Here is a 56,158-nt window from a genome sequence, read left to right on the forward strand (position 1 = left end):
TCGTGTTGGCGCGTAAAAACTGCGCTTCTGCGGCATGGACGCGGCCTTTTAAACGCAGTTTTGCAACCACTTGCGGCACCATGGCGTCGTAGCGGTTATTGCGTATGCCCATCTTGACTTTGTGTTCAAAGTCTATGCCTTCTACCTGCTCTAAAAAGCCATGCACAAAGTGTTGACGCGACTGCTCGCCGTCGCCAATCGTGTCTAAGCCGGCGTCTTCTTGGGCTTTAATCCACAGCAGCGTCGCGTCTAGTTTGGCCTGTTTGAGTTCTTCGCCTTCGGCCTTCCATTGTGGCCAAAGTTTATTCGTCTCAGATAACCACGCTGGTTTGGGCAGGCTGCCGGCTATGGTGGCGCCAAACGGGCGAGACTGATCAGGGGATTTCACAAAAGCGTTCATAAATTAATCGTGTCTCTTTTATTTTTTAAGATGGATTGACGGGGTTTAAAGCAAATTCTTGAGCCAGCAGTGAATACGATGCAATTCTCGCCTCGGGCGAATGCGCCCAAGTAATAACCACCAATTCATTCACCGCATGCTCGGCCGCGAGTTGGCGCAGTTTGTTTGCCACCTGCGCGCCGCTGCCGACTAGCGCATTGGCTCTGAGTTGGTCGGATTGCACTTGCTCAGAGCGAGTGTAAGGCCGCTGGGCGACCTCTTGCGGCGAGAGTAATGGGCCGAGTCCGCCTTGGTTACGGTCTATTTTCCAGCGCTCGCGGCCCGAGAAATGCACCCAAGCTTCTTGTTCCGTATCAGCGGCTAAGGCCCAGACACAGAGCACGGCTTCGGGCGTCGGATGCGCCAAGCTGGGTTGATAAAGACGGCGGTACAAAGCCAGTGCCTCGGCTGCGCCCTGCCCTTCAGTAATAAACCACGCAAACGCATAAGGCAAGCCGTAGTGCGCGGCCAACTGGGCACCGTAGTCAGAACTACCCAACATCCAAAGATCAGGTGTAGTTGGGCCGGACGGGCTGGCCTCGACGCCGTGACCGGGATGGCCGGCGGGAAAGTCAATGCCACTCACCCAAGTTTGAAGTTCGCGCACCTGAACCGGAAAATTCTCGGCCGACTGGCGCGGGTCTGGGTTGAGCAAACGGGCAGTTCGCATGTCAGAGCCAGGCGCGCGGCCCACACCCATGTCAATGCGGCCGGGCGCCAAGGCATCGAGCACACGAAATTGCTCAGCCACTTTGAGGGCTGAATAATGCGGCAGCATCACACCTGCGCTACCAATACGAATCGTGTCGGTGGTGGCCGCAATCGCCGCCATCAACACCTCGGGTGCAGAACCCACAATGCTGGGGTGAGAGTGGTGCTCGCTAACCCAAAAACGGTGGTAGCCCAAGGCTTCGGCATGCTGGGCAAGGGCTAGGGTTTCACGGATTGAGGCGGCTTGGCTTTGGCCAGAAAGGGCGACGGATTGATCGAGAACTGAGAGTCTAAGCATGACTCGACTATAGCCAGACCCTGCTCTGCTTGCTGACGCTCTGGCTCTGTTCAAATACAAGCTTGGCTTTAGCCGCTCACCCTAGAAAAATTACACCCCATGGCACTCAAAGCTACGATTCACAAAGCGCAACTGCAAATAGCCGATATGGACCGCAACGTCTATGCCGATCACAACGTCATCATTGCGCGCCACCCTTCTGAGACCGACGAGCGCATGATGATTCGCCTGCTGGCCTTTGCCCTTAACGTAACCGCTGACGACAACAAAGGCAAACTAGAGTTCGCCAAAGACTTGTGGGACGTTGACGAGCCAGCACTCTGGCACAAAGACTACACCGAGGCCGTGCTGCACTGGATAGACGTAGGCCAGCCGGACGACAAGCGCTTGATGCGCGCCGCAGGCAAGGCCGAAAAAGTCAGCGTCTACGGTTTTGCCAGCAGCACACCGGTTTGGTGGAAGAACATCCAAAGCAAACTCACCCGCGCCGCCAACCTAACCGTCTGGCAAATAGATGCGGCGCAAAGCCAAGCCTTGGCCAAACTCTCGTCCCGCAGTATGCAGTTGCAAGTGACAGTGCAAGACGGCACTTTGTGGATGAGCACGGGCGAGGAATCCGTTGAAATCACGCCGCAGCGTTTAACACCTGGAAACTAAAACCATGCACACCTCAGTGGCGAACTTGCAGCGCGATCTGCTGGCTTTTATAGCCCAAGACGGTTGCACAGACGGTGAATTCAACGCCATGGCCTTGCAGCTGTTTGCGCATCAGTTCAAAAACAATTTGCCGTTTCAGCGCTTTTGCATGCAGCGCGGTAAAACACTCAGAAACGTCAAAAACTGGACCGACATACCGGCCGTGCCGATTGATGGTTTTAAAGACTTAAGCTTGAGCTGCACTCCGATACAAGAATGCGAACGCGTCTTCATGACCAGCGGCACCACCCGCGCCGACGTCAAAGGCCGGCACCACCACCCAACACTAGAAGTTTGGGATGCGTCGATGCGGCGCGGCTTTAGCCAATTTTTTATGCGCGGCAGCATTAACATTCGCATGGCGGTTTTGTTTCCCGACGAAACCATCATGGCCAACTCATCGTTAGCCCATTATTTAGCCATGGCGGTGCGCGAATTTGGCGCGCCTGGTAGTGGTTATTTTCTCGATGCCAATGGCTTGCAAATCCAATCGCTGGCGCAGACCTTGACGCAAGCCGTAGCGACCGGCGAGCCGATGGCGATACTCGGCGCTAGCTACTCTTTTGTGCATTTGATGGATGCACTACAAGTCCAAAACTTGAGTTTTAAATTGCCCGCAGGTAGCCGGCTATTTGACACCGGTGGCTTTAAAGGCCAGTCACGCGAGCTGGCGATGGACGACTTTTACGATCAGCTAGCCAACACGTTTGGCGTGGCGCGCAAGGACTGCATCAATATGTACGGCATGACTGAGCTGAGTTCGCAGTTCTACGACGACGGCAACCAAAGCCTGCCCTCAGTCAAACGCGGCCCACATTGGATACGCTCGCAACTGGTAGACCCGGTCACGGGCAATGCGGTCGCTAGTGGCGAGCGCGGCATTCTGGCGCATTGCGATTTAGCCAACTACAACTCCGTCACCAGCATACTCACCGAAGATGTGGGTCAAACACCGCCGCAGGCCAATGGCGGGTTTTTCCTGCATGGCCGCGCACAGGGCGCACAGGCCAAAGGCTGCTCGCTGGCGATTGATGAATTTTTGCGGGCCGCTAAAACGTGAGCACATCGAACATCAAGGCTGGCTATTTGCCCGGACTAACAGACGCAGATGTCGCATGGCATAGCGTCTCGTTTGGCAGCGGCGCAGAGCAACTTGATGTCGACATGCCTATGCTCAGCCCGGCCCAACTCACGGCCATGGCAGAGCGGGTTCGCACCCATAGCGCCGCGCATTTGCAAAGCCTGAGCACAGCGCAAATCATAGACATCATCAGCCGCGCGATTGCCCGGCTACTGGATAAAAAAGACGTTTACCGACTTGAGGCTGAACGCTTGTTGCCGCGGCTGACCGGGCTTGCGCCTGACATGCTTAGATTGTCGCTCAGCGCCTATCTCAAGACCTTTCGCAAGCCGCAATTACAACGCTTTGTGGCCGAAGATTTCCCCAATCCCGCACAACTAGAAAGCTTTACGCCGCGCAGCACGGGTGGCTGGTCAAAGGCGGTTGCGCCAGATTTATTGGTCCATGTTTGGGCCGGCAATGTGCCGGGCTTGCCGCTGTGGAGTTTGATCAGCGGCCTGTTGGTACGCGCTGGCAATATTGGCAAGGTATCGAGCGCAGAGCCGCTAATGGCGAGTTGGTTTGCACGATTAATCGTAGAAGTTGAACCCAGTCTTAAAGACTGCCTAGCCGTAGTTTGGTGGCCGCGCGATGACACAACCCGCCCGGCCGCGCTGTTTAGTCAAGCCGAGGCCGTGCTGGCTTATGGCGGCAATCAATCCTTAGACCAGATCCGCCAACAAGTGCCGGCGAGTACTCGGTTTTTACCGCACGGCCACAAGCTCAGTTTTGCCATAGTGTCTCAATCTGCACTCACCGTTAGGCAAGCGCAAAACCAAGCCAGATTCGCGGCACTAGACGTGGCGCGCTATGAGCAGCAAGGCTGTTATTCACCGCATACGATTTATGTGGCACGCGGCGGCGCGGTATCGCCACGCGAATTTGCGCAGTTGCTAGCCGGTGAATTAGCCGCGCTAGAGCACCGCTTTCCAAGGCGCACCCTGCTGCTAGAAGATGCGGTAAGTCTGGCCAAATGGCGACAAGCCAAAGAGTTTGAGTCAGTGCAGCATAGCGACTCCAGCCTGATTGGCGATGCGGCTGCGCCTTGGGCTGTCGCCTACAGCGAGCTGCCAACAAGCCTTGCACCCAGCGCCATGAACCGCACGGTGTGCGTTGTTGCCGTCGACCAAATGGCGTCTGTAATTAGATTGATTGCGGGCCAGAAAATGTATTTACAAAGTGCCGGCGTTGCAGCCAGCCCCGAGGAATTGTTTGTCATCGCCAGCGAGTTAGGCGCTGCCGGCGTCACCCGTATTTGCGCCATAGGCGCTATGACAGCACCCGAAGCCGGCTGGCATCACGACGGCCGCTTTAGCCTGCTGGACTTGGTGCGCATGGTCGACATAGAAGCTACGACTGAACACGCAGCCGAAGCCTTCACCCGCTACCGGGACTGAGCTGATGATGGGCGCCACAGTGCTGAGCATGAAGCAGGTGAGTTATGCCTACGCCGGTCGGTCGGCGGCGCTAAAGCAGGTGGACTGGGAAATAACAGCGGGGCAATTTCATTGCCTGCTCGGGCGCAGTGGCTGCGGCAAAACTACCCTACTCAAACTCGCCGCAGGTTTATTGCAACCGAGTTCTGGCCAAGTCATGCGGCAAGGCGTGGCCGCGCTGCAACCGGGAAACAGCACCGGTTTTGTATTTCAGTCGCCGACGCTTTTGGCTTGGCGCACGGTGCTGGACAACGTGCTTTTGCCAATCGCGCTGCATAACAAACCAAGGCCGCAAGACATTCGTCTAGCAATGGATTTACTCGCTCGCATGGGTTTGGCGCAGCACAGCGCCGACTACCCGCGCCAGCTCTCCGGTGGCCAGCAAAGCCGGGTGGCGATTGCCCGGGCGCTGATCACGCAGCCGGCAGTGTTATTAATGGACGAGCCCTTCGCCGCGCTAGACGCGATTACCCGCGAAGAATTACAAGACTTGTTGCAAGCGGTTTGCCGTGCGCAAAAGACCTCGGTATTTTTTGTCACCCACGATATTTCAGAAGCCGTGTATTTGGCCGACCGTGTTGCCGTGATGGCGCAAGGCAGCATTTGCTGTGACTTGGCAATTGACTTACCCCGGCCGCGCCAGCAAAGCCTGCGTTACAGCCCAGAATTTAATCGCCTCTGCGCCGAGTTACGCCAAGCCATGGATGCTGTGACGGTATAAAAATACGCATGTCTACTTCTCGCCTCACGCGCATACTTTTTTTTGCCCTGCTAATCGCGACATGGGAAGTTGCGGCTAGAAGTTTGCAGATATCTCAGCTGGTGTTACCCGCACCATCCGTGGTGGCCGCAGCGCTATGGCGCGGCTTGGCCAGTGGTTATTTGCTGCCGCATATTTATCAAACGGTTATGGAGCTGGTGCTTGGCCTGCTGCTGGGCGCCAGCATAGGTTTTGTTGGCGGTGTGTTGCTGGCCGAATCCAACCGGCTGCGCGAATTACTCATGCCTTATGTGGTGGCCAGCCAAGTTGTGCCTAAGCTGGCGCTGGCGCCTTTATTCATTGTCTGGTTTGGTTTTGGCACTTTTCCCACGGTGGTGATTACCGCCTTGATTTGTTTTTTCCCACTGCTAGAAAATACCTTAACCGCACTCAGTCAAGTCGATGCGCAACGCTTAGAGCTGTTTCGCATGCTGCGCGCTAGCCGTTGGCAAGTTTTATTGCAACTAAAAATTCCCGCCGGTTTGCCCACCATCATGGCGGGCTTGCGAGTGGCGGTGGTACTGGCCTTAGTCGGTGCGGTGGTTGGCGAATTTGTCGGCGGCAGCAAAGGCTTGGGCGCTCTGATCATTGCGGCGCAAGGCATGATGGACACCTCTTTGATGTTTGCTGTGCTGGTGCTGATCACCGCCATAGGACTGGCTTTTTACCAACTGACGTTGGCGCTTGAGCGATATTTGCTCAGGGCTTGGATTTGATTTTGATTTGGATTTTTTTTAGAAATGACCCCATGACACGAACCAAACTTTTGAAATCTATTTTTGCTTTTGCTGTTAGCAGCGCCTTCGCATTAGGTATGCCGCAATTAGCCCAAGCACAAAGCCCCGCAAAACTCGATCGCATTACGGTTGCCGGCTGGAGCAAACCCATCACCGAAATTACCAACTTACTGGTCGAGCAAGACAAGGGATTTTTCAAAGCCCAAGGCATTGAGCTGGTCTACGCACCGGGTGCGGGCGGCGGCGATGCAGTGCGTAATTTGCTCAGCGGTCAAGCCGATATTGCCTTTACCGATCCAGGCTCGTTTTTTACCGCGCTAGACAAGGGTGAAAAGCTGCGCGCCATCTACGACATCTACCCGCAAAACGTGTTTAATGTGGTCTCACTCAAAGCCAGCAACATCAGCAAGCCGGCAGACCTCAAGGGTAAAAAAATCGGTGTTTACAGCCTGTCGAGCGGCACATTGCAAAACCTGCAAGTGCTGCTGCATCAAGCCGGACTACAACCATCAGACGTGACGATAGTTGTCACCGGCTTGCTGAACTTTGCGCCCCTCATGCAAGGCCAAGTTGACGCCACGGCAGCGACTGACACCGGTCTTTTGGTGGCGCGACAAAAAGGATTGGCTGATTTCAACGTGATGGAGGTGAAAAACTACCTCAATGTTTCCAGCGATATGTTTGTGGTGCGGGAAGGCGCTTTTGATCAGAAAAAAGATTTGCTCAAACGCTTTATCACCGCTTACCGTGACAGCGCCAACTGGATGATTACCGAGCCGCAAGAAGCCGCAAACCTAGCTACCAAGCGCGCGATTGACGGACAAAACCCGGGCGTGAATCTTGAAATCATCAAACTGAGAAACCTTTCTAGCGTTTCTGCCACGACGCAAAAACAGGGCTTGGGCAGCTTCGATATGCTGACGCTGCAAAAAGCCGCGCAGACTTACAAAGCACTGGGCTTGATCCAAAAAGACATTCGCGTGCAAGACGTGGTGACGCAGCCAGACGCGCTCAGCAAATAATTCAAAACCCAAAGAAAACCAGCCCATGGACTTTAAGGACAAAGTAGTTTTAATCACCGGCGCGGGGCGCGGCATAGGCGCGGCGATTGCGGCTGGGTTTGCGCGTGAAGGCGCAACCGTCGCGGTGAATTATTTGACCAATGCAAGTGCAGCAGACAGCACGGTGGCGCGTTGCCAAGCGCTGGGCGGCGATGCCTTTGCGCTGCCAGCAGATGTGCGCATACAGGCCCAAGCGCAAAATTTGGTCGAACAAGTTTTGCTCGAAGCCGGACGCATTGACATAGTCGTCAACAACGCATTTGCGCCCTATGCGTTTGACCCCGAGCTACGCAAGCGGTTTTGGGAATTGGATTGGCAAAACTACCAAGACCAGTTAGATGGCGCAGTGCATGCGGCCTACAACATTTGCCAAGCCGTGCTGCCGCATTTTCGCCAGCGGGCGCAAGGCAGCATCATCAATGTGGTTAGTGATTTGGTGGCCCGGCCGGTTGTGCCGTATCACGACTACACAACAGCTAAATCAGCATTGGTTGGTTTTAGTCGCAACCTCGCAGCAGAACTCGGACCACTTGGCATACGCGTGAATTGCGTTGCGCCGGGCTTGGTCTACCCAACTGATGCCAGCCGCAGCACACGCGAAGATGTCAAAGAACAAATTACTGCACAAACGCCGCTAAGGCGAATCGCAGCGCCTGAAGACATCGCCGGGCCAGTGCTGTTTTTAGCCTCTGACTGGGCGCGATTTATGACCGGGCAAGTGCTGTATGTCGACGGCGGTTTGGTGATGAAATAAGGCGAGACATTTAACTGCGCCCGCCCATTCAAACCTATGCTGCGCTGCCCTAGCCCGCAGGCACAGCCGGAGTTGTTGCTGCTGCTGCTGTTTTAGCCTGCGCTTGATCTTGCTCTTCTTGCATGGCACGCCACATCACTTTGCCTGAGCCACTCTTGGGCAGCGCATCGACAAACTGCACCACACGTGGATATTTGTAGGCCGCCATATTCTCTTTGCACCAGTCGATGATGTCTTGCTCGCTGGTGCTGCCTTTAGCTGCGGCGCGCAGCACGACAATGGCTTTGACGCTCTCGCCGCGGTAGGCATCGCGGGTAGAAATAATGCAGGCTTCTTGGATGGCCGGGTGCTTAAACATTAGCGCTTCCACCTCCGCCGGCCAGACCTTAAAGCCAGACGCATTAATCATGCGTTTAAGCCTGTCGGTGATGAAGAAGTAACCGTCTTCATCGACCCGACCTAAGTCGCCAGAGCGGAAAAACCGCTTGCCATCGAGTTCAATAAAAGCCGCAGCAGTCGCGTCTGGCCGCTTCCAATAACCTTGGAAGATTTGTGGCCCACTCATGATGATTTCGCCCTGCTCGCCCTGTGGCATTTCTTGCAAGGTGATCGGGTCTATAACGCGTGAATCGACGCTGACAAAAGGCACGCCAAGGCATTGCTGCTTGGTCGCGTCGGGTGGATTGCTGTGCGACGGCGCAGCGGTCTCGGTCAAGCCATAACCTTCGGAAAAACGCAGGCCGTATTGCTCCCACAAGCGCTGAGCCACGGCTTGCGGCATGGCCGCGCCGCCGCCGCCAATGTAGCGCAAGCTGCTCAAATCAAAGCTGGCAAAGTTGGGACTGGCTAGTAAATCTATCACCATGGTGGGAATGTTGGTCCAATGCGTCACGCCCCAGCGCGAGATCAACTTACCAGCCAACTCACGGTCCCAGCGCGGCATGATGACCAGCGTTGAGCCGCCGTAAATCGAGGCCTGCATGACAGAGACCATGCCGGTGATATGAAACATAGGCACGACTGACAACACCACATTCTCAAACGTGCTGTTACCCCACAAACAAGTCGCCACCGCGTTGTGCATCAGGCTGGCGTGGGTGTGCATGCAGCCTTTAGGCAAACCGGTAGTGCCGCTGGTGTAAGGCAAAACGGCGAGGTCTTGCGGCTGCGCGGTATGTGGCGGCAAACGCGTGATGTCGCCAGTCAGCGCTTCCGTCCAATCGATAGCGCTGCCTTGGTTTAGCAGCGGCAAAGCGTGGCGTTGAGCCAGCCAGTCGCGCCAAGTCGGCGGCATAGCACCGTCGTCAATGGCGGCTTGCAAATTAAAGCCGTCGCTGTAATGGCTGCTGATGACGTGGCGTAATTGTTCCTCGGGCGCTAACTGGGCGTTGGCCTTGGCTAATTCGGGCGCCAGATCGGCCGCGCAAATTGCCACGCGCGCGTCGGGGTCTAGGATGTAGTGTTTGAGCTCTTCCGCCCGGTTCATAGGGTTGACCGGCACTGCGACAGCACCGAGACGAAAAATCGCAAACTGAGCAATCACCCACTGCGGGCAGTTCTGCATGTAGAGAATGACTCTATCCCCCTTGGCCACACCCAGACGGTGCAAGCTAGCGGCAACCGCTTCGGCTTGGCTAAGCACTTCGCTATAGGTAAGTACTTGGTCAAAAAATACCAGCGCTGGCTTGGCTGGAAAACGCAGCGCACTAACGGCTAAGTTGTGCCAAAGCGAAGTAGCGGGTGGGTCAATGCGGTGCGGCAGGCGCGCAGGCCAGAATTTGTAATGAGGGCTGTCCATAATTTCTCCTCCCTCTAGCCTAACCGCTAGAGTGACTATCAGCACTGGGGTAGCTACCCAGAGGTAGGCGAAATGGGTCGCCTGCGCGTCAGTTAACGGATTCCCCGCGGTGACCCTGCTGCAGTCAGAGCTGTTCTGATCGTGCCATCATGAGTAAAAGTATTTAAAGGAATTCGAGCGACATGCCTGCCCATCAACACGACGACCACGATCACAACCACGCAAAGCATCACGATAACCATCACGGCCATAACCACGGCGACGCAGCGCGCGCCGCAACAGACCCGCGTTACCGGAAAATTTTGTGGTTTGCCCTAGTCGTCAACGCCGCCATGTTTGCGCTGGAGTTAGGTGCAGGGTTTAAATCCGGTTCAGTCTCGCTATTGGCCGATGCGATTGATTTTTTCAGTGATGCGATCAACTATGCACTGACCTTGGCGGTGCTGGGCAGCGGGCTAATGACGCGCTCCCGAGCCGCGTTATTTAAAGGCTGCTGCATGCTGGTATTTGGCGTCTTTGTAATTGCCAGAGCCGGCTGGGTTTTTAAGCAAGGCGCAACACCCGAAGCACTCACCATGGGCACAGTTGGCTTACTCGCACTGATTGCCAACGTCAGCGTCGCAGCACTGCTATACGCCTGGCGCGAAGGCGACGCCAATATGCGCAGCGTCTGGCTTTGCTCACGCAACGACGCGATTGGCAATGTCGCGGTGATGCTGGCAGCGCTTGGTGTTTTGGGCACAGCCAGCGCTTGGCCGGATTTGGTGGTTGCTGTGATCATGGCGCTACTGGCGATTGTCGGTGGCTGGTCTGTGTTGGGACAGGCTAGGCGGGAGATGGCGGCGGGGAGTCAAACCAAAGCTGACCTTTAAAAGTTCGTACAAGCCTTGGTATTGGTAGGTGAGAATCAAGCTTTTGATGGTAAAAAGGAAAATTCATGGCGCCAACCGTTTTACGCGATGGTCAATTTCGCTTATTCTTTTTTTCAAGAGAAGAGTCGCGAGTTCATGTACATATTTCCCACCCTTTTTCCATCCTGTTGGAGAAGCCAAATTTTGGTTAACGCCAGAAGTGCATCTGGCCAATTCAATAGGACTATCAAAGCGGCAATTGTTAGATGCCAAAGAAATAATCCAGACACATATCAAGGAAATTCATCATGCATGGAACACTCACTTCAGCGCCTGAAATTACCCACATCTCAAAAAACGGCATCTGGATTTTGCTGGGAAATGAAGAGCTCTTGCTAGCGTTCGATCTTTTTCCTTGGTTTGAAAAAGCCACCATCGCGCAAATTCATGATGTCAATTGGCCAACCATTGACCATCTCTATTGGCCACAACTTGACATCGATATTTCCGTTCAATCGATTCGTAATCCAGACCAATTTCCACTGGTTGCCGATCACTCCAGTTCAAATCACAAGTCTTGAGTCTCGCCAAATGCGGAGAAAAAACTACGCAATGGCAAAAACGAATCCAACCTCACATCGCCGGTTTGTCGCTCAACTCCTTAAGATTGACCTTGAGTTGCTCGCTCATAGGTAAGCCCAGATTAATGCCTTTTGGCGCCAATGGGGACTCAAACCATTTGATATACATTTTTGTAAATTCACCCGATTTGATCAAGCGCGTGATGGTGCCGTCGACCAGTTTTTTAAACGCCGGGTCGTCTTTACGCAGCATGCAGGCATAGGGCTCGACTTGCAGCGACTCGCCCACTACTTGTAGCGCTGCTGGATTCTTAGAGTTGGCCAGCAGTCCAAACAGCAAGATGTCATCCATCGCAAAAGCTTCTGCGCGGTCGCTCTCGACTAGCAACAAAGAGTTGTCATGGTCTTTGCCAAGGACGAGTTGCATATCCAGATTGTTGTCAGCGTTGTACTTGCGAATAACTTGCGCATTAGTCGTTCCAGTGGTGCTAGCCACAGTCTTTTTAGCCAAGTCTGCATAGTCACGGATACCAGAAGATTTTTTAACCAACAAGCGTGTGCCGGTGTAGAAAATATTGATGGAAAAAGTCACATCTTTGCCGCGCGCGGTGTTGTTGGTGGTTGACCCACACTCAAGATCGTAAGTGCCGTTGACCAGCAAGGGAATACGATTTTGCGAAGTCACCGGCATCAAGCCAACTTCTAGATTTGGCTTTTTAAGCACCTTGCGAACATCATCAATAATTGCTTCGCTCAAGTCGACCGAAAAGCCAATGGCTTTTTTTGATCCAATCAAATAACTAAAGGGAACGGATGCCTCGCGGTAAGAGACTGTGATTTTGTTATTCGCCTCAATTTTCTCTAATGTCGTCTGGGCTTGCGCAGCAGCTACGCTGGCAAGTCCAGCCAGCAGCACTGTAGAGACAATAAGTGAACTTATCTTCATGACTTTTTCCCCGAGTTGATTGCGTTGACGACATTAGGAATAAAAATGACCAGCAATTCTTCGCAAGACACATGCAATCTTGATGCCAAGACTAAGCGAGTCTGAGCTTGAAAGAACGTCAATCAATTCTGATTTTGCAATCTTTGGGTTTGAAAAAAAATCATGGTTAACCATTGCAGCAAAGCATTAATCGATTGCCACCGGAAACACCACACCATAGCGCTGACCACATTCCATCAACATAGGCGCAATAGTCGGAAACAATGTCACACCTTCTTTGAGTTGCTTAGTTTTAAGCACCAAACCCCGGTCCCCTGGCATACGCACAGCGGCAACACCAGACCGTGGCGGATTACTGCGTGAAATATTGCCTAAATGATCCATTTGACGCTGAAAATCAGACATACCGCCAAACGCCTCGGGGTCATGCAGCGTCATATAAACCGTTGCGCCCCAGCCTTCGCGGCTATCGGCGCGGCCGTGGCCGGCCAGACCACCGGTTAAAGCTTCAATCATCAACGCCATGCCAAAGCCCTTATGACCCGACGTCAAACCACCCAACGGCAAGATGCTGCCGACAGGTTTTTCAAATAAAACGGCTGGGTCACGGCTGGGATTACCGGCCGCATCCAACAAGCAGTCATGGTCAAACTGTTGGCCTGCGGCGCGCAGCCGATTGGACATACCGTTAGTCGTGATGGATGCCGAAACATCAATTAAAAATGGCGTGCCAGAAGTTGGAATCCCAGCGGCGATCGGATTCGGCGTGACCACAGCTTTGGTGCCGCCATGAGGCGCAACACTCTCACTCGCGGGGTCTGAACAGGCCAGCAGCAACACAAATCCAGCATCGGTAGCGCGCAGCAAATACGCCGCTAAACAGGCGATATGGTGGCTGCGCTTAATCACCAGCGTGGCGCTGCCGTATTGGCGCGCACGTGGAATCAAGGCATCTATGCCGCTACAGACCAACCACGGACCGGCCAGACGTTTGCCATCCCACAGCAGCGAAGCACCACGGTCGTTAAGCACCTCGGGCGTGCCGCTACGCCTCATGCCGCCGTTCTCAATTTCTTTGACATATGGCGCCAGCAAAGCTAAGCCGTGAGTATCGTGGCCTAGCAAATCGCCCTCGACCAAAGTGTGGGCAGTAACTTCTGCGGCCAACCGATCGAGACCGGCTTTATGCAATAGCGTGCTGGCAAACTGCTCTAACGCGTTAGCCGCAAAACGTGGGGCTGGGGCTGGGGATTGGGCTAGGGCTTGGGCTTGGGCTTGGGCTTGATTGCTCATTTTTTTTGTCTTTTTTTATGACTGAACTTGGCATGCCGATCATGCCAATCACACCAACCGTACCAGCTCAAGGCATGTATTGCCCGCCATTAATTTCCATCACCTGCCCGGTCACATAGCCAGACATTTTTTCTGAGGCAAAGTACAAAAACGCGCCCACGCATTCATCAACCGTGCCCAGCCTGCCCATGGGTATGGTCTGACGCATCGTTTCCATCTGCGCTGGGGTTGAAAATTTCTCATGAAACGGCGTGACCACCACACCAGGTGAGACCGCGTTAACGCGAATACCTTTGGGCACCAATTCTTTAGCCAAGCCCTTGGTGGCAGTGCTAACAAAGCCTTTGGAGCCGGCATACATGGCAGCGCCCGGGCCTCCGCCGTGACGTGCGGCAACACTGGTCAAATTGATAATGCTGCTGCCAGCCGGCATATGCGGCACAGCGTATTTGGTGCACATCAGCATGGACCTCACATTTAAGCTGATGATGTCGTCGAACACCGCGTCGGTGATTTCAGTAATCGGCATGCGCTGCACCAGCGCGCCGGCATTATTAATCAGCACATCGATGCGGCCAAAGCGTTTAACGCTGGCCGCGACCAAGCTTTCGCACGCACTGCTGTGGCGCAAATCTGCTTGCTGCACCAAAGCCTGACCGCCTGATGCCTCAATTGCCGCAGCAACTACTAAAGCTGCGTCTTTGCTGCTGTTGTAATGCACCACTACCTGACAGCCCAAAGCGCCCAAGGCCAGCGCGCAAGCAGCGCCTATGCCAGTAGAGGCACCAGTAATTAAAACCACTTTCGCTTTTAAGTCGTCCATCGCAACAGCCTTTCAGTGCAAAAAATTATGGCGATATGCCTTATTTACCCCAACGCAAAACCATAGGGTCGAGTGCCCGCGCAGTCTCTAATAAACCGGTACGAACCGCAGGCTGCATATCTGGCCAAGGATGGCGTGCAGCAGGACTGGCGATGATGCCGCCTTCATGCATCAAGACCTTGGCGGTGAGAATGCCGCCCTGACGGTTCTCGTAGTTAATCAGTGGCAGCCAACGCTGATAAGCGACCTGCGCATCGGCGCGCCGGCCGGCTACATAAGCATCCACAATCTGACGTATGCCGTCGGGGTAACCGCCGCCCGTCATAGCGCCAGTTGCACCGGCGTCAAGATCAGGCATTAAGGTAATTGCCTCTTCGCCATCCCAAGGGCCTTCGACAGCGCTACCACCTAACGCAATCAGTTCACGCAGTTTAGAGGCCGCCCCAGCGGTTTCGATTTTGAAATAAGACAACTGCGCAATTTCTCTGGCCATACGGGCCAGAAAAGCAGCTGACAAAACCGTCCCGCTAGCCGGTGCATCTTGAACCATGATGGGAATATCAATCGCATCTGACAAGGCCGCGTAGAACTCAAATATTTTTGCTTCAGAGACCCGAAACGTCGCGCCGTGATAGGGCGGCATCACCATCACCATAGCCGCACCCAAGTCCTCTGCTTGACGGCAACGGGCGGCGCAAACGCTGGTAGAGAAATGCGTGGTGGTGACTATGACTGGCACTCGGCTAGCCACATGAAGAAGTATTTCGCGGGTGAGCACTTCGCGCTCAGCGTCTGAGAGTAAAAACTGCTCCGAGAAATTGGCCAATATGCACAAGCCGTTAGAGCCCGCATCAATCATGAAATCCACACAGCGTTTTTGACCTACCAAATCCAGTTCACCGTTAGAGGTGAAGATGGTAGGTACGACTGGGAACACGCCTTTGTAGCGAGCAATAGGTGTCTGGGGCATGGACTTATCTTCCTAAATAGCAAGAGAGAAAATCAGCGCTTTTAGAGCCAAGAAAAAAGAAGCATCATCTAGCTTTGGCAACAAATGACTCATGATAGCAGTAGCCATTATTGAGCATGTACTTTGTTAGCATAAGCAAAGTCATTCAATGCAAAAGTCGATCAAATGAAAAAAATCTCCTCCAAGCCCGGTCCCATTTATGCGGAAATTAGCCATCTGCTGCGACGCGCCATTAAAAGTGGATTAATCGAAAAAGGCTTGGTGTTAATAGAAGGTCATGTCGCTGAGCTGTTGGGTGCGACGCGCACGCCGGTGCGCCAAGCCTTGAGCGCACTAAAAAGTGAAGGCCTTATCAGCCGCTTTGATGGACGCGGTTATACCGCTGGCCCAGCAGGATTAACGCCACTCAGGCGGGAACTTGAAGCCAGCATGCTGGGCATTACCGCCGCGCGCAAACCAGTGCGCAAGCTAACGGGTTGGCAAGCCATTTACGAGACGGTAGAGCGCGATGTCGTTCACCTATCCGTATTTGGCGACTACCGCATTAACGAAGTTGAATTAGCCCGCCATTACAGCGTTGGCCGTATGGCCGCACGCGATGTGTTGCTGCGACTCGAGAGGTTGGGAATTACTGAAAAAGATGAACGCTCACGCTGGAGAGTCACGCCGCTGAACGATAACCGGATCGAGCAACTTTATGAATTGCGCTGGTTATTAGAGCCCGCCGCTTTGGCCTCAGCAATGACCGCATCAACGGCCACAAAAATACAAAGTCAATTACAAACCAGCCCAGAAAAAGTAGGCTCTAAAGATTCAAAATCCATGATGGCGAATTTACGAAAAGCCATCCATAGCTATCCTAAAGTTGATCGCCAAGCACTCGATGAACTTGAAAATGATTTACACGTAGACTATTTAGCGCAATGTCCAAATAAGGAATTACTGCAGAGTCTAGAGCGCACACGTTGCCTGCTAACTTTGGGCAAGCATGTACTGGGAAAATCAGCACCTATGCCGCCGCTAGATCCATTTCTAGCCGAGCATTTAGCAATTTTCAAAGCCATAGATCAACAAGACAGCTTAAAAGCGCAAGATTTACTCAGAACACATTTAGAAAAATCGTCTCGAAAAGTATTGTTGCGCGCAGCACATGTGCGGGAAAATTTTTCCAACCCTAAACTTTCATACATAGAGTTGGTTAAAAAGTTGATTTAAAAAATCACACTTCGAAGCAATAAGCACTGCGCACAAGCGTCAGAGAAAATTATTCAGCCACTTCTTCTACGCCAGTTTCAAGCGCAAGGAGTTTGACTGCCACTTCTTTTTTGCCCAGCTTGCGCAAATTAGCAATCGCTGGCAACTGATTAACGCGGGGACGAGTCTTGCCGTCTTCCCACAAATAAATCGCACCGCCAGAGACGCCAAGAATCTTGCCCATATTCGCAGCCGAAAGACCGAGTCGCTTTCTTTGAGTGGCCAAACCCTTGGCACTAAAACGTACTGTCGAGGATTGATCTTCAAGCGGTGTTGTAGCGGCTGATTTCACCGCTTTTGCAGTTCTTGCTGCCTTGACTGCTTTTACAGCCTTTGCGACTTTTTTAGGTTTGGTTGACTCATCAGCTACATCAGTGCCGTCTGTTGACACGCTTTGACGCGACAACAACCGTTCGAGATGGCTTACGCGGCGTTCAAGTTCGACTATGTCAGTGCGGTATTGCACGCTGATTTTTTTGAGTTCTACGTTTTCAGCGCGAGCTTCTTGACGGGCCACACGAGAAATTTCATTTTTTAAGACTGTTGCGAGATTCATAATGCAATTTTCATGATTAGGTTTTGAATAACTTATTTTGTCACAACAAATATTAAAAATGAGTTCTCAATCTTTAAAGTCAACATGTTTCGTCATAGATTAAAAAAATATTTAATTAAAAGAACAATTTATTTAACTAGAAGATACATCTAAAACTTGAGTTTTTAAAACAATTTATATGTACTACTTCTTGTGTCCTAATCATCAAAAAATGAAGATAAAACTGCGATTATAAAAATCTAAAAATATACGACGCATTGATAGTTCGACGAAAAATTTGCCAACTGCTTAAAACTCCATCGCTGATAAGTTAGCGCTTAATTCTGTAGATTTTTTAGTTTCTTGATGATGACTAATTGATTCTTTTTATCAAAATAATTTTTTAAAATGTAATGCAGTTGTAATACTTATAAAAAAATTTCAACTAAGTATTAGTGACTAGTAAAAGTAATTTTTATATGAGAAAAATCTGTATTTGAATACATTTCTTTAACCAAATAAACATTTAATTTTTACACGCCAGATACATAGATAAGCCAAGTGTAGCTAGAGGTAATATTCACCGAATTACTGTAAATTCATCGATAAAGACATTTCTACCTAACGACTATTTGATGGGCATCGATCTTTATTGACCACACGCTGCACAGAAATTACAGCCTTCAGCTAATACACGATTTATCCGTATGAACTACAGATTTCAAAAGCTAAGCTGGCTAAGATTTAGTTGGCATAGCTTGAATCCACAGCACAGAAAGTAGAGCATAAAGGCTACTTATTGATGGACATCAAACATTAACGCCTTATGACCGTAGGAAAAATGTATTGATTTGCATCTGTTTATTCTCACAATGCTGCTGCCGTTTTTCCTACACACACAAATTAACAAGTGACTTAATATCTTCATACAGGCAAGTTGTTGAGCGAAGGCCCACACACACAAAAGGGGGATCGAATTCAAGCAGAGCCTGAAACTTTTAACAAGGTGATAAATATGAACTCGAAACTTTTACTCTCTACGGTAGCAGCCCTCGTCATTGTGTTGAGCGGATGCGCTAATGGTCACCTGACCAACCCACAAATCGGTACAGCTGCGGGCGCAGTAGTCGGTGGCGTTGTCGGCAATGCAGTCCTTGGTGGACCACTTGGTACGCTAGGTGGTGCAGCTGGTGGCGCACTAATCGGCAACGAGCTCGGCAAGCGATAAAAGCACTTTGGCAAAACCTTTGCCAAGGCATAAAAAAAGTTAATTAGTGAAGCGAAAATCGCTTCACTAAGTGCTTAGGCACAGACCCTAAGAAGACGGTTTCTGAGATTCAGAATACCGTCTTTTTTGCGTGTAAAAATTATTCCTTGCTACTTAGCGCTTCAGCCGTTCGTGCATTGCGCCTAGCCTTCCAAGCGCCGAACAATATCAATACACCGGGCACGAAAATCATGGCCCAGATAATCTTGTCTAAGTGCGCTTTGACAAAAGGCACGTTACCGAAGAAATATCCCGCGCTCACGATGCCACCAACCCAGAGCGCGCCACCTGTCACGTCATAAAAAGTGAATTTACTGCGCGTCATACGCGAGACGCCCGCCACAAAAGGCGCAAAAGTGCGGGCAAACGGCATAAATCGCGCCGCCACTATGGTGATGCCGCCGTAGCGCTCGTAAAAGCTATGTGCCTGATCAAAAGCTTTTTTATTGAAGAACTTAGAGTCTTCCCATTGGAAAACCTTGGGCCCAAAATAATGCCCAATCGCATAATTGCATTGGTTGCCCATCACCGCAGCGACAAACAACAAACCCACGGCCAGCGGATAGCTCATCAAACCTACGCCGCACATCGCACCGACCACAAACAGCAATGAGTCGCCGGGCAAAAAGGGCATGACGACCAGCCCGGTTTCGACAAAAATAATTAGAAACAGCAAGGCATAAACCCAGGCACCGTAGCTAACGATAAAGGTCTCCAAGTGCTTGTCGACGTGAAGAATGAAGTCCAAAAGATAAGTTACGATTTCCATGGCAGGATTTTGACAGGTCTTGATGACGGGTCTTAGGCAGCAGCGGCTAGGGCGCCACGCGCCAAGCTCTAAAATCAAATGCCATGAGTCAAACACCCACAGCCCGCCGCCCAATACGTGACCTGCCCGACGAGCTGATCAGCCAGATTGCTGCCGGCGAAGTGGTTGAACGCCCCGCCTCTGTAGTGCGCGAATTACTCGACAATGCGCTGGACGCCGGAGCCAGTCAAATCACGTTGCGCCTTTCAGCCGGCGGTGTGCGTTTGATATTGGTGGAAGACGATGGCCTAGGCATTCCGCGCGAAGAACTGCCTGTCGCCTTAAGACGCCATGCGACCAGCAAGATTGCCTCGCTGCAAGACCTTGAATCGGTAGGCACCATGGGTTTTAGAGGCGAGGCGCTGGCCGCCATTAACTCCATCGCCGACATGAGTTTGCTATCCCGCACCGAGAGCGATCCACATGCTTGGCAGCTCGACGGCAGAAGTGGCGAGTTAAAACCCGCCGCCCGTGCACGCGGCACCAGCGTCGAGGTGCGCGAACTGTTTTACGCCACACCCGCGCGGCGCAAATTTTTAAAGACTGATGCCACCGAACTAGCTCACTGCGTAGAAGCCGTGCGGCGCCATGCGCTGGTGCGTCCCGACGTGGGTTTCGCCGTTTGGCACGAGGGCAAATTAGTCGAGCAGTGGCGCGCCTGCAGTGGCGAGAATGCGCAAGACCAGCGCTTAGCGGATGTGTTGGGTGAAGAATTCATTCGCAAGTCAGTTGCCGTGTATTACGAAAGCGCTGCACTGCGCGAAGACGGTAGCCCTTCGATAAAAGTCTGGGGCCGAGCCGGTATTGCCGACGCAGCCAGAGCCCGTGCCGACTTACAGTTTGCCTATGTCAACGGCCGCTATGTGCGCGATAAAGTCATCAGCCACGGCGCACGCAGTGCCTATGACGATGTGCTGCACGGACAACGCCAGCCGGTGTATGCGCTCTACTTAGATGTGGACCCAGCGCGAGTTGACGTTAACGTGCACCCGACCAAGATTGAAGTGCGTTTTCGAGACAGCCGCGAAGTGCATCAAGCCGTGCGCCATGGGGCTGAAAACGCACTCGCCCTACCGCGTGCCGCGCTGGCGGAGCTGGGCAGCGAAGCACCGCTTGCGAATACTGCATCGAACTTGTCCTTTGCTGCGCCACTATCGGTTCAAGAAAACTTAGCCACAGGCCTCTTCGGCAAGCCAGCAGACAACAAGCCCGCCAGCCCCTTGTACCGCGCCCAGCCGGCTATGTATTTCGGTGCAGAAAAACGCACGGGTCAGCCCGGTTTTGAGGCCATGTGGCCAAGTCGTCCGCCCGTCACGCCGCCAAGTCCAATGGATACTAATGCAGCGAGTGGCTGGATAAACGCTTCGAATTCATCAGCAAAAACAGGATCAGGACCCAGTAATTTACCCCCAGGTGAATGGCCGCTAGGCCGCGCCATCGCCCAGTTGCAAGGCATTTACGTGCTGGCTGAAAACACCCAAGGCTTAGTCGTCATAGACATGCATGCGGCCCATGAGCGCATTGTTTATGAACGTTTAAAAAACCAGATGGCCGATCTCAAACAGTCGGGTGAGCAAAGCATTCCCAGCCAGCCTTTATTAATCCCCGCAACCTTTGCGGCCACCGCGCAAGAAGTCGCTTGCGCAGAAGCCAATGCACAAACCTTGGCCAGCTTGGGACTAGAGATAGTGCCGTTTTCACCCAAAACGCTGGCAGTGCGCGCTGTGCCCAGTTCTCTAGCGGATGGCGATGCGGTTGAACTCGCGCGCAGCGTGCTGGCTGAGCTGTCGCAGCACGATGCCAGCACAGTCATTGAGCGGGCGCAAAACGAGTTGTTATCCAGCATGGCTTGCCACGGCGCAGTACGCGCCAACCGAAAACTCACGATTGAAGAAATGAATGCCTTGCTGCGCCAAATGGAAACCACAGAACGATCCGATCAGTGCAACCACGGTCGGCCCACCTGGCGGCAAATCACGGTTCGCGAGCTCGACAGTTTATTCATGCGCGGCAGGTAAGTCAGCGACCACTACGCGCCATAAATGACCCGATTGAAAAACTCTACCCTCCCCTATCTCGCGCTCGCCGGGCCGACCGCTGCGGGCAAAACTGCCGCCACATTTGCCATCGCCAAGACCTTGCCCGTCGAAATCATCAGCGTCGATTCAGCCTTGGTCTACACCGGCATGGATATCGGCACGGCGAAACCCACGATAGAAGAATTGGCTTCAGTACCGCACCACCTGATTAATATTCGTGACCCGTTGCAGGCTTATAGCGCAGCAGAATTCGTCGCCGATGCGAATACCCTGATGGCTGAGATTCACGCACGCGGTAAAACGCCGCTACTGGTTGGCGGCACCATGCTTTACTTCAAGGCTTTGTTTGAAGGCTTGGACGACATGCCCAAGGCCAACCCAGAGGTGCGCGCAGAAATTGCTAGCCTTGCGCTAGAAAAAGGCTGGCCGGCTATGCATGCGCAGCTCGCTTTATGTGATCCTGTGACCGCTGCGCGCTTACAGCCGCAAGACTCTCAGCGCATCTCGCGCGCGCTAGAAGTCTGGACCGTCTCTGGCCAAGCCCTGTCCTCGTTTCACAGCCAGAGCGCAGAAAAAGACAGCGCTGCCAAAGCCGGTGCAGCGCGCTTAATTTCCTTAGAACCAGATGACAGAAGTTGGCTACACCTACGCATCGCTCAGCGCTTTGAAGCCATGCTGGCGCAAGACTTTATGGCCGAAGTCAAAGCCTTGCGCGCACGCGGCGACTTGCACATTGATTTACCGTCTATGCGCTGCGTGGGTTACCGACAAGCGTGGACGGCACTCGATCAGCTAGGTAGCGAGCGACCCTTCTCAAACGCTGAATGGAGCGACTTCAAGGACAAAGGCATAGTTGCTACGCGTCAACTCGCCAAGCGCCAAATCACTTGGTTGCGCTCCATGCCAGAGCGCCAAATTATTGCCTGCGATAAGCCTGATGCTTTGCAGCGGGTAATCGATTTAACGGCCAAAGCAATGCAGCAACAGACATGAAACTAGAACTAAAAAATCTCTCCAAACGCTATGCCGAAACCAGTGTGTTTAGCCGCGTCTCATTAGAAGTAGCGGCTGGCGAATTTGTCGCTATTGTGGGTGAGTCGGGTGTCGGCAAGTCCACACTTTTGAACTGCATGGCCGGCTTAGATGATTGGGACGAAGGCAGCGTTACGCTAATGGGTCAAGATTTGAGTCAACTCAATGCAGACCAACGCGCTTTGATGCGCCGCCGTCATGTAGGTTTTGTATTCCAAGCTTTTCACGTGCTGCCGCATTTGGATGTGGCACAAAACGTAGGCTTGCCGCTGTTGTTGCTTGGCCAGCAAATCGATGACCGGGTTGAAAAAATGTTGGCGGCGGTTGGCCTGCAAGGACTGGGCACGCGACTGCCGCAGCAACTCAGTGGCGGGCAGTTGCAACGCGTGGCCATTGCGCGAGCATTGGTGCATCAGCCGGCATTGCTATTAGCCGATGAGCCGACCGGCAACTTAGACCCCACAACCGCCGCCACCGTGATGAATGCATTAATTGCGCAGACCCAAGAGCATGGCGCAGCGCTGGTGTTGGTAACCCATTCAAAAGCTGCAGCCGCGCGCGCAGACCGGGTTTTAATTTTGAGCAGTGATGGCATACGTGCAGCCTAAAACCCTCACCACTGTCAGCATGGCCAGCACTTTGCTGCGCCTGTTGCGTCAACTGTCTTGGCGCGAGTTGCTGCATCACCCGTGGCGCAATTTGGCCGCTGTCTCAGCCGTGATGCTGGGCGTGGCGTTGGCGTTTTCTGTGCACCTTATTAACGCCTCTGCGCTGAGTGAATTCTCGCAAGCAGTACGCGCTGTGAATGGTCAGCCTGACTTGGAATTGCGCGCCGTGCAAGCCAGTTTTGACGAGACGCTGTATGCCCGCGTCGCCGCCAAAACCGAAGTGGCTATGGCCAGTCCGGTATTGGAGTTAGCCAGTTATGCGGTCGACGCCCAAGGCCAACGCGTAGCGCTGCGGGTGCTCGGCTTAGACGCGCTGGCCGTGGCACAACTCGCACCCGCTTTGATGCCAGTGCCTAGCGAAGACAGTGACCGTTTTGCACTATTCGCACCCGGCGCAGTATTTTTAAATCCGGCAGCAAGACAAGCGTTAACAGGCCAAGCATTCAAACTGCAAAACGGTTTGCAGCTTGAATCGGTTTATGTGGCTGGGAGCGTCAGCGCTAGCGGCGCAGCCTTGGCAGTGATGGACATTGGCGCGGCGCAAGAGCTGTTTGGCCGCAGCGGTCAGCTCACGCGGATTGACGTCAAGCTCAAACCTGGTGTCGATCACGCAGCATTCATTCAATCATTGCAATTGCCCGCTGGTGTGACGGCAGCAGAGCCGGGAGACGCAGCACAGAGGGTGAGTAATTTGTCACGCGCCTACCGAGTTAACCTGACGGTATTAGCGCTGGTGGCGCTGTTTACCGGTGCATTTTTAGTCTTTTCTGTGCTCTCTCTCAGCGTGGCAAAACGCGCGCAGCAGTTCGCACTGCTGGCAGTGTTGGGGCTGCGTGCACGTGAGTTATTGGCGCTGGTGTTGCTTGAATCCGCACTACTAGGCTTAGTCGGCAGCGCCGCTGGTATTGCGCTGGGTAGCGCATTGGCAGCTGTCGCACTCAAGGTCTTAGGGGGTGACTTAGGCGGTGGTTATTTTGCTGGCGTAGCGCCTTCGCTGCAGTGGAGCGGCCAAGCCGCTTTAGTTTATGGCGCGCTGGGCTTGGCCTCTTGTTTAGTCGGCGGTTGGTGGCCAGCGCGGGCCGCGCAAAAACTGCCACCGGCGCAAACGCTTAAAGGTTTGGGTGGTGCAGCGCCTAGCCAAAGCAGCCACTGGTTAAGTCTGGCCTTGATCGCCAGCAGCGGTTTACTCGCTATGCTGCCGCCAATATTTGGCATACCGCTGGCAGCTTATATCTCGGTGGCTTTGCTGCTGCTGGGCGGCATTGGCGCATTGCCTTGGTTAATTGCCTTGCTTTACGACCGACTCAGCCCATGGGTTTCACAGCGCTTGCTGCCCATGTTGGCGGTCGAGCGCGCCCGCCGCGTGCGCGAGAGCGCAGCGATCGCCGTGAGTGGCGTGGTCGCATCGCTTAGTCTGGCAGTGGCGTTAACCGTCATGGTCACCAGCTTTCGTGATTCCGTCAGCCAATGGTTGGACGTAGTTTTACCGGCTGATTTATACCTGCGCACGGCAGCGCCTTCTGGCTCTGCTGGGGCCGGAGAAACGGTTTTTTTCAGCCGCGAATTCGTCACCGATTTAAGCGGTTTGCCGGGCGTTCGCAAAGTCAGCGCACTGCGAACTACGCAGTTATTGCTTGAGCCGACGCAACCCGCAATTGCGCTGGTTGCACGTGACTTAAGTGAACCAGCAGAGAGCTTGCCGCTGATAGCAAACGTCTTGCCGGTGCCAACCGGACAGGTGGGGATTTACGTCAGTGAAGCCATGGTTGACTTGTATGGCGCAAAGCCCGGCACAGTGTTTCCCCCATTGGCGGCGGCTTTCGCACAATCGATAGATAAAAAGCCAAGCACCACGGTATTTTTTGTCGCCGGCGTGTGGCGCGACTATGCGCGGCAGTTCGGTGCGATTGCGATTGACCTGAAAGACTTTCAGCGCTTAAGCGGCGACACCCGAATCAACGACTTAGGTCTCTGGCTGCAACCTAGTGCCGACGCTAGCAGTGTTGAAAAATCAGCCCGGCAAGTAGCCGACCAACGCTATGGTGCAGCTAGCTTGATTGAGTTTGCCTCGACGAGTCAGATACGCGCTATTTCCCTGAAGATTTTTGACCGCAGTTTTGCCGTGACGTATTGGCTGCAAGGTGTGGCGATTGCGATTGGCTTATTTGGTGTGGCAGCGAGTTTTAGTGCGCAAGTATTGGCGCGGCGAAAAGAGTTTGGCCTATTAGTTCACCTAGGCCTAACGCGTCGGCAAATTCTGACGGTGGTCGCCGGCGAGGGCGCGGCTTGGACGGTGATAGGCAGCTTGGCCGGATTACTTTTGGGCTTAGCGGTGGCGGTGGTGTTGGTCAAAGTGGTGAACCCACAAAGCTTTCATTGGACTATGGATTTGGTTCTGCCTTGGTTGCGGCTGACCGCGCTGTGTGCAGCGGTGATTGCGGCTGGCACATTAACCGCTTGGCTGGCTGCACGTTCAGCCGCCGGGCGGGATGCGGTACTCGCAGTCCGGCAAGACTGGTAAAAAATTGGTGGTTTGAGATGTTAAATTTTTCAAGACGACAACTGATGCACGCCGGCCTGAGTTCACTGGCAGGGTTTTATGGTTTGACGGCGACAAGTTTAGTGCAAGCCTTACCAGCTAAGACCTTGGTGTTCCCGCGTGACCGCGGTGCACATCCTGACTTTAAAACGGAGTGGTGGTACATCACTGGTCAGGCCAGTTCAGGTCAAAGGCAATTTGGTTTTCAGCTGACTTTTTTCAGCGCCCGAGTTGACGGCACTGCGGCCATGAAGTCTAAGTTTGCAGCCCAGCAATTGCTTTTCGCACATGCCGCCATCAGCGACATAGAAGGCAAAAAAATCTGGCACGACCAACGCATTGCGCGTGCCGGTTTCGGCATTGCCAGTGCCAGTCAAACCGATATGTCGGTGTTGCTGCGCGACTGGTCGTTAAGCGCTGAAGGCGGACGCTACAAAGCCAATTTACCGGCCATCGGCTTCGGCTTAGCGCTGGAATTTAAGGAAACCCAACCCATGCTGCTGCAAGGCAATCAAGGCCTGTCGCGCAAGGGGCCAGACGAGCGTCAAGCCAGTTATTACTACAGCCAGCCGCAACTAGCGGCCAGCGGAGTGCTGCAACTGCAGGGAAAAAATTTCGAGGTCAAAGGCAAAGCTTGGCTAGACCATGAGTGGAGCGAAGAAGTGCTAGCGCCGACGGCAGTCGGCTGGGATTGGATAGGTATGAATTTAGACGACGGCAGCGCACTGACCGCGTTTAGGCTGCGCGACAAAGACGGCGGCACGGTATGGGATGGCGGCTCCTCTCGCACAGCGAGCCAAGAACTGAGAATTTTCAAGCGCGGCGAGGTGGTTTTTACAGCGCTTAAAACCTGGCGAAGTCCGCTCAGCCAAATTACTTATCCGGTGCAGTGGCAAATAAAAACACCAAACGCCAACTACACCGTGCGCGCACTGATAGACGCGCAAGAGCTAGACAGCCGCCAATCAACCGGTTCGATTTACTGGGAAGGTTTGAGCGAGCTGCTTGATGCCAAAGGCCAGCGTTTAGGCTTGGGTTATTTGGAGATGACGGGCTATGGGCAGGCGCTGCAAATGTAGTTGGGCTCAAGCTGGCCGCGCTGTTGAGTTCATCGCTTTATCAAAGCTTAATTAACAAGAAGTGCCGAATTCGTATTGACTACCTACAGGTAATATCCACAAATTATTATCTTAAGATGATTTTTTGACATTACCATCTTTAAGTAATAATATGCAAATATTACTCAAAAGTGGTATCTCGTCATGGACTATTTGATCTCAATTTCTGACCAACTCACACCTCAACTGCGCTCAATGCGCAAAGCTCGCAAGCTAAACCAGGCCGAACTGGGTCGCAAACTCGGACTTTCGCAGTCGCGCATCGCGGCGATAGAGCGCAATCCTGCGGCGGTCAGTGCCGGCCAGCTGTTAGAAATTTTGAAGGTTTTAGGCGTCGCTCTGGTTTTGCGCGATCTACAAGCACCGGCTGTCTCGACCTCTACAGCGCCCAAACTATTGGACAGCTACCCCAAAGGTGAATGGTGATGAACGCGCGTTCACTTTCTATTTGGATGAACGGGGAATTTGTCGGCACTTGGAGCATAGGCCGCACCGGTAATCACCAACTCGACTATGCGCCCGAGTGGCGTGCATCAATACGCAGCCGACCGCTGTCCTTGTCACTACCCTTCACAGCAAACAACCGATTAGAAGGCGATGCGGTAAGAAACTATTTCGACAATTTACTACCGGACAGCCAGAGTATCAGGGAGCGTATCAGCCGGCGTATCAGCTTGCGTTTAAGCACCAAAGACACAGCTGCGTTCACGCTACTACAAGCCATAGGACGGGACTGCGTGGGCGCTGTGCAGTTGCTGCCAGTCGGCGCTAGCCCAGAGGGCTTTGACGAAATCAACTACGCGCTACTTTCAAACGAGCAAATCGAAAAGCATTTAGCCGCCTTGGGTTCTGCTGCCGGCGCAGGAAATCAGGACGACGAGCAAGACTTTCGTTTGTCGATTGCTGGCGCACAAGAAAAAACCGCCTTACTGCAAGTAGCCGGCCAGTGGTGCAGACCTCTAGGCGCTACACCGACCACTCACATACTCAAGCCGGCCATTGGAATAACGCAAGGGCGCAACTTGGATATGAGGCATTCGGTAGAGAACGAATGGCTTTGCATGCAAATTGCGCAAGAACTTGGTTTGCCGGTGGCTAAATGCGAAATGCAGAACTTTGGCCATAGGCGTGTGCTGGTGGTCGAACGCTTTGACCGAAAGCACCAACAAGAATCGATTACCCGTTTACCGCAAGAAGATTTTTGCCAAGCCAAAGGTTTGTCCAACGACCAAAAGTACGAACAAAACGGCGGACCTAGTATGGAGACATGCTTAGAAGTTCTTAAAGGTGGCGAGGCTTTTCATGAAGATGGCCGATGCTTTTTGTGTGCCCAATTATTGTTTTGGTTTTTGGCGGCTATCGACGGCCATGGCAAGAATTTTTCTCTGTTTATGCTGCCTGGCGGACGCTATCGGATGACGCCTTTATACGATGTGCACTCAGCCTGGCCACTGATTGGCACAGGGCCAAATTGCCTTGCCTACAAAGAAACAAAGTTAGCCATGGCTGTGCACAGCAAGACGGCACATTACAAGCTCTCGGAAATCCAAACGCGCCACTGGCAAGCACTGGCCACGCGTAGCACCGTTGATGGCGCATGGGAGGCCATGCTGGACATGACGCAAGGTTTAGACGCAGCGCTTAAGCAGGTTGAGCAGCGCTTACCCACTGACTTTCCCGTGAAGTTGGCAAACAGCCTATTTCATGGCGTTAGGCGCCACATAAAACAGTTCAATATTGGACTCGCACGTGCGGGAAAAGCAGCTGAATCTGACTCAAATACATCAGAAAAGATACTTTGAAGTTTATGAAATCTTGCTTTTAGTGTTGACAATTTACTCGCGCTTTTAGTGAGTAGACAGCATCAAATGCCCGATTAAGGTTTTGGCAGGTCGCACTGAAATCTCAATATCAAAGCCTAGCCGAGTCAAGCAATCCATCAATTTTCGTTCGGACAAATTACTCAAGTCGCCGCGCATCATGTCCGATACCTTGGGTTGGGTGATACCCATGCGTTTAGCCGCATCTTGTTGGGTCAAATCCAGATTGCGCAGGGCTTTTCTGATCTCAATCACCAAGCCTGTTTTAATTTTGAGTTTGTCTGCATCGGCAAGCTCAAGGTCAGCAAATATATTGCCAGAGCCAATGTGTACTTCAACGCCATCTATGATTTTAGTTTTCATTTTCGCAACTCTTTTATAAATGTCTCGGCAACTTTTAGCCGGGCATAAATGATGTCCATGTCCTCCTTGGGCGTAGCAATACCGCACTTACTCTTTTTTTGAAAGCAGTGAAGAACAAACACTGCCTCAAAAAATTTGACGCTATACACAGCACGGTAAGTACCACCCACATCGCTATCCACCACTTCAAGCACACCAGCACCGCCAAAGCCTTTGAGAACCTTGGCCGAGTCATGTTTATCACTAGCCTGAGCTAATGACAACGCAAAGCCGAAAAAGCTCCGCACATCAGCAGGTAAAGCCATTAAATCTTTGTAGCTGCTACCAATCCATCGGAGAGGTTTTTCGTTTGTGAGCATAAGTTGGGGTATACATTAAATAGTATAAAGCGCGAAACGAATTAGCTTTTTTAAAAAATCCGCGCTGCGCCGACAAAACCCCTAATGTAGCTATGTGGGTTCAATAAGAATAGCCTTCCTCAACTTATTAGGTCGCAAACAAACGCGGATCAAAAGTAAACGGATTGCGTTCTACGCTCAGCTCGATAGCGCTGTACAAATGATGAGCCGGGTTGATGAGCAATATTTTGTCTTCAGGCTCAAGGTAGGACGGCACCCAAAGTCCCAAACTAGCACCACTGGCGAGCCAATCTAAACCCAATGATTGCGTGATCGCTTCGCTGCTGCGCCAGTTATCAAGCAAGCCCAATTTCTTGATATCGTGGATTGGCGCAGCCTCGGGAATATCGAGCCGCATGAGCACTTGATTGGCTGGATTTGCCCCGTTGCAATGGACACGTTTTTCAAGTTGGCACAGCGCCCGAGACGCGCCGGCATAAACTATTTGCAACTGACCCTTGGTATGCCAGCGGCCATTGCCCAAGGTTGAGCCGTGACCTAGAGAAGACAAAATTGCTTTGTCTGGTGGTTGGGGCCTAGGGCAATAGCCGATTCGCCAGACTGAGATCAAGCAGCGCCGCCATATTTAATCGCCAGCAAAATGTCTTTAACCCGCTGCGCGCCGAATGAATTCATCGCCACAGCCAGAGGTGTCTCGCCGTCCAGCATGGGGTGCGGGCGATTTAGCCATGCGGATGCCTCCGCTTCGGTCTCGAAAGTCTCGGCCGCCATGCCGTCCAGTTCTAATAAGCGCAATACATTTTCAGCTGCATGCGTAGGCAGGATTTGATCTTTTGCCGCCAGTCGAGTGACTGTTCCACGGTCAAGATCAAGGTAGTTCGCCATCAGCGATTTACTCAAACCCATGAAATCACCGACTGGCTCTAAGGCCTTGCTAGTAATCCCTACTTTAAGGATTTTGTAGGCCTCGTCATTGCCAAGTTTAAAGCCTTGCAGCGGGCGTGATGCCACTTGGGTACGCGCCGATTTGAGCGCCGCGTCGTGGCCCAAAATCAATTGCCAGATGGTCGAGAGCTCTAGTCTTCTGGGTTTACCACTGAGTGTTCGGTGGATGGCGATTAGATTGGTCATGCTGCAATTAAAGCATAGTGATGCGGTGTTTGCAACATACAACAATTTTCAGAGCATCAGATAAACGCCACCCAGAACGTAGCCGTACAAGGTGGTGGTTTATGCTTTAACTCAAGTCTTTAAGGCTGGGCCTAAGCCGATTTAAACCCACCTCAAAAAGACTAAAAATCTCAATGCGCGCCAGCCGCCGCATCACCACTTGCGGCATCCGGCTTGCCCGGTCGAGTCAAATAAACCACCGGTATCAGCATCAAAAAGATAACCGCAGAAGCATAAAAAACGTCATTCGCGGCCAGCGTGTAAGACTGCTGATCGACCATACGGTTAATGCTGGCCAAAGCTTGTTGCATGCCCAAGCCAGAGCTTCTCAAACCATCAATAGCACTGTTAGCCGCCAAACTGCCTTGGTTCACATATTCACTTAACTGCGCATGATGAACGGCGGCACGCTGTTCCCAAACTGTGGTGGCGATAGAGGTACCAAAAGAGCCGGCGGTAATACGCACAAAGTTCGACAAACCAGACGCTGCAGCGATTCGATCCGGCGACAAACCTGAAAGCGTAATGGTCAGCAGCGGAATGAAGAAAAACGCCATTGCCACGCCTTGAATCACGGTTGGAATCATGATGGTTTCAAAATCTGCCTGCGTGCTGAACCTAGACCGCATCCACAGCACTAGCGCGAACACTAAAAACGCAAACACGGCATAACGGCGTGGATCAACCTTGCTAATGGTTTTACCCACCACGGGAGACAGCAACAAAGCCATTAAACCCACGGGTGCCAGCACCCAGCCAGCCTGTGTTGCGGTGTAACTCATAAACTGCTGCAACCACAGCGGCAGCAACACCACATTGCCGAAAAACAAGCCGTAACCGATGGACAGCGAGAGCGTGCCGGCCCAGAAATTACGGCGTTTAAACAAGGTCAGATCGACCACGGGATGCTCCTCCGTGAGCTCCCAAATAACGAAGGCAATCAGTCCCACCACAGCAATAATGGCCAACGCAATCACCTCGCCAGAATGGAACCAGTCCAACTCTTTGCCCTTGTCCAGCATGATTTGCAGCGAGCCCACACCCACTACCAGCAGCGCTAAGCCGATAGAGTCAATCGGCAGCTTGCGCGTTGGGCTTTCGCGGTTCTGAAAAATACGCCAGGTAATGAAAGCCGCGGCAAAGCCGACCGGTATATTGATGTAGAAAATCCAAGGCCAAGAAATGTTGTCGGTAATATAACCACCAAGCAGCGGCCCGATCACCGGTGCAACCAAAGTGGTCATAGACCAGAGCGCCATTGCCAGCCCGGCCAAGGCCTTGGGATAGCTAGACAGCAGCAAGGCTTGCGACAGCGGAATCATGGGGCCAGCCACCAAGCCTTGCAAAATACGAAAAAATATCAAAGTGCCCATGTTGGGCGCCAGTCCACAAAGCCAGGAAGTCAGCACAAACAACATGATGCTGGTGACAAAAAGTCTGACTTGACCAAAGCGCTGGGACAACCAACCAGTCAGGGGTACAGCAATCGCGGTCGAGACCGCGAAACTGGTGATCACCCAAGTGCCTTGGTTGGGACTGACACCCAAATCACCAGCAATAGCTGGCAAAGACACATTCGCAATCGAGGTGTCCAGCACATTCATAAAGGTCGCTGCCGACAAGGCAAGCGTACCCAAAATACGGGCTGTACCCGTTAATGGCGGCGGCGCCACGTACGGGGCCGGTTTTGGCGCGGCCTGAGGCGGATTAGCAGGTGCAGGAACTAAAGCCATAAAAGCCTAAATAGTAAAAATCAGTAGGAGGTCAAGACTCGCTGGCGACATTCAGTCAAGGCGGTAAAAAACCGCCCAAACTTGTCGAAGGCAGGCTCAGGACGCGCTGGCAACCGGCTTAATTGCAGCTTTGGCAGCAGAGGACTTGGGTACTGTCTTGGACACCGCCTTCAGGACGGGCTTAGCGCTAAGGCCTGGCTTGACCGCTGTGCTGGCTACTGTCGCGACATAGTTCTCACCCGCATTAGCCGCAATCACGCGCTGCACGGATTGCTCGGCTTGGTCGTTGCTGGCGGAAAAGGCTTGGCTGAGTGCGGCATCAGCGCTGCGCGGCTCATCTGCTAAGCGCTTGCCATCGGTGTTGCTGATATTGATTTCGGCCAGCATAGACAAACCCACACGCAGCGGATTAGCTTGCAACTGTTCGGCGTCTAGCGTGATACGTACCGGCACGCGCTGCACGACTTTGATCCAGTTGCCCGTCGCGTTTTGTGCGGGCAGCAAAGCAAACGCTGCACCCGTTCCAACGCCTAAGCCGGCAACCAATCCTTTGTACTCGATCTTCTTTCCGTACAAATCGGCCACCAACTTAACCGGCTGACCAATCCGAATGTCGCGCAACTGAACTTCTTTAAAGTTGGCATCGACCCAAACATTTTTGAGCGGGATGATGGACATCATGGGTGTGCCAGCCGCCACGCGCTGACCAAGCTGAACCGTGCGCTTGGCGACATAGCCGTCCACCGGCGCTAGCAATGCCGCGCGCTGGGTGGTCAGAAATGCTTCGCGCATTTTGGCAGCTGCGATCATCACGGCGGGATGTTGGTCAATGCTGGTTCCCTCGGTCAGGGCTTGGTTGCTGGCGAGTTGCTCGCGCGCGGCTAGCACACCGGCTTGAGCCGCAGCGACTTGGCTTTGGGTCTCCAGTAAGCGGGTTTGAGCATGGCTTAACTCTTCTTTGGATACCGCTCCATTGCCGACTAAGGACTGGCGGCGCTGCAAGTCATTCTGAGCCCGCAGTACATCGCTGCTTACCCGCGTCACATCTGCTTGACGTAGCGTGACTTGCGCCGCTAAAGCGCCGTTATTAGCAAACAGTGTGCGCACTTGACGCACTGCTTGAGCCAGCGCGGCCTTGGCCTGATCCAGTGCGACGGTGGCATCGGCCGGATCGAGTTGCACCAGCGGCTGGCCGGCTTTAACAAAATCAGTGTCATCAGCCATGATGGCCATCACCGTGCCGCTTATCTGAGGCGTGATCAAGATCACATTGCCCTGCACGTAGGCGTTGTCGGTGGACTCATAGTGGCGAGCCACCATGTATTCGTAAATCGACCAACCCACTGCGCCCACAATGACGACGGCGGCTAGCGCGGTCAGGGCTTTTTTACGCTTTGGGTTACCGGTGGCTGGAGTAGCAGGAGGAGCTGGGTAGGCGGGTGTGTTCATGGTCTTGATCTCTGGGCTGACGACAATTAAAGGGTTGTTTAGCGGCGGCTTGCCGCGCAATAAAAAGTGAAAACTTAAATCTGTTGTTATTGGGCTCTTGCGCTGGTTTCGATGACTCGATTGCCGGCTAAAACTGCTGAGTTAGAAAAGCTGGCCTGCGCGCTAGCCGAATAACCGCCGCCTAACGCCCGTATCAAGGCCACTTGCGTGTCGAGCACACGGGCTGACAAATCAACCGCCAGACGGCGCTGGGTCAAGACACTGGTTTCTGCCGTGAGCACATTAATGAAGTTGCCCAAGCCAGCCTTGTAGCGCTGTACCGCAATGTCATAGGCGTCTTGCGCTGCACTTTGGGCCAGTGACTGCTGCTGCTGCTGGCGCTCAATAGCGGTTAATGAGCTGAGCTGATCGGAGACATCACGCACGGCATCAATCACAGCGGCGTTATAGCTTTCTACGGCAATATCGAGGTCAGCAGTTTTGCCGCGCAAATTGGCGCGTAAGCGACCGGAATCAAAAATCGGCAAACGCAGCGCCGGACCTACGCCAATTTGCTGACTGCCAGCACTAAAAAGTCGATTCAGACCTAGGCTAGAAAATCCAGCAAAACCGACCAAGTTGATATTGGGATAAAACTCGGCCTTGGCATTGGCCACCAAGCTGGATGACGCCTCGACACGCCAGCGCGCAGCGGCAATATCGGCACGTCGGCCCAACAAGTCGGCAGATAACTTAGCTTGCAAGGCGACTGGATGGATAGCCGTCAATGCCGGCAACTCTTGCAGCAAGGCAGAAACTTGGGCCTCGCTCTGGCCGGTTAAAGCAGCCAGCGCATTGCGGGTGAGTGCGGCTTGCTCCAGCACTACTTCTAACTGTAGCCGCGCCTCTGGCAATCCGCCTTCGCTCTGACGCAGTTCTAGTCGTGTATCCAAACCGGCACCCACGCGGTCCTGTACCAGCTTTAGGGTTTCTTGGCGCTGCGCCAATGTGCGTTTTGCTACAGCCGCCAAGTCATTCAAACGCAGCAGTTGAAAGTAGCTGCGCGCCACATTGCTGGCGAGCAGCACGCGGGCCGCTTGTGCATCGGCGGCGCTGGCGTTGGCCGTGCCGATAGCAGCATCTAGTGCCGCACGATTTTTACCGAAAAAATCTAACTCCCAGCTGGCACTGAGTTGAGCGGTTGCGTTGTTCACTGTGCTGCCAGCTAGCGGCGGCGGCACTAAACCGTTGGCGCTGTAGCGCTGACGCGTCACATCTAACTGAGCTTGCAGCTGTGGTCCGGCGGCGGCGGCGACACTTTCAATCGAAGATTGCGCCCGCTTGAGGCGGGCTTGGGCTAGCTTTAGGTTGGGATTATTTTCCAGTGCTTTGGCAACCAGCGCGTCAAGTTGTGCGTCACCAAAGTCAGTCCACCACTTCTCTACTGGCATGTTTTTCAGCGCCTGCTCGGGCGCGCTGGCGCTCAAACCCAGAGAATCTGCATTGCGCAGATCGGCGCTGGAATGGATACCTGACATGTCAGCGCAACCCGTAGCCATGATGCCAACGGCCAGCAGACTGGCCAGTGTCACCAAGGCCATGCGAGATGATGCGCGCCAGATCGGCAAAGCCTGATCTGCTTGATACGGTGCTGCCGGTGACGTGCCGACGGTAGTGAGAAGTTGTGGATTGCTGGGCATGTTGTTCATGATTCGAAATTGAGAAAAATTTAATCTTTGTCAGCTTTGGCAGGTTTATCTGACTTGTCTGGCGTTTCACAGCGCACGTTACTCAGCACTTGAGCTCGGTTCAAAACACGGCGCAAATAGGCTTTGAATTGCTGAAATTCAGCGTCTGAAAAACCCACCAAATGGTCGTTTTGAACCCGGCATAGCGACTTGGGAATTTCCTGTGCGGCCAGCACACCAGCCTCAGTCAATTCGATATTCACGACCCGTCTGTCGTGAGATGAGCGCACGCGCTGGCAGAGATGCTTGGCTTCTAGGCGGTCTAGCATGCGGGTCATGGAGCCGGCATCTAGATCACATTCGCGCGCCAGCTCGGCCACCGTAGAGGCCATGCCTCTGTGGAGTTTGAACAAAGGCAGCCACTGGGCGTTGGTCAAGCCATTGGGCTCCATTTCGCGCTCAATGCCGTGGCCAACCAAAGACAGAATGCGGCGCATCATGTAGCCAACGCTTTCTTCGGGCTCATAGCCTTCAGGGCGATAGAACTCACGAACTACTTCTTGCGCCTCGTCTTGGGTGCTTGGTAAATCTTTGGAGTGTCCTGAATCAGCTGTAAAAGCCGTGAGAGCCGTGGAAGCCGTGGAAGCCATGGAATTAGCCAGTGGGTTTTGCGGTGAAATAGGTTTATCGGACATGGCGGAATAATAACTGCCTATGCAAACATTGTCAAGGCTATGTTTGCATACGCAACTTTCAAAGACTGGTTTATGGTTAAACTCCATAGCATGGCTAAAACACCCGACAAATCGTTCTCTTCTTCTCCGCTAGCAGGCGCAAAAACTTCACCCAAATCACTTTCAGGTCTATTGCCTTTTTTACAGCCTTATCGACTACAGATTGCGTTTGCCGCGATGTTTTTGGTGCTCGCTGCGGTCGCCACGCTGGTGTTTCCATTGGCCTTGCGCAGTCTGATTGACGGTGGTCTGGGTAGCCCGGGTTTGACGGATGCCGGCAAGGGTGAACAAATTCTCGGGCTGCGGAATCATTTTTTCGAGTTGTTTGCGGTCGCTGCAGCCTTAGGACTTTTTTCTGCGGGACGCTTTTACATGGTCAGCTGGCTAGGTGAGCGCGTCACAGCCGATTTGCGCAATGCGGTCTACTCACATGTGCTGCGCCAAAGCCCGGCATTTTTTGAAACGACACAAACCGGCGAGGTTCTCAGCCGTCTGACGGGCGACACCACGCTGGTGCAAACCGTGGTCGGCTCATCGCTGAGCATGGGTTTGCGCAACGCCGTCATGGGTGTTGGTGCGCTATTTATGTTGGTCTATACCAACCCTTATTTAATGGTGCAAGTCATAGGTGTTCTGGTCGTGATCGTGGTACCTTCGGTTATGTTTGGCCGACGCGTGCGCAAGCTCTCGCGTGCCAGCCAGGACCGAGTTGCCGACTCCAGCGCTATCGCCGCCGAAGTTCTCAACGCCATACCCGTCGTGCAGAGTTACAGTGCCGAGGCGCGCGAATCCGCACGCTTTGATCAGTCAACTGCTGCGGCATTTGCGGTTGCTGTACGGCGCACCAAGGCGCGTTCGGTGCTGGTGGCCTTCATCATCATCGCCACATCAGCCGCGCTGTTGTTTGGCTTATTCCAAGGCACGCAGGCGGTGATGCGCGGCGATATCACAGCCGGCCATCTGGGCCAGACCGTGGTGTATGTGATTATTTTGGCCAGCGCGGCAGCGGTGTTGGGCGAAGTCTACGGCGATTTACTGCGCGCAGCCGGTGCTACCGAGCGGCTAATGGAGTTGCTGCAAGCGCGCTCACCGGTACTCTCGCCGATCAATCCGGTGACGGCACCACACACCCAACGGGGCACAGCAGTAGGCTTTGAAGACATTCTTTTTCACTACCCTTCACGACCTTTGCTGCCGTCCATAAGCAATTTCAGCATGCAAGTCGCACCCGGCGAAACAGTCGCCGTCGTGGGCCCTAGCGGCGCAGGAAAAAGCACACTGTTTCAGTTACTGCTGCGTTTTTATGACCCCAGTTCGGGCCGCATCACCATAGATGGTGTCGCCATCAAAGACATGGCGCTGACAGACTTGCGCCAACAAGTTGGCATAGTGCCGCAAGACGCGGTGATTTTTTCGACTAGCGCACTGGAGAATATTCGCTACGGTAAACCCGACGCCAGCGACGAAGAAACCATGGCCGCAGCCCAAGCGGCGTTCGCGCATGAGTTCATCACCGCCCTGCCCGAGGGCTACAACACCTTTTTGGGCGAGCGCGGCGTACGCTTATCGGGCGGTCAGCGCCAACGCATTGCGATTGCACGAGCGATGCTAAAAAACGCGCCGCTTTTGCTGCTCGATGAAGCCACCAGCGCACTTGACGCCGAGAGCGAACGCATGGTGCAAGCCGCACTCGAGTCGGCGATGAAAAATCGAACCACACTTGTCATTGCCCACAGACTTGCAACCGTGCAGCAGGCGACGCGTATATTAGTGTTGGATCAAGGCCAGCTGGTCGAGCAAGGCACGCATGCCGAACTGGTCGCAAAAGGCGGAATTTATGCGCGTCTTGCGGCTTTGCAGTTCACGGTTTAAATAAGAATAGTCGGCGCTTAAAAAGAAAACCATTTTGTGCATCCATGCCAATCCGGCATGGACTTTAAAAAACCAAGCCTTAGACAATTAAGCAATAGGACTCTAAGCTAGGCAACTTGCGGCTTTTATCTTCATCAGGAGTTTTACCCATGTCACAAGCATCCAACCCTCTTAGCCCACCTCACCCGATTGGCGCTCAATACCAACACACACAACACGCACTGCCGTCTTACCTTCAGGCCGACAACCTCGGGCCCTGGGGCAATTACCTGCAGCAAGTTGACCGTGTCATTCCCCACCTAGGCAGTCTAGCGCGATGGGCAGAAACGCTAAAACGCCCGAAACGAGTTCTGATTGTTGATGTCCCCATCCATATGGATGACGGCACAATTGCGCACTTTGAAGGCTACAGAGTCCAACACAATGTCTCACGCGGACCGGGCAAAGGTGGCGTGCGCTTTCACCAAAACGTCACACTGTCAGAAGTCATGGCTTTGTCAGCTTGGATGTCAGTTAAAAACGCAGCGGTAAACGTTCCATACGGTGGCGCAAAGGGCGGCATTCGCGTTGATCCCAAGCTGCTCACAAGGGGAGAGCTAGAGCGCATGACGCGCCGCTACACCAGCGAGATTGGCATCATCATTGGCCCGAATAAAGATATACCGGCCCCAGACGTCAACACCAACGAGCAAACCATGGCCTGGATGATGGACACCTACTCCATGAACACCGGCTCGACCGCCACTGGCGTAGTCACCGGCAAGCCGGTCGATTTGGGCGGCTCACTAGGCCGGCGTGAAGCCACCGGCCGTGGCGTATTCACGGTTGGCGTGGAGGCGGCCAAACACATAGGTTTGGAGATTTCAGGCGCACGCATTATTGTGCAAGGCTTTGGAAATGTAGGCGGCGTAGCTGGCAAACTGTTTGCAGAAGCCGGCGCATGGGTTGTAGCCGTCCAAGACCATGGTGGCACGATTTACCGCGAAGCGGGTCTGAACGTACCCGCTCTTTTGCGCCATGTCGAAGAAACCGGTAGCGTCAGCGGTTTTGTCGATGCCGAAAAAATCAGTGACGACAGCTTTTGGGACGTCGAATGCGACATCTTGATACCCGCCGCCTTAGAAGAGCAAATCACAGCGGCGAATGCCGGACGCATCAAAGCGCGCATGGTGATTGAAGGTGCGAATGGCCCGACAACACCAGCGGCTGACGACATCTTGGCAGAACGCAATGTATTGGTCTTGCCAGACGTCATCGCTAACGCCGGCGGCGTGACGGTTAGCTACTTTGAATGGGTGCAGGATTTTTCAAGCTTTTTCTGGGATGAAGAAGAAATCAATCTGCGCTTAGTCAAGATCATGAAAGAAGCTTTTGCCGTCATCTGGAACGTCGCGCAAAGCCGCAAGGTCAGTCTGCGCACTGCCACTTTCATCGTCGCTTGCCAGCGAATATTGCGTACCCGCGAATTGCGCGGTTTATACCCTTAAGCGAAGTCATCCGGGCCTAAGGGCCCGGATAGAAAAGGCGCTTAAAACGCGGCTATTGCAAGGTCTCTTTGAGCGCTGCAGGCAAGGAAAAAGCCAGTACATCAATCCCTTCATCCGCCAGATCTTCGGCCTCCTGCAGGCTGGCCTGACCGCGAATACTGCGGCTCTCGGAGTCACCGTAATGCATGCTGCGGGCTTCATCGGCGAAGCGTTCGCCTACATCCTCGGTATTCGCCAAAACTTCCCGCAAAGCTTTGAGAAAAACCGCCTGTGCAGCCGTACTGGGCTTGAGCGCATCAGTCGGCTCAGACCCAGAAGCCACTAATTGATTTTCAGGGATAGTCTCTCGCGACGATGACGGCGCAGCCGTTGCGCCTAAATTAAGCCGAGGTGCACTGGGCAACTTAACAATGCTGGTATCAGCGCACAAAGGGCAAGCCACTAAGGAGCGGGATAACTGAGACTGAAAGTCTTCCTCAGACGCAAACCAGCCTTCAAATGAATGACGTTGACCGCACTGAAGATTGAGAACTTTCATAAGCCATTATCACGGAGACAAAAGCCGGATGAAAACATCCCTGAACTCTGAATAGGTAAAGCCAGACGAGCAAGTTTGGCGCAGAGCGATCAAGCCGGCTGCTGCCAATCCAGCGACCACGCACCCGACAATACATTTTGCAGCCACAGCATGCCAGTCAGCGTTTTAGCGTCGGTCACGCTGCCATCCGCACACCAAGCTAACAATTGCTGCGGGCTGGCACTAAAGACGTCGAGAAATTCTCCAGCATCTAACTTACGCTTACCCAGAGACAGCCCGCGGGCAAACCAAATATCTATGAACTCAGTGGAATAAGAAATCACAGGATGCAGCACACCGGCTCTGGCCCACTCTTTGGCGCTGTATCCGGTTTCTTCCAGCAACTCACGCCGAGCACAATCCAGGGCAGCCTCGCCGGCATCTAACTTGCCAGCAGGAAACTCAATCATCACCTTGCGCATGGGATGACGAAACTGGCGCTCTAGCACCACCTGACCATCATCGAGCAAAGCTACCACCATCACCGCACCCGGATGAATAATGTATTCACGCATGGCTTGCGTGCCATCGGGCAGTAGCACCGTGTCACGCAGTGCATGTAAAAAACCACCACGCAAAATTTGCTCTGAAGCCAGCGTAATTTCGCGAAGGTGGTCGTCTTTCATGCTCTTAATCCAGCTGATTTATTGATGATGCTTAAACAGATAGCGATAAATAAAACCGGGAAAAGCAAACGTCACAAACAGCGTGCCGGTGATCGCGTAGAACTCCCAGCCCTGCGGTGCGATCTGACCTAAACGCTGCTCCAACAAAAGCCCTAAGCTGCCTGCCACAAAGTAAAACACGACTAGTTCGGCAAAACGAGTCGCCAAGTTTTTAGGCGACTTTAATGCGATCACTAAAAACAAACGCCGCGACAGAAATGGCAGGTTGGCGGCGAGTAGTGCAAAAAGAACAGTAATCCAGACCGATACGTTTTGGGTCATGGATTAATCAGACGCCGAGAGATGTGACTATGCTTTTGATGGCCTGTGAGCAAAGCGTCATCAAGCCGCCCGGCATCACACCCAAAATTAGCAGCAGCGCGCCATTCACCGACAACACAATAGCCGCATCTTTGGGCGCCGTGATTGGCGTATTGTTAGGCGCACGCGGTGCATCGAAATACATAACCTTGATAACCCGCAGATAGTAAAAAGCACCCACCAGCGACATCATGACGGCAAACAAAGCCAGCACAAGATAACTGGTTTTACCCGAAGAAATCAGCGCTTGCAGCACTGATAGCTTGGCATAAAACCCAAGCAGCGGCGGCAAGCCAGCCAGTGAAAACATGGCCATAGCCATCACGCCAGCATAAAGCGGGCTGCGTTGATTCAGACCAGCCAAATCGGAGATTTCTTCAGACTCATGTCCAGCGCGGGTTAGTAGCAACACCACACCGAAAGCGGCCAAGGTGGTGAGCACGTAGCTAATCGCATAAAACATTGATGCGCTATAAGCCATTTCAGTATTGAACTCATTGCCATTGACCACACCAGACATCATGCCGAGAAGCAAAAAGCCCATTTGTGAAATGGTGGAATAAGCCAGCATACGTTTGAGATTAGTCTGCGCGACAGCGGCTAAATTACCGACTAGCAAAGAGCCTATGGCCATGATGGCCAACATCTGTTGCCAGTCAATTGCCAGAGGCAACATGCCCTCCACCAAAAGTCGCATCACGATAGCAAAAGCCGCTAATTGTGGGGCGCCACCTATGAGCAGAGTAATCGCCGTTGGCGAGCCTTGATAAACGTCAGGCAGCCACATATGAAACGGCACAGCACCTAACTTAAACGCCAAACCAGAAACCACAAACACCAAGCCAAAAACCAGCACTTGATGCTTGACCTGACCGCTGGCAATTGAGTTGAACACTTCGTTGACGTCGAGCGAACCAGTTGCGCCATAAATCATGGACAAACCGTAGAGCAAGAAACCAGAAGCCAGCGCACCGAGCACAAAATACTTCATCGCAGCTTCAGTGGCCGTCGCATTGTCGCGGCGCAGCGCAACCAAGGCATAGCTCGAGAGTGTCATGAGCTCTAAACCCATGTAGATGACCAAAAAGTTATGGCCAGAAATCATCACGAAAATGCCCAACAGCGCGAACAAGCCAAGCGTGAAGAATTCTCCCCCGCGCAGCATGTCGCGGTCAGCCGCATAAGGTCGGCCGTAAATCATGGTGACCATCATCGCAATGCTGGCAAAACATTTAAGCCATGCACCCATGGGATCACTGACCACCATGTTGCCAAAACCGTAAATGGTCAGACCGCTGACTGCATAAGCTGCCTCAAGGGCTGCCACAACCGCTAAGGTGAGCAAGGTCAAAACGTGGGTTAGGTTGCGCCGTGGGCTGGTCACGCCCAAGTCAACGAGCAAAATCACGCAGGCCATGACCAGCAGGACGATCTCAGGGAAGACCGTTATCCAGGATAGTTTGTCAATCATCTGTCTTCTAGCTTTAGTTCAGTTTGGATAAGGCGACATGGCGGAGCAAGTCAGCCACCGAGCTGTTCATCACATCGGTAAAAGGTTTGGGATAAAGACCCATATACATCACCGCAAATGCCAACAGGCCAAGCATGAAAAATTCACGCGCATTGATGTCTTTGAGTTTTTTAACCGTGTCGTTTGTGACCGGGCCAAGGTAGACGCGCTTATACATCCACAGCGTGTAAGCCGCACCGAAAATCAATGCTGAAGCCGCCGCCATGCCAATCCAGAAGTTGAACTGCACCGCGCCCAAAATCACCATCCATTCGCCAACAAAACCGGCTGTAGCAGGCAGCCCGCAATTAGCCATTGCAAACAACAAAGCGAAAGCGGCAAACTTTGGCATAGTGTTAACAACGCCGCCGTAGCTGGAAATTTCACGTGAGTGCGCTTGGTCATACAACACGCCAATGCACAAAAACATAGCGGCTGAAACAAAACCGTGGCCAATCATTTGCACAATACCGCCGGCCAAACCCACATCATTAAAGATGAAGAAACCTAGCGTCACAAAACCCATGTGCGCAATCGATGAATAAGCCACTAGCTTTTTCATATCCGTCTGCACCAGCGCCACAACGCCCACATAAATCACAGCAATGAGGGAAAGCGCAATCATCAGCCAAGCCCATTCATGCGCAGCGTCAGGCGCTATGGGCAGCGAAAAACGTAAAAAGCCGTAAGCACCGAGCTTGAGCATGATGGCCGCCAGCACAGCAGAGCCGGCTGTTGGCGCTTCGACGTGCACATCAGGCAACCACGTGTGGACTGGCCACATCGGCACCTTGACGGCAAAGGCTGCAAGAAAAGCGAAAAACAACAGCGTCTGAATCGTGCCGCCAAGTTTGAGTTGGTGCCAGGTGAGAATATCGAAACTGCCGCCGGATTTGTTGTAGAGAAATATCAACGCCACCAGCATCAGCAAAGAGCCGAGCAAGGTGTAGAGGAAAAACTTAAACGCCGCGTAAATCTTGTTCGGTCCACCCCAGATGCCGATGATTAAATACATCGGGATCAAGGTCGCTTCAAAGAAAACATAAAACAGCAAACCGTCGAGCGCGCTGAAAACACCAATCATCAAACCACTCAGTATCAGGAACGATGCCATGTACTGATTCACGCGGTGAGTAATCGACTCCCAACTGGCGATGATGACGACCACATTGATAAAAGCCGTCAGCAACACAAACCACAGCGAAATGCCATCCACACCGAGGTGGTAGTTAACATTAAAGCGCTGTATCCAACTCTCCAACTCAACAAACTGCATCGCCGATGTACCTAGCTTAAAGCCGGTATACAAAGGAATTGTCACGAGAAAACTCAAGGTGGCGCCTATCAGCGCGATCCAGCGCACACTGCGCGCTTGGTCATCACGACCGAGCGCCAGCAGCACCACGCCAAAAATAATTGGCATCCAAATGGCAAGGCTCAACAAACCCATCTTCATTCCTTATTCTTATTGATGAAACGCTAATGGCCGAGGCCTAGCGATTGAGCCAGACAAAGTAAGTCATCAGCACAAATACGCCAATGATCATGCCGAACGCGTAGTGGTAGATAAAGCCAGTCTGGATACGGCGCACCCAACTAGAAATCTTTGCGACCAGTTTCCACGAACCGTTCACCACAATGCCGTCGATCAATTTAACGTCGCCTACTTGCCACAAGGTTTGACCCAGCATGCGCGTGCCGCGTGACAAAACGTTTTCGTTAAACCAGTCGAGATAGTATTTATTCTCTAGCAGTATGTAGATAGGCATAAAAGTACGTTTGATCGCCGCCGGTACAGCCGGATTGATCAAATACATATACCAAGCCGATACCACGCCAGCCATGGCTAACCAGAAAGGCGCGGTCGACAAACCGTGAAGCGCCATTTGCGCTGGGCCGTGGAAAGCTGAAGCAAGCTCTTCCATCACCGGATGCCGCACTTCATCGACAAAAATCGCACCTTTAAAGAAGTCGCTGTAGAGCATGGCATCGATAGCGATGTAGCCAATAACAACTGAAGGTATAGCTAACAAAATCAGCGGCAATGTGACTACCCATGGGGACTCGTGCGGTTTAGCAGCAGCGTGGCCGTGGTCATCGTGCTTGGCATGGACATCAGGCTTAGCATGCGCGTCAGCATGATCGTCGTGATGCGCATCGGGATTAAGCGCGTAACGCTCCTTGCCGTGGAAGACCAAAAAGTAAAGCCGGAACGAATAAAACGCAGTGATAAAAACACCGGCGAGCACCGAGAAGTAGGCAAAACCAGAGCCATATAAATGGCTTTCAGCAACCGCTTCAATAATGCTGTCCTTAGAGTAAAAGCCAGCGAAAAACGGTGTGCCTATCAAGGCTAAAGATCCAATCAAGGAAGTGATCCAAGTAATCGGCATGTACTTGCGCACATTACCCATCCAGCGGATGTCTTGGTTGTGATGCATGCCCATGATGACGGATCCGGCAGCAAGAAACAGCAAGGCTTTAAAGAAAGCGTGGGTCATCAAATGGAATACGGCAACCGAGTAAGCCGAAGCACCAAGTGCCACGGTCATATAGCCAAGCTGAGACAAGGTTGAGTAAGCAACAACCCGTTTAATATCGTTTTGAATAATGCCCAAAAAGCCCATGAAGAGCGCAGTAATAGCGCCAATAATCATGATAAAACTCAGCGCTGTGTCACTGAGTTCAAACAGCGGCGACATACGCGCCACCATGAAAATACCAGCGGTCACCATGGTCGCTGCGTGAATCAAAGCAGAAATTGGCGTTGGGCCTTCCATCGAATCAGGCAACCAAACATGCAGTGGAAACTGCGCTGATTTACCCATCGCACCGATGAAAAGACAAATACAAATAACCGTCACCAACATCCAGCTAGTGCCCGGCAAAGTAAGCAAAGCCAACTCATCAGCTTTGGCAAAAAGTTCAGAGTAGCTCAGCGTGCCGGCATAGGCGGCGAGCAAACCAATGCCCAAAATAAAACCAAAGTCGCCCACGCGGTTGACCAAAAAGGCTTTCATATTGGCAAATATCGCGGTCGGTTTATTGAAGTAAAAACCGATCAATAAATAAGACACCAAGCCCACGGCTTCCCAGCCGAAAAACAGTTGCAGCAAGTTGTTGCTCATGACCAGCATCAACATGGAAAAAGTGAACAAAGAGATATAGCCGAAGAAACGGTTGTAGCCTTTGTCTTCCTCCATATAGCCAATCGTGTAGATATGCACCATCAATGAGACAAACGTCACGACGCACATCATCATTGCAGTCAGACCGTCGACTAAAAAGCCGACTTCCATCTTCAGGTTGCCCACCACCATCCAGGTGTAAAGCGTCTCATTAAAATGTGCGCCATCCATGGCCACACTTTTCAGCGTCAAAGCCGAAAGAACAAAAGACAGAAAGACGCAAAGAATGGTCACGCTGTGAGAGGCACGGCGACCTATGACGTTGCCGCCAAAAGTGGTGCCAAAAACACCGGCAATAATTGCGCCGGCCAGCGGCGCAAGCGCCACCACCAGTAAGGTGGATGCGGAAAGGGTTTGACTCATTTTGTAATTAACCCTGCAGCGTGTTGAGTTCGTCTACGTTGATGCTGGCCTTGTTACGGAACAGCAGCACGAGAATGGCCAGACCGATAGCGGATTCGGCAGCGGCGACAGTCAATATGAAAAAGACAAAAATCTGACCAGCCATATCGTTAAGGTAATACGAGAAAGCCACGAAGTTCATATTCACCGCCAGCAGCATCAATTCGATGGCCATGAGCAAAACAATAAGGTTTTTGCGGTTGAGAAAAATCCCAATCACTGAGAGCGCAAAAAGCATAGCGCCCAACGATAAAAAATGTCCCAGAGTCAGCGTCATGCCGTCTTCTCCCCATCGGTATTTGCTTGAGCCGCTTGCGGGCTGGCTGAATTAATTTTGACCAAGCTGACTCGGTCTTTGGCCTTAACCCTGACCTGCTCGGCCGGATTCGACGATTTGGAATCCTTGCGTTCCCGCATGGTCAAAGCGATCGCCGCAATTATCGCCACCAAAAGTATCACAGCAGCAATTTCTAGCGGATATAGGTAGGATGAGTAGAGAACTTTGCCCAATTCTTTGGTGTTAGAAACTTGCGCACCTATGTCACCAGCAGCGACTGCGGAGGCAAGCTTTGGTGGCTCACGAAAACCACCCATCAGCACATAAGACATTTCCAGTGCAATGATGGCGCCTACAGAACCCGCAAGCGGAAAATGCTTCCAAAAACCTTTACGCACGCCGTCGAGATTGATGTCCAACATCATCACAACGAACAGGAAAAGCACCATCACCGCGCCGACATAAACCAACACCAAAGCGATGGCTAAAAATTCTGCTTTTAGCAAAATCCAAATAGCGGCAGCTTGGAAAAAGGCCAACACTAAAAAGAGTGCGGCATGCACGGGATTACGCGCCGTGATGACCTTGAACGCCGCGAACAACATCACGGTGGCAAAGACATAAAAAAGGGCTGTTCTAGCGTCCATATTATTTTGGATTCTTTCTGGGAACTGTCGGCAATATACGGGTCAAGGAAAACGCAAGGCTTTAGGCTTAGCGAAACTTAGCGTCAGCTGCGCGATTCGCAGCGATTTCAGTTTCGTAACGGTCCCCGACGGCGAGCAACATGTCTTTGGTGAAATACAAGTCACCGCGTTTTTCGCCGTGGTATTCGAAAATATGCGTTTCAACAATCGAGTCAACCGGGCAACTCTCTTCGCAAAAACCGCAAAAAATACATTTCGTCAAATCAATGTCGTAGCGCGATGTGCGGCGACTGCCGTCTTCACGCACATCGGACTCAATCGTGATCGCCATGGCGGGGCAGACGGCTTCACAGAGTTTGCAAGCAATGCAACGCTCTTCACCATTTTCATAACGGCGCAGCGCATGCAGTCCACGAAAACGCGGACTTTGCGGTGTTTTCTCTTCAGGAAACTGCACCGTGATCTTGCGCTTAAACATGTATTTACCGGTCAGGGCCATGCCCTTGAACAACTCGGTGAGCATAAAACTGCTGACGAAATCCTTGACGGAAGCTACTGCGGTCATGACGGTGTCCTGCTTGAACGCTTGAAGAAAAACCGCGAACCATCAGTTGGCCGCGAAGAATGTAGAGCTTGAAAAATCACGCTCATTTCCAGATGTTGTAAGAGGTCTGCATCCATGCACCGACCACAACCAGCCATACCAGTGTGACGGGGATGAAGATCTTCCAGCCCAAACGCATGATCTGGTCATAGCGAAAGCGTGGGAAAGTTGCACGTACCCAGAGGAAGGTAGTCACAACCATAAAGGTTTTTAGACCCAACCAAATCCAGCCCGGTATGAAGGCAAGAAACTCAAACGGTGGCAACCAGCCGCCCAAAAAGAGCAACACGGCAAGAATCGCGACCAGCCACATATTGGCGTATTCGGCGAGGAAAAACATCGCGAACGCCATGCCGGAATACTCGACCATGTGACCGGCGACAATTTCTGACTCGCCTTCGACCACGTCGAATGGGTGGCGATTAGTTTCAGCCAAACTAGAGATGAAAAAAACCACAAAAATAGGCAGCAATGGCAACCAATTCCAAGAGAAAATCCCCATCCCACTGGTAGCCGCCATGCCTTTGCCTTGGCTCATCACAATGTCGGTCATATTCAAACTACCCGACACCATCAGCACAATCACCAAGCAAAAGCCCATGGCAATTTCGTAACTCACCATTTGCGCAGAAGCGCGCATAGCACCCAAAAACGCATACTTAGAATTGGATGCCCAGCCCGCAATGATCACGCCATAAACTTCTAGCGAAGTTATCGCCATCAAAAATAGTAAGCCCGCATTGATATTGGCTAAAGCCACATCAGGTCCAAAAGGAATCACTGCCCACGCCGCAAGCGCCGGCATGATGGTCATGATGGGACCTAATACAAACAAGCCTTTGCTGGCGGCTGTTGGAATAATGATTTCCTTAGTCAGCAGCTTTAATGCATCCGCAATGGGTTGTAGCAAACCAAACGGACCAACGCGGTTAGGGCCCATACGAATTTGGGTAAAACCAATCGCCTTGCGCTCCCATAAAGTGAGGTAGGCAACTGCACCCATCAGGGGCAACAGCACGCAGACAATCTTGATCAATGTCCAAAGCACAGGCCAGACAGTTGTTGGCCAGATACCGCCCATTAGGCCCTGACCAAAAGCGTGGAAAGCATCAATCATGCGGCTACTCCAGCGCTAGGGTTCTTGGACTGTAATGCAGACTGAACTTGCAGCAGCGCTTTTTGTGCATCTGTTGTGAGTTGCAAAGAAGTTGAGCGCCTAACCATGGAGTCAAGCTGATAAATACTGGCGACCGCCGGAACCGTGGGTGCAGCACCCAAAGCACTAGGGGCCAAAACAGGGCTGTCTAGCGTGATGCTGGCAAGGGTTCCGTTACCCAATCGCTCAGCCGCGATATGCGTGTCATTTGCACCCGGAATTTGCGCCAGCACATCGGCGGCGGTTTCGTATGCGAAGCCGGGTAATTCCAGCAAATTAGCCAAGACGCGAAGCACTTTCCAGCCGGGACGCGTGTCACCCAAAGGCTTGGTGACTGCGTGAAAGCTTTGCAGTCTGCCTTCAGCATTGACAAAGGTTCCCGGTGTTTCTGTAAAAGGCGAAATCGGCAGCAACACATCGCTAAAACTCATATTGGCTTTAAACGGGCTGAGTGTCACCACCATTTGCGCCTGATTAATACCCGCCAATGATTGCGCAGGATTGGCCGAATCAAAAGCCGGTTCATTACCAAAAAGCAGCACCGCCTTGAGCTGACCGTCTAGCATTTGAGCGGCATTCAGACCTTCACCATTTGGCATAGCGCCTGCAAGCTGGGCACCCACTGTATTAGCCGCTTCGCTTAGGTAACCAATGCCGGCACCAGTCTGCACTGCAATCCAATTGGCCAGTGCCAACAAGCTTGAGGCGTTGACATGGTGAGCGGCTGCATTACCTAACAAAATAGCCTTGCGTTCACCACCAATTAGGGAGGCAGCAATCGATTTAGCTGTCACGCCAGCAGCACCTTCTAAACTAACAGCGACCGGCGCAGCAATGCCTTTTTCCAGCGCAATCGCGGCCGCCACCTCGGCTAAAGCTTTGGCCCAGTCAGACGCAGGTGCGGTGATGCGATTGGCAAGAGGCATGGCCCAAGCGTCGGCATCAAACAATTCAAGATCAGAATTAATGCTGTTGACATTGCCGCCCTTGCGCACGGCTTGACGAATACGTTGAGCAAACAGCGGATGGTCTTTGCGCAAATTAGAACCAACAACCAGCACACGCTGCAAATTCGACAGCGAGGCAATACTCATCCCCAGCCAACGAATAGCTGAGTGTTGTGAAAAATCAGCATTACGCAAGCGGTAATCAATGTTGTCGCTACCCAAGCCGCGTACCAGACTGCCGGCAAGAAATAACTCTTCAAGCGTGCTGTGCGGACTGGCCAACACACCAATGCTTTGAGCGCCGTGGTCAGCTTTGATTTGTTTTAAACCATTGGCAACGTACTCAAGCGCAGTTTGCCAGTCAACCGACTTCCAAATACCACCCTGCTTAATCATGGGCGTCATCAAACGCTCGTCGCTGTTCAAGGACTCATAAGAAAAACGGTCGCGGTCAGCAATCCAGCACTCATTGACATCTTCGTTCTCTAAAGGCAAGACCCGCATCACGCGGTTGGACTTAACCTGAACAATCAAATTAGCGCCGGTCGAGTCATGTGGGCTGACAGACTTGCGACGCGACAATTCCCACGTGCGGGCGCTGTAGCGAAAAGGCTTGCTGGTCAGCGCGCCCACCGGACAAATATCAATCATGTTGCCAGACAGTTCTGAGTCCACCGTCATGCCAACAAAGGTTTCTATCTCTGCGTGTTCGCCGCGGTGCGACATACCGAGTTCCATCACGCCGGCAACTTCTTGGCCAAAACGAACGCAGCGGGTGCAATGAATACAGCGACTCATCTCTTGCATAGAAACCAGCGGACCTATGTCTTTGACGGCGACCATGCGCTTTTCTTCTTCGTAGCGCGAAGACCCAGAGCCATAACCCACAGCCAAATCTTGCAACTGGCACTCGCCACCTTGATCGCAAATTGGACAGTCAAGCGGGTGATTAATCAGCAAAAACTCCATCACACCCTTTTGGGCTTTGATGGCTTTGTCGTTTTTAGTGTGCACGACCATGCCTTGAGAGACTGGCGTCGCGCAAGCCGGCATAGGCTTTGGTGCTTTTTCAATATCCACCAAGCACATACGGCAGTTAGCCGCAATGCTGAGCTTTTTGTGATAACAAAAATGCGGGATGTAGGTACCCGCTTTTTCAGCTGCATTCATCACCGTGCTACCTGCCGGCACTTCGACCTTTTGGCCGTCCAGTTCTATCTCAACCATATTGCTATTCTCTTTTCATGCTCAGGCAGTTGCTGGCGAAGTGGCACCGGACGCGGCCGGATTTTGCGAAATCATGGCTTCAAACTCATGGCGGAAATGCTTAATCATGGCGCGCACCGGCATGGCCGAAGCGTCACCGAGTGCGCAAATTGTACGGCCCTGAATGTTGTCCGCGACTGAGTTGAGTAAATCCAAATCAGTAGACCTACCCTTGCCAGTATGAATCCGTTCAACCACGCGCCACAACCAGCCCGTGCCTTCACGGCAAGGTGTGCATTGGCCGCAAGATTCATGCATATAAAAATAAGACAAACGTTTAAGACTCTCGACCATACAGCGACTGTCATCGAGCACGATGACAGCGCCGGAACCCAGCATAGAGCCGGCCTTGGCAATCGAGTCGTAGTCCATCGTGCAGTCCATCATGATGGCCGCAGGCAACACAGGCGAAGACGATCCACCAGGAATCACAGCCTTTAAAGTGCGTCCTTTTCGAACGCCACCAGCGAGCTCTAATAATTTGGAAAACGGTGTGCCCATTGGCACTTCGTAGTTGCCCGGCAATTCAACATCGCCAGACACCGAGTAAATCTTGGTGCCACCGTTGTTAGGCTTGCCGCACTCGAGATAAGCCGTGCCGCCGTTGCGAATTAGCCAAGGCACTGCAGCGAAGGTTTCGGTGTTGTTAATCGTGGTCGGCTTGCCGTACAGACCAAAGCTAGCGGGGAAAGGCGGCTTAAAGCGCGGCTGACCTTTTTTACCTTCTAGCGACTCTAAAAGCGCAGTTTCCTCGCCGCAAATGTAAGCGCCAAAACCGTGTGCAGCGTGGAGTTCAAAACTGAACGTACTGCCCATGATTTTCTCGCCCAACATACCGGCAGCGCGGGCTTCTTCTAAGGCTTCTTCGAAACGCAAATAAGTAGCAAAAATCTCGCCGTGAATATAGTTGTAACCTACAGAAATACCCATGGCAAAAGCGGCGATAGCCATGCCTTCAATCACGCTGTGCGGATTGAACTGCATGATGTCGCGGTCTTTGCAAGTGCCCGGCTCGCCTTCGTCTGAATTACAGACTAAGTATTTTTGTCCGGGAAACTGGCGCGGCATAAAACTCCACTTCAGTCCGGTCGGGAAACCCGCACCACCACGGCCACGCAGACCGCCAGCCTTGACCTCAGCAATGACTTGATCTTGGGTCATGCCGCCTTGGCCGTCAGTCCCCAAAATTTTACGCAGCGCCTGATAACCGCCGCGCGATTCATAGTCTTTTAAGCGCCAGTTTTTACCGTCCAAATCTGCCAGAATTTGTGGACTGATGTGACGGCCGTGAAAACAGCTTTGAACACCAGTGGCAGAGAATTCAGCCAGCACTTGTTGTGCGGCGCGGTTTGTGGTTTTAGTGTCGATTGTCATGCTGCATTTGCCTCGGCAGATATCAAGCCATCTATCAATTGGTCGAGCTTTTCGTTGCTCATAAAACTGCACATGTTCAAATCATTGACCAGCAGAACCGGTGAATCAGCACAAGCGCCTAAACACTCCGATTGCTGTAACGTGAACATGCCGTCTTCTGTGGTGCCGCCCATGTGAATACCTAAGCGCTGTTCAAGATGCGCCAGAGCAATTGCGCCATCGCGCAACTGGCAAGGCAAATTGGTGCAGACGTTCAGCTTATATTTACCAACTGGGCGTTGGTTGTACATGTTGTAGAAGGTAGTGACTTCATGCACTGCAATCGGCGTCATGGCCAAATAATCAGCCACTGCAATTTCGTTGTCAGCACTGACAAAGCCGCATTCTTCTTGCACTATGGTCAAGCAAGCCATCACCGCGGATTGCTTTTGATCGGTTGGGTATTTAGCCACTTCGCGGGCAAACCGAGTGAGAGCTTGCGCGGATAACGCAGCTGCTTTGAGCGTATTTTTTTCAAGCGTCATATTTCAATCTTCTTGTAATATTTTGGGAATACTTTTTAAAAAATATTCCGATTAAGGTTTAGCGATCTATCTCGCCGAACACAATATCCATGGTGCCGATCACGGCGACCGCATCGGCAATCATGTGGCCACGCGACATTTCGTCCATGGCGGCCAAGTGTGGGAAACCCGGCGCACGAATCTTCAAACGATAAGGTTTGTTCGCGCCATCGCTAACGATGTAAATGCCAAACTCACCCTTTGGATGCTCGACCGACGCATAGGCTTCGCCTTCGGGCACATGCATGCCTTCGGTGAAAAGCTTGAAGTGGTGAATCAGCTCTTCCATGTTGGACTTCATGGATTCACGGTCGGGCGCTGCTACCTTGTGGTTAGCCGTAATGACTGGACCGGGGTTTGCGCGCAGCCATTTAGAGCATTGCTGAATAATCCGATTGGACTGGCGCATTTCTTCGATACGCACCAAATAACGGTCATAGCAGTCACCGGTTTTGCCGACTGGAATATCGAAATCCATCTTGGCATAAACATCATAGGGCTGCTGCTTGCGCAGATCCCAAGCAATGCCAGAACCTCTGAGCATTGGACCCGTAAAACCAAGGTTGATGGCACGTTCTGGTGAAACTACGCCGACGCCGACAGTACGTTGTTTCCAAATACGGTTGTCGGTGAGCAAGGTTTCGTATTCATCGACCATGCCGGGGAATTTAGCGACGAAGTCGTCGATAAAGTCCAGCAAAGAGCCTTGACGGTTTTCATTTAGCGCTGCGATCGCTTTGGCATTTTTTACTTTGCTGACGCGGTACTGCGGCATCTGCTCTGGCAGGTCACGGTAGACGCCGCCTGGACGGAAATACGCTGCATGCATGCGCGCGCCGGAGACGGCTTCGTACATGTCAAACAGTGCTTCACGTTCACGAAAGCAATAAATCAAAATATTCATTGCGCCGCAGTCAAAGCCGTGCGCGCCTAACCAAAGCAGGTGATTGAGCAGGCGCGTGATCTCGGCAAACATCACACGAATGTATTGCGCGCGAATCGGCACATCAACGCCAGTCAGCTTTTCAATTGCCAAGCAATAAGCCTGCTCGTTTGACATCATGGAGACGTAATCTAGCCTATCCATATAGGGCAGTGACTGGATATAGGTTTTGCTTTCAGCGAGCTTTTCAGTAGCGCGGTGTAGCAAACCGATGTGCGGATCGGCGCGTTGGATCACCTCACCGTCGAGCTCTAGCACCAAACGCAGAACGCCGTGTGCGGCGGGATGCTGTGGACCGAAGTTGAGCGTGTAGTTTTTAATTTCAGCCATGTTTTTCTATTCTTCCCGGTTTAACTAGGGGCCGGGCTTACTTCAAGCCGCTGCCGTAGTTCTCTTCACGAATAATGCGCGGCGTGATTTCGCGCGGCTCTATCGTGACGGGCTGGTAAATCACTCGTTTTTGTTCCGGGTCATAGCGCATTTCCACATGACCTGTAGTGGGGAAATCTTTGCGGAAAGGGTGACCGATAAAGCCATAGTCGGTCAAGATTCGGCGCAAGTCAGCATGGCCTTCGAAAATAATGCCGAATAAGTCAAAAGCTTCGCGCTCAAACCAATTGGCTGAATTCCAAACGTTGTTAACCGAATCAACGACGGGGAAATCATCGTCTGCACAAAATACTTTTAAGCGTAAACGTTGGTTCAAACTTATAGACAGCAAATGCGTGGACACGCAGAACCGCTGACCTTCGTAAAGCCCGTCTTTGTATTCTGAATAATCGATGCCGCACAAATCAAGCAGCTGCTCGAACTTGCAGCCCTCTGCACTTTTAAGCAAGGTAGCGCAAGCCAGAAAATCCGCAGGCGCTACAGTCACTGTGACCTCACCAAATGCAATTTTTATTTTCTGAAGCTTATCGCCTAGCGCTAAGGTGACGGCTTGTGCAATTTCTTCTGCCGAAGCGGCAACTGACAGTGTTGTGACGGCACTCATCAAGCCCTCGCAATCGTATTGGTGCGGCGAATTTTTTGTTGCAGCTGAATAATGCCGTAGATTAATGCTTCTGCCGTCGGTGGGCAGCCAGGCACATAAACGTCTACTGGAACAATTCGGTCACAGCCGCGAACGACCGAATAACTGTAGTGGTAATAACCGCCACCGTTTGCGCAAGAACCCATAGACAAAACCCAGCGCGGCTCGGCCATTTGGTCATAGACTTTACGTAGAGCCGGGCCCATTTTGTTGCACAGTGTGCCGGCAACAATCATCAAGTCAGACTGACGCGGACTCGGTCTAAACAACATGCCGAAACGGTCGAGGTCATAACGGGCTGCGCCCGCATGCATCATCTCGACAGCGCAACAAGCCAGTCCAAAAGTCATAGGCCAGAGTGAGCCAGTCTTGGCCCAATTAACCACAGAGTCGTAACTCGTGGTCATATAGCCTTCGTTGAAAACACCTTCAAGTGACATGTCTGTACCTTAAATTACGAGCCGTCGCGTTCAGCTATTGAAACTGTGCGTACTGCTGTAGGGCGAAAAATATCGCAAGGGAAAACGTTGACTGGGCAGGAGTTACCAAACCAGTCCGTAGCCACATCATTCCCAGTCTAGGGCGCCTTTTTTCCATTCGTAGATAAAACCTACGACCAAAATGCCTAGAAAAATTATGACTGACCAGAAGCCGACTGCGCCAATTTCTTTGAGCGCAACAGCCCAAGGAAAGAGAAAAGCGATTTCAAGATCAAACAAAATAAACAATATAGCTACCAAGTAGTAGCGTACATCGAACTTCATTCGTGCATCTTCAAACGCTTCAAAGCCACATTCGTAAGGAGAGTTTTTTTCGCTGTCTGGGCGAACTGGACCTAGCAGACGACCGAGTACCTGAGGTACTACGCCAACACCTACGCCCACTAGGATAAATAATAGTACGGGGAGGTATTGATCAAGGTTCATCTTGGATTCCAAGCCTGCTTGCGCAGTTTGTGCCAGTAGTCATTTGACTAGCTTGCAATGCAAAAGCACTGCAAGCTATTTTTGTTTGGTGCGGACGGCGAGACTCGAACTCGCACACCTTTCGGCACTACCCCCTCAAGATAGCGTGTCTACCAATTTCACCACGTCCGCTCATTTAGGCAGTTAAGCCAGTGTCCAAGTAGTAGAGGAAAGCTTGCGCTTTTGTCTACCTGAACAGTTTCATAGTTTACCCTGAAAAAGTAGCACTCCCAGTCTGGGAGTACATCAATCTTTACTTATTTCGTCGGTATCTGGCCAACACCCGATGCCGGCACTGCTGGCGGCACTGGAACAGCCGTGTTTCCCGCCGCTGGCATGCTGGTGCCAGGAATTTGCGCAGAACCGGTTGCTGGCGCAGCAGGTACAGCTGGTTTCACAAGCGCTGCATTATCAAGAACACTGGTGCTTGCACGTGGTGAAGCATTACCAAAATAAGCCAAGGCCAAAGTGCAGCAGAAAAATACTGCGGCGAGTATGCCAGTGGCGCGCGACATGAAGTTAGCACTGCCGC

56 protein-coding genes and 1 tRNA gene (2 of these 57 only partly in view) are annotated in these 56,158 nt (G+C 52.5%); 21 read left to right on the forward strand and 36 right to left on the reverse strand.

From position 1 onward, the window contains the following. Together HC248_RS11235 and HC248_RS11240 are read right to left on the reverse strand one after the other, a co-directional pair. Nucleotides 1–400, reverse strand: partial view of a methionine synthase gene (locus tag HC248_RS11235; protein WP_168922551.1) — the beginning only. 656 nt of this gene lie to the left of the window's left edge; the window shows 400 of its 1,056 coding nt (coding positions 1–400); the start codon lies at nt 398–400; the stop codon falls past the left edge of the window. A gap of 25 nt (nt 401–425) precedes the next feature. Next, complete coding sequence (locus HC248_RS11240) at nt 426–1,448, reverse strand: LLM class flavin-dependent oxidoreductase (protein ID WP_168922552.1); 1,023 nt, start codon at nt 1,446–1,448, stop codon at nt 426–428. Between the two features lie 99 nt (nt 1,449–1,547). Between HC248_RS11240 and HC248_RS11245 the strand changes: the two genes are divergently transcribed. From HC248_RS11245 to HC248_RS11275, 7 genes are read left to right on the forward strand one after another with little or no spacing between them, the layout of a single operon-like run. Continuing rightward, nucleotides 1,548–2,105: a YaeQ family protein gene (locus HC248_RS11245; protein ID WP_168922553.1), complete on the forward strand. Its 558-nt coding sequence runs from the start codon at nt 1,548–1,550 to the stop codon at nt 2,103–2,105. A 4-nt stretch (nt 2,106–2,109) separates the two neighbouring features. Next, entirely contained in the window at nt 2,110–3,204 is a 1,095-nt protein-coding gene (locus tag HC248_RS11250) for a LuxE/PaaK family acyltransferase (protein WP_168922554.1), read from the forward strand. Continuing rightward, on the forward strand, nt 3,201–4,661 hold the full coding sequence (locus tag HC248_RS11255) for an acyl-CoA reductase (RefSeq protein ID WP_168922555.1): 1,461 nt from the start codon (nt 3,201–3,203) through the stop codon (nt 4,659–4,661). The genes HC248_RS11250 and HC248_RS11255 overlap by 4 nt, the downstream gene beginning before the upstream one ends. A gap of 4 nt (nt 4,662–4,665) precedes the next feature. Beyond that, nucleotides 4,666–5,421 (forward strand): ABC transporter ATP-binding protein, encoded by a 756-nt coding sequence (locus HC248_RS11260; protein ID WP_202882377.1) that lies wholly within the window; start codon nt 4,666–4,668, stop codon nt 5,419–5,421. A gap of 8 nt (nt 5,422–5,429) precedes the next feature. Next, nucleotides 5,430–6,176, forward strand: a complete 747-nt coding sequence (locus HC248_RS11265) for an ABC transporter permease (RefSeq protein WP_168922556.1) — start codon at nt 5,430–5,432, stop codon at nt 6,174–6,176. 32 nt (nt 6,177–6,208) lie between these two features. After that, entirely contained in the window at nt 6,209–7,219 is a 1,011-nt protein-coding gene (locus HC248_RS11270; RefSeq protein WP_168922557.1) for an ABC transporter substrate-binding protein, read from the forward strand. 25 nt (nt 7,220–7,244) lie between these two features. Continuing rightward, nucleotides 7,245–8,012, forward strand: a complete 768-nt coding sequence (locus HC248_RS11275; RefSeq protein ID WP_168922558.1) for an SDR family oxidoreductase — start codon at nt 7,245–7,247, stop codon at nt 8,010–8,012. 49 nt (nt 8,013–8,061) lie between these two features. Here the strand turns inward: HC248_RS11275 and HC248_RS11280 are convergent, their stop codons facing one another. Continuing rightward, nucleotides 8,062–9,810, reverse strand: a complete 1,749-nt coding sequence (locus tag HC248_RS11280) for a long-chain fatty acid--CoA ligase (RefSeq protein ID WP_168922559.1) — start codon at nt 9,808–9,810, stop codon at nt 8,062–8,064. 182 nt (nt 9,811–9,992) lie between these two features. Between HC248_RS11280 and HC248_RS11285 the strand changes: the two genes are divergently transcribed. Genes HC248_RS11285 through HC248_RS11295 form a run of 3 tightly spaced genes read left to right on the forward strand, consistent with a single transcriptional unit; the run spans nt 9,993 to nt 11,242 of the window. Continuing rightward, complete coding sequence (locus tag HC248_RS11285; RefSeq protein ID WP_168922560.1) at nt 9,993–10,682, forward strand: cation efflux transmembrane domain-containing protein; 690 nt, start codon at nt 9,993–9,995, stop codon at nt 10,680–10,682. 46 nt (nt 10,683–10,728) lie between these two features. Continuing rightward, a complete protein-coding gene (locus HC248_RS18005; RefSeq protein ID WP_420372022.1) occupies nt 10,729–10,998 on the forward strand; it encodes a DUF4160 domain-containing protein in 270 nt (89 codons plus the stop codon). Further along, nucleotides 10,970–11,242, forward strand: a complete 273-nt coding sequence (locus HC248_RS11295; RefSeq protein WP_168922561.1) for a DUF2442 domain-containing protein — start codon at nt 10,970–10,972, stop codon at nt 11,240–11,242. The genes HC248_RS18005 and HC248_RS11295 overlap by 29 nt, the downstream gene beginning before the upstream one ends. 52 nt (nt 11,243–11,294) lie before the next feature. On the opposite strand, the gene HC248_RS11300 is transcribed toward HC248_RS11295, so the two are convergent. The 4 genes from HC248_RS11300 to HC248_RS11315 all read right to left on the reverse strand — a co-directional run bounded on the left by HC248_RS11300 (nt 11,295) and on the right by HC248_RS11315 (nt 15,274). Beyond that, nucleotides 11,295–12,188 carry a transporter substrate-binding domain-containing protein gene (locus HC248_RS11300; RefSeq protein WP_168922562.1) on the reverse strand — a complete coding sequence of 298 codons (894 nt, stop codon included), beginning with the start codon at nt 12,186–12,188 and terminating at the stop codon, nt 11,295–11,297. A 186-nt stretch (nt 12,189–12,374) separates the two neighbouring features. Next, nucleotides 12,375–13,481 (reverse strand): Ldh family oxidoreductase, encoded by a 1,107-nt coding sequence (locus HC248_RS11305; RefSeq protein WP_168922563.1) that lies wholly within the window; start codon nt 13,479–13,481, stop codon nt 12,375–12,377. Nucleotides 13,482–13,548: 67 nt separating this feature from the next. Next, the gene (locus HC248_RS11310; protein WP_168922564.1) at nt 13,549–14,304 is read right to left on the reverse strand and encodes an SDR family NAD(P)-dependent oxidoreductase; all 756 of its coding nucleotides are present in this window, start codon (nt 14,302–14,304) and stop codon (nt 13,549–13,551) included. A 40-nt stretch (nt 14,305–14,344) separates the two neighbouring features. Further along, nucleotides 14,345–15,274, reverse strand: a complete 930-nt coding sequence (locus HC248_RS11315) for a dihydrodipicolinate synthase family protein (RefSeq protein WP_168922565.1) — start codon at nt 15,272–15,274, stop codon at nt 14,345–14,347. A 165-nt stretch (nt 15,275–15,439) separates the two neighbouring features. On the opposite strand from HC248_RS11315, the gene HC248_RS11320 reads away from it, so the two are divergent. Next, the gene (locus tag HC248_RS11320; protein ID WP_168922566.1) at nt 15,440–16,489 is read left to right on the forward strand and encodes a GntR family transcriptional regulator; all 1,050 of its coding nucleotides are present in this window, start codon (nt 15,440–15,442) and stop codon (nt 16,487–16,489) included. Between the two features lie 49 nt (nt 16,490–16,538). Here the strand turns inward: HC248_RS11320 and HC248_RS11325 are convergent, their stop codons facing one another. Next, nucleotides 16,539–17,084, reverse strand: coding sequence for a helix-turn-helix domain-containing protein (locus HC248_RS11325; protein ID WP_202882379.1), 546 nt, complete (start codon nt 17,082–17,084; stop codon nt 16,539–16,541). Nucleotides 17,085–18,078: 994 nt separating this feature from the next. On the opposite strand from HC248_RS11325, the gene HC248_RS11330 reads away from it, so the two are divergent. Further along, complete coding sequence (locus HC248_RS11330) at nt 18,079–18,291, forward strand: glycine zipper 2TM domain-containing protein (RefSeq protein ID WP_168922567.1); 213 nt, start codon at nt 18,079–18,081, stop codon at nt 18,289–18,291. A gap of 139 nt (nt 18,292–18,430) precedes the next feature. Here the strand turns inward: HC248_RS11330 and HC248_RS11335 are convergent, their stop codons facing one another. Beyond that, nucleotides 18,431–19,099: a VTT domain-containing protein gene (locus tag HC248_RS11335; RefSeq protein WP_168922568.1), complete on the reverse strand. Its 669-nt coding sequence runs from the start codon at nt 19,097–19,099 to the stop codon at nt 18,431–18,433. 83 nt (nt 19,100–19,182) lie between these two features. Between HC248_RS11335 and mutL the strand changes: the two genes are divergently transcribed. The 7 genes from mutL to HC248_RS11370 all read left to right on the forward strand — a co-directional run bounded on the left by mutL (nt 19,183) and on the right by HC248_RS11370 (nt 28,336). Beyond that, the gene (gene mutL / locus HC248_RS11340) at nt 19,183–21,156 is read left to right on the forward strand and encodes a DNA mismatch repair endonuclease MutL (protein WP_168922569.1); all 1,974 of its coding nucleotides are present in this window, start codon (nt 19,183–19,185) and stop codon (nt 21,154–21,156) included. Nucleotides 21,157–21,180: 24 nt separating this feature from the next. Further along, nucleotides 21,181–22,170, forward strand: a complete 990-nt coding sequence (gene miaA / locus HC248_RS11345) for a tRNA (adenosine(37)-N6)-dimethylallyltransferase MiaA (protein WP_168922570.1) — start codon at nt 21,181–21,183, stop codon at nt 22,168–22,170. Beyond that, on the forward strand, nt 22,167–22,817 hold the full coding sequence (locus HC248_RS11350; protein ID WP_168922571.1) for an ABC transporter ATP-binding protein: 651 nt from the start codon (nt 22,167–22,169) through the stop codon (nt 22,815–22,817). Before miaA ends, HC248_RS11350 begins: the two co-directional genes overlap by 4 nt. A gap of 19 nt (nt 22,818–22,836) precedes the next feature. Continuing rightward, nucleotides 22,837–25,398, forward strand: a complete 2,562-nt coding sequence (locus tag HC248_RS11355) for an FtsX-like permease family protein (RefSeq protein WP_168923804.1) — start codon at nt 22,837–22,839, stop codon at nt 25,396–25,398. 44 nt (nt 25,399–25,442) lie between these two features. After that, nucleotides 25,443–26,495, forward strand: coding sequence for a lipocalin-like domain-containing protein (locus HC248_RS11360; protein WP_238342609.1), 1,053 nt, complete (start codon nt 25,443–25,445; stop codon nt 26,493–26,495). A 183-nt stretch (nt 26,496–26,678) separates the two neighbouring features. Beyond that, nucleotides 26,679–26,960 carry a helix-turn-helix domain-containing protein gene (locus tag HC248_RS11365; protein WP_168922573.1) on the forward strand — a complete coding sequence of 94 codons (282 nt, stop codon included), beginning with the start codon at nt 26,679–26,681 and terminating at the stop codon, nt 26,958–26,960. Beyond that, nucleotides 26,960–28,336: a type II toxin-antitoxin system HipA family toxin gene (locus tag HC248_RS11370; RefSeq protein WP_168922574.1), complete on the forward strand. Its 1,377-nt coding sequence runs from the start codon at nt 26,960–26,962 to the stop codon at nt 28,334–28,336. The genes HC248_RS11365 and HC248_RS11370 overlap by 1 nt, the downstream gene beginning before the upstream one ends. A 45-nt stretch (nt 28,337–28,381) precedes the next feature. Here the strand turns inward: HC248_RS11370 and HC248_RS11375 are convergent, their stop codons facing one another. From HC248_RS11375 to HC248_RS11410, 8 genes are all read right to left on the reverse strand, one after another. After that, nucleotides 28,382–28,717 (reverse strand): helix-turn-helix domain-containing protein, encoded by a 336-nt coding sequence (locus HC248_RS11375; protein WP_168922575.1) that lies wholly within the window; start codon nt 28,715–28,717, stop codon nt 28,382–28,384. Next, nucleotides 28,714–29,076 carry a type II toxin-antitoxin system RelE/ParE family toxin gene (locus HC248_RS11380; protein ID WP_168922576.1) on the reverse strand — a complete coding sequence of 121 codons (363 nt, stop codon included), beginning with the start codon at nt 29,074–29,076 and terminating at the stop codon, nt 28,714–28,716. Before HC248_RS11380 ends, HC248_RS11375 begins: the two co-directional genes overlap by 4 nt. Before the next feature lie 127 nt (nt 29,077–29,203). Then, complete coding sequence (locus tag HC248_RS11385; RefSeq protein ID WP_168922577.1) at nt 29,204–29,686, reverse strand: RES family NAD+ phosphorylase; 483 nt, start codon at nt 29,684–29,686, stop codon at nt 29,204–29,206. After that, the gene (locus tag HC248_RS11390) at nt 29,683–30,207 is read right to left on the reverse strand and encodes an antitoxin Xre/MbcA/ParS toxin-binding domain-containing protein (protein ID WP_168922578.1); all 525 of its coding nucleotides are present in this window, start codon (nt 30,205–30,207) and stop codon (nt 29,683–29,685) included. Before HC248_RS11390 ends, HC248_RS11385 begins: the two co-directional genes overlap by 4 nt. Before the next feature lie 170 nt (nt 30,208–30,377). Further along, nucleotides 30,378–31,979: a DHA2 family efflux MFS transporter permease subunit gene (locus HC248_RS11395; protein ID WP_168922579.1), complete on the reverse strand. Its 1,602-nt coding sequence runs from the start codon at nt 31,977–31,979 to the stop codon at nt 30,378–30,380. Nucleotides 31,980–32,075: 96 nt separating this feature from the next. Then, a complete protein-coding gene (locus HC248_RS11400) occupies nt 32,076–33,428 on the reverse strand; it encodes an HlyD/EmrA/EmrK family protein (protein ID WP_168922580.1) in 1,353 nt (450 codons plus the stop codon). A gap of 86 nt (nt 33,429–33,514) precedes the next feature. Next, a complete protein-coding gene (locus HC248_RS11405) occupies nt 33,515–35,008 on the reverse strand; it encodes an efflux transporter outer membrane subunit (RefSeq protein ID WP_168923805.1) in 1,494 nt (497 codons plus the stop codon). A gap of 128 nt (nt 35,009–35,136) precedes the next feature. Further along, on the reverse strand, nt 35,137–35,790 hold the full coding sequence (locus HC248_RS11410; protein WP_337778946.1) for a MarR family winged helix-turn-helix transcriptional regulator: 654 nt from the start codon (nt 35,788–35,790) through the stop codon (nt 35,137–35,139). 90 nt (nt 35,791–35,880) lie between these two features. Between HC248_RS11410 and HC248_RS11415 the strand changes: the two genes are divergently transcribed. Together HC248_RS11415 and HC248_RS11420 are read left to right on the forward strand one after the other, a co-directional pair. After that, entirely contained in the window at nt 35,881–37,701 is a 1,821-nt protein-coding gene (locus HC248_RS11415) for an ABC transporter transmembrane domain-containing protein (protein WP_168923807.1), read from the forward strand. A gap of 149 nt (nt 37,702–37,850) precedes the next feature. Next, nucleotides 37,851–39,188, forward strand: a complete 1,338-nt coding sequence (locus tag HC248_RS11420) for a Glu/Leu/Phe/Val family dehydrogenase (protein WP_238342610.1) — start codon at nt 37,851–37,853, stop codon at nt 39,186–39,188. A 52-nt stretch (nt 39,189–39,240) separates the two neighbouring features. On the opposite strand, the gene HC248_RS11425 is transcribed toward HC248_RS11420, so the two are convergent. The 19 genes from HC248_RS11425 to secG all read right to left on the reverse strand — a co-directional run. Beyond that, nucleotides 39,241–39,726: a DUF1178 family protein gene (locus tag HC248_RS11425; RefSeq protein ID WP_168922581.1), complete on the reverse strand. Its 486-nt coding sequence runs from the start codon at nt 39,724–39,726 to the stop codon at nt 39,241–39,243. 89 nt (nt 39,727–39,815) lie between these two features. Further along, complete coding sequence (locus tag HC248_RS11430; RefSeq protein WP_168922582.1) at nt 39,816–40,391, reverse strand: NUDIX domain-containing protein; 576 nt, start codon at nt 40,389–40,391, stop codon at nt 39,816–39,818. An 18-nt stretch (nt 40,392–40,409) separates the two neighbouring features. Continuing rightward, a complete protein-coding gene (locus HC248_RS11435; protein WP_168922583.1) occupies nt 40,410–40,712 on the reverse strand; it encodes a DUF2818 family protein in 303 nt (100 codons plus the stop codon). A 7-nt stretch (nt 40,713–40,719) separates the two neighbouring features. Further along, nucleotides 40,720–42,222 carry an NADH-quinone oxidoreductase subunit NuoN gene (gene nuoN, locus HC248_RS11440; RefSeq protein WP_168922584.1) on the reverse strand — a complete coding sequence of 501 codons (1,503 nt, stop codon included), beginning with the start codon at nt 42,220–42,222 and terminating at the stop codon, nt 40,720–40,722. A 13-nt stretch (nt 42,223–42,235) separates the two neighbouring features. Continuing rightward, complete coding sequence (locus HC248_RS11445) at nt 42,236–43,711, reverse strand: NADH-quinone oxidoreductase subunit M (RefSeq protein ID WP_168922585.1); 1,476 nt, start codon at nt 43,709–43,711, stop codon at nt 42,236–42,238. A gap of 43 nt (nt 43,712–43,754) precedes the next feature. After that, nucleotides 43,755–45,812 carry an NADH-quinone oxidoreductase subunit L gene (gene nuoL / locus HC248_RS11450; protein WP_168922586.1) on the reverse strand — a complete coding sequence of 686 codons (2,058 nt, stop codon included), beginning with the start codon at nt 45,810–45,812 and terminating at the stop codon, nt 43,755–43,757. Between the two features lie 7 nt (nt 45,813–45,819). Next, nucleotides 45,820–46,128, reverse strand: coding sequence for an NADH-quinone oxidoreductase subunit NuoK (gene nuoK, locus HC248_RS11455; RefSeq protein WP_168922587.1), 309 nt, complete (start codon nt 46,126–46,128; stop codon nt 45,820–45,822). Continuing rightward, the gene (locus tag HC248_RS11460) at nt 46,125–46,775 is read right to left on the reverse strand and encodes an NADH-quinone oxidoreductase subunit J (protein WP_168922588.1); all 651 of its coding nucleotides are present in this window, start codon (nt 46,773–46,775) and stop codon (nt 46,125–46,127) included. Before HC248_RS11460 ends, nuoK begins: the two co-directional genes overlap by 4 nt. A 67-nt stretch (nt 46,776–46,842) precedes the next feature. Continuing rightward, the gene (gene nuoI / locus HC248_RS11465) at nt 46,843–47,340 is read right to left on the reverse strand and encodes an NADH-quinone oxidoreductase subunit NuoI (protein ID WP_168922589.1); all 498 of its coding nucleotides are present in this window, start codon (nt 47,338–47,340) and stop codon (nt 46,843–46,845) included. Nucleotides 47,341–47,422: 82 nt separating this feature from the next. Further along, nucleotides 47,423–48,496 (reverse strand): NADH-quinone oxidoreductase subunit NuoH, encoded by a 1,074-nt coding sequence (nuoH, locus tag HC248_RS11470; protein WP_168922590.1) that lies wholly within the window; start codon nt 48,494–48,496, stop codon nt 47,423–47,425. Beyond that, nucleotides 48,493–50,709, reverse strand: coding sequence for an NADH-quinone oxidoreductase subunit NuoG (nuoG, locus tag HC248_RS11475; RefSeq protein WP_168922591.1), 2,217 nt, complete (start codon nt 50,707–50,709; stop codon nt 48,493–48,495). Before nuoG ends, nuoH begins: the two co-directional genes overlap by 4 nt. Before the next feature lie 21 nt (nt 50,710–50,730). Beyond that, the gene (gene nuoF, locus HC248_RS11480) at nt 50,731–52,122 is read right to left on the reverse strand and encodes an NADH-quinone oxidoreductase subunit NuoF (RefSeq protein WP_168922592.1); all 1,392 of its coding nucleotides are present in this window, start codon (nt 52,120–52,122) and stop codon (nt 50,731–50,733) included. Then, nucleotides 52,119–52,646 (reverse strand): NADH-quinone oxidoreductase subunit NuoE, encoded by a 528-nt coding sequence (nuoE, locus tag HC248_RS11485; RefSeq protein ID WP_168922593.1) that lies wholly within the window; start codon nt 52,644–52,646, stop codon nt 52,119–52,121. Before nuoE ends, nuoF begins: the two co-directional genes overlap by 4 nt. A gap of 58 nt (nt 52,647–52,704) precedes the next feature. Then, entirely contained in the window at nt 52,705–53,958 is a 1,254-nt protein-coding gene (locus tag HC248_RS11490; protein WP_168922594.1) for an NADH-quinone oxidoreductase subunit D, read from the reverse strand. Nucleotides 53,959–53,995: 37 nt separating this feature from the next. Continuing rightward, a complete protein-coding gene (locus HC248_RS11495) occupies nt 53,996–54,622 on the reverse strand; it encodes an NADH-quinone oxidoreductase subunit C (RefSeq protein ID WP_168922595.1) in 627 nt (208 codons plus the stop codon). Then, complete coding sequence (locus HC248_RS11500) at nt 54,622–55,101, reverse strand: NuoB/complex I 20 kDa subunit family protein (protein ID WP_168922596.1); 480 nt, start codon at nt 55,099–55,101, stop codon at nt 54,622–54,624. The genes HC248_RS11495 and HC248_RS11500 overlap by 1 nt, the downstream gene beginning before the upstream one ends. Before the next feature lie 126 nt (nt 55,102–55,227). Then, nucleotides 55,228–55,587: an NADH-quinone oxidoreductase subunit A gene (locus HC248_RS11505; RefSeq protein WP_168922597.1), complete on the reverse strand. Its 360-nt coding sequence runs from the start codon at nt 55,585–55,587 to the stop codon at nt 55,228–55,230. Nucleotides 55,588–55,673: 86 nt separating this feature from the next. After that, nucleotides 55,674–55,758, reverse strand: a tRNA-Leu gene (locus tag HC248_RS11510). A gap of 125 nt (nt 55,759–55,883) precedes the next feature. Beyond that, nucleotides 55,884–56,158, reverse strand: partial view of a preprotein translocase subunit SecG gene (gene secG, locus HC248_RS11515; RefSeq protein WP_168922598.1) — the 3' portion only. 145 nt of this gene lie beyond the right edge of the window; the window shows 275 of its 420 coding nt (coding positions 146–420); its start codon lies beyond the right edge, outside the window; its stop codon occupies nt 55,884–55,886.

It is taken from the genome of Polaromonas vacuolata (assembly GCF_012584515.1).
GTDB lineage: Bacteria > Pseudomonadota > Gammaproteobacteria > Burkholderiales > Burkholderiaceae_C > Polaromonas > Polaromonas vacuolata.

Excerpts from the sequence above, each read along its gene's own strand:
- HC248_RS11240 (WP_168922552.1), bottom strand. The coding sequence starts at position 1,448 with ATGCTTAGACTCTCAGTTCTCGATCAATCCGTCGCCCTTTCTGGCCAA.
- HC248_RS11245 (WP_168922553.1), top strand. The coding sequence starts at position 1,548 with ATGGCACTCAAAGCTACGATTCACAAAGCGCAACTGCAAATAGCCGAT.
- HC248_RS11250 (WP_168922554.1), top strand. The coding sequence starts at position 2,110 with ATGCACACCTCAGTGGCGAACTTGCAGCGCGATCTGCTGGCTTTTATA.
- HC248_RS11260 (WP_202882377.1), top strand. The coding sequence starts at position 4,666 with ATGATGGGCGCCACAGTGCTGAGCATGAAGCAGGTGAGTTATGCCTAC.
- HC248_RS11265 (WP_168922556.1), top strand. The coding sequence starts at position 5,430 with ATGTCTACTTCTCGCCTCACGCGCATACTTTTTTTTGCCCTGCTAATC.
- HC248_RS11270 (WP_168922557.1), top strand. The coding sequence starts at position 6,209 with ATGACACGAACCAAACTTTTGAAATCTATTTTTGCTTTTGCTGTTAGC.
- HC248_RS11275 (WP_168922558.1), top strand. The coding sequence starts at position 7,245 with ATGGACTTTAAGGACAAAGTAGTTTTAATCACCGGCGCGGGGCGCGGC.
- HC248_RS11280 (WP_168922559.1), bottom strand. The coding sequence starts at position 9,810 with ATGGACAGCCCTCATTACAAATTCTGGCCTGCGCGCCTGCCGCACCGC.
- HC248_RS11285 (WP_168922560.1), top strand. The coding sequence starts at position 9,993 with ATGCCTGCCCATCAACACGACGACCACGATCACAACCACGCAAAGCAT.
- HC248_RS18005 (WP_420372022.1), top strand. The coding sequence starts at position 10,729 with ATGGTAAAAAGGAAAATTCATGGCGCCAACCGTTTTACGCGATGGTCA.
- HC248_RS11295 (WP_168922561.1), top strand. The coding sequence starts at position 10,970 with ATGCATGGAACACTCACTTCAGCGCCTGAAATTACCCACATCTCAAAA.
- HC248_RS11300 (WP_168922562.1), bottom strand. The coding sequence starts at position 12,188 with ATGAAGATAAGTTCACTTATTGTCTCTACAGTGCTGCTGGCTGGACTT.
- HC248_RS11305 (WP_168922563.1), bottom strand. The coding sequence starts at position 13,481 with ATGAGCAATCAAGCCCAAGCCCAAGCCCAAGCCCTAGCCCAATCCCCA.
- HC248_RS11310 (WP_168922564.1), bottom strand. The coding sequence starts at position 14,304 with ATGGACGACTTAAAAGCGAAAGTGGTTTTAATTACTGGTGCCTCTACT.
- HC248_RS11315 (WP_168922565.1), bottom strand. The coding sequence starts at position 15,274 with ATGCCCCAGACACCTATTGCTCGCTACAAAGGCGTGTTCCCAGTCGTA.
- HC248_RS11320 (WP_168922566.1), top strand. The coding sequence starts at position 15,440 with ATGAAAAAAATCTCCTCCAAGCCCGGTCCCATTTATGCGGAAATTAGC.
- HC248_RS11325 (WP_202882379.1), bottom strand. The coding sequence starts at position 17,084 with ATGAATCTCGCAACAGTCTTAAAAAATGAAATTTCTCGTGTGGCCCGT.
- HC248_RS11330 (WP_168922567.1), top strand. The coding sequence starts at position 18,079 with ATGAACTCGAAACTTTTACTCTCTACGGTAGCAGCCCTCGTCATTGTG.
- HC248_RS11335 (WP_168922568.1), bottom strand. The coding sequence starts at position 19,099 with ATGGAAATCGTAACTTATCTTTTGGACTTCATTCTTCACGTCGACAAG.
- mutL (WP_168922569.1), top strand. The coding sequence starts at position 19,183 with ATGAGTCAAACACCCACAGCCCGCCGCCCAATACGTGACCTGCCCGAC.
- miaA (WP_168922570.1), top strand. The coding sequence starts at position 21,181 with ATGACCCGATTGAAAAACTCTACCCTCCCCTATCTCGCGCTCGCCGGG.
- HC248_RS11350 (WP_168922571.1), top strand. The coding sequence starts at position 22,167 with ATGAAACTAGAACTAAAAAATCTCTCCAAACGCTATGCCGAAACCAGT.
- HC248_RS11355 (WP_168923804.1), top strand. The coding sequence starts at position 22,837 with ATGGCCAGCACTTTGCTGCGCCTGTTGCGTCAACTGTCTTGGCGCGAG.
- HC248_RS11360 (WP_238342609.1), top strand. The coding sequence starts at position 25,443 with ATGCACGCCGGCCTGAGTTCACTGGCAGGGTTTTATGGTTTGACGGCG.
- HC248_RS11365 (WP_168922573.1), top strand. The coding sequence starts at position 26,679 with ATGGACTATTTGATCTCAATTTCTGACCAACTCACACCTCAACTGCGC.
- HC248_RS11370 (WP_168922574.1), top strand. The coding sequence starts at position 26,960 with ATGAACGCGCGTTCACTTTCTATTTGGATGAACGGGGAATTTGTCGGC.
- HC248_RS11375 (WP_168922575.1), bottom strand. The coding sequence starts at position 28,717 with ATGAAAACTAAAATCATAGATGGCGTTGAAGTACACATTGGCTCTGGC.
- HC248_RS11380 (WP_168922576.1), bottom strand. The coding sequence starts at position 29,076 with ATGCTCACAAACGAAAAACCTCTCCGATGGATTGGTAGCAGCTACAAA.
- HC248_RS11390 (WP_168922578.1), bottom strand. The coding sequence starts at position 30,207 with ATGACCAATCTAATCGCCATCCACCGAACACTCAGTGGTAAACCCAGA.
- HC248_RS11395 (WP_168922579.1), bottom strand. The coding sequence starts at position 31,979 with ATGGCTTTAGTTCCTGCACCTGCTAATCCGCCTCAGGCCGCGCCAAAA.
- HC248_RS11400 (WP_168922580.1), bottom strand. The coding sequence starts at position 33,428 with ATGAACACACCCGCCTACCCAGCTCCTCCTGCTACTCCAGCCACCGGT.
- HC248_RS11405 (WP_168923805.1), bottom strand. The coding sequence starts at position 35,008 with ATGGCCTTGGTGACACTGGCCAGTCTGCTGGCCGTTGGCATCATGGCT.
- HC248_RS11410 (WP_337778946.1), bottom strand. The coding sequence starts at position 35,790 with ATGTCCGATAAACCTATTTCACCGCAAAACCCACTGGCTAATTCCATG.
- HC248_RS11415 (WP_168923807.1), top strand. The coding sequence starts at position 35,881 with ATGGCTAAAACACCCGACAAATCGTTCTCTTCTTCTCCGCTAGCAGGC.
- HC248_RS11420 (WP_238342610.1), top strand. The coding sequence starts at position 37,851 with ATGTCACAAGCATCCAACCCTCTTAGCCCACCTCACCCGATTGGCGCT.
- HC248_RS11425 (WP_168922581.1), bottom strand. The coding sequence starts at position 39,726 with ATGAAAGTTCTCAATCTTCAGTGCGGTCAACGTCATTCATTTGAAGGC.
- HC248_RS11430 (WP_168922582.1), bottom strand. The coding sequence starts at position 40,391 with ATGAAAGACGACCACCTTCGCGAAATTACGCTGGCTTCAGAGCAAATT.
- HC248_RS11435 (WP_168922583.1), bottom strand. The coding sequence starts at position 40,712 with ATGACCCAAAACGTATCGGTCTGGATTACTGTTCTTTTTGCACTACTC.
- nuoN (WP_168922584.1), bottom strand. The coding sequence starts at position 42,222 with ATGATTGACAAACTATCCTGGATAACGGTCTTCCCTGAGATCGTCCTG.
- HC248_RS11445 (WP_168922585.1), bottom strand. The coding sequence starts at position 43,711 with ATGGGTTTGTTGAGCCTTGCCATTTGGATGCCAATTATTTTTGGCGTG.
- nuoL (WP_168922586.1), bottom strand. The coding sequence starts at position 45,812 with ATGAGTCAAACCCTTTCCGCATCCACCTTACTGGTGGTGGCGCTTGCG.
- nuoK (WP_168922587.1), bottom strand. The coding sequence starts at position 46,128 with ATGACGCTGACTCTGGGACATTTTTTATCGTTGGGCGCTATGCTTTTT.
- HC248_RS11460 (WP_168922588.1), bottom strand. The coding sequence starts at position 46,775 with ATGGACGCTAGAACAGCCCTTTTTTATGTCTTTGCCACCGTGATGTTG.
- nuoI (WP_168922589.1), bottom strand. The coding sequence starts at position 47,340 with ATGACCGCAGTAGCTTCCGTCAAGGATTTCGTCAGCAGTTTTATGCTC.
- nuoH (WP_168922590.1), bottom strand. The coding sequence starts at position 48,496 with ATGATTGATGCTTTCCACGCTTTTGGTCAGGGCCTAATGGGCGGTATC.
- nuoG (WP_168922591.1), bottom strand. The coding sequence starts at position 50,709 with ATGGTTGAGATAGAACTGGACGGCCAAAAGGTCGAAGTGCCGGCAGGT.
- nuoF (WP_168922592.1), bottom strand. The coding sequence starts at position 52,122 with ATGACAATCGACACTAAAACCACAAACCGCGCCGCACAACAAGTGCTG.
- nuoE (WP_168922593.1), bottom strand. The coding sequence starts at position 52,646 with ATGACGCTTGAAAAAAATACGCTCAAAGCAGCTGCGTTATCCGCGCAA.
- HC248_RS11490 (WP_168922594.1), bottom strand. The coding sequence starts at position 53,958 with ATGGCTGAAATTAAAAACTACACGCTCAACTTCGGTCCACAGCATCCC.
- HC248_RS11495 (WP_168922595.1), bottom strand. The coding sequence starts at position 54,622 with ATGAGTGCCGTCACAACACTGTCAGTTGCCGCTTCGGCAGAAGAAATT.
- HC248_RS11500 (WP_168922596.1), bottom strand. The coding sequence starts at position 55,101 with ATGTCACTTGAAGGTGTTTTCAACGAAGGCTATATGACCACGAGTTAC.
- HC248_RS11505 (WP_168922597.1), bottom strand. The coding sequence starts at position 55,587 with ATGAACCTTGATCAATACCTCCCCGTACTATTATTTATCCTAGTGGGC.